Genomic DNA, 47,904 nt, shown 5'->3' with positions numbered 1-47,904 from the left:
TCCACACCTCCACACCTCCACACCTCCACACCTCCACACCTCCACACCTCCACACCTCCACACCTCCACACCTCCACACCTCCACACCTCCACACCTCCACACCTCCACACCTCCACACCTCCACACCTCCACACCATCGGACCCAACGCCCTCCACGTGAGTATACCGGCCCATTCCACCGAATCTGCTCCGTTCCCGATGCGCCTCGCTCTCCCCCTCCTCTGCCTCCTCCTCGCCCTGCCGGCCTGGGCGCAGGAGACCTCCCACTTCCGCCAGAAGAACATCGCCGACGTCATCGAGCGCCGCGACGGCGACCTCGACGATATCCCCGCCGTTTACTACGACTACCACGTCGTCGAGAGCGACTCCCGGCTGGAGGCGAGGCTGAAGCTCTACCGGATGTACGGGGAGGAGAACAAGGGCCTCCTCCAGATCCTCAACCGGAACGACCTCGAGAACCTCCGCCCCGGCGACACCCTCGTCGTCCCGACCGACCTCACGCTGGATTTCCGGGCCTACTCCCCGTTCCCGCGCTACTACCCCGGCGCCCGCGAGATCGACAAGCTCGTCGTGCTCGACAAGAGCATCCAGGGCTACGCGGCCTACGAGTGGGGTAAGCTCGCCCGCTGGGGCATGATCAACACCGGAACGGAGAGCGCGAGGACGCCGAGCGGGCGCTTCAACGTCAACTGGAAGCAGGACTATCGCGTCTCGACGCTGAGCCCCGGCTATAACAACCCGTCGAACGACGAGCTGTGGGAGATGTACTGGGTGATGAACATCCACGAGGCACGCGGCATCCACCTCCACCAGTACGCCCTCCCGATGGGCGGCCCCGCCTCGCACGGCTGCATCCGCATGTCCGACCCCGACGCCCGCTGGCTCTACGCGTGGACCGACACGTGGGAGAAGACGGGGGGCGACGCGATCTCGTCCGTCGGCGCGACCATCCACGAGCAGGGCACGATCGTGCTCGTGATCGGGCACGACATCGTCGGCACGCCGAGCCCGTTCCTCTACCGCGAGGAGTACCCGGTGGTGAAGCGCGTCCGCCTCCCCGCCTCGCCCTACGACGTGCCCGCCGGCACCCCGCAGCAGGAGCAGTTCGACCGGCTGCGGGCGCAGTTGGCGGGCACGCGGCCGTAGGCGTTGGGCGGTGACAGGTAGGCGCTTTGCGCACATTCGCACTTTAGAGGACGGCGCTTATCTTGCGGACTAAAGGCGAACGGTTTCCGGCCTGTGCGCTTGATTTGCCAGAACCCAGCCACCGTCCTTCATTCCTCCCCCGTGTTGCTTATGCCGCCGCTGGACGCGTTGTATCACGCCCACGGGGCACCTAAGTAGGGGTTAGCTGGCCTGCCCCACCTCAATGCCTGAACTGCCCGCCTTCTGCGATAACTGCGGTGCCGTGTTCGGCTCCGGCTTCGTAATCGACAACTCCGTCAACGTCACTCTGTCCGGCAACAAATCTGGACCTTGCCCGGTGTGCGGAGGCATGGGGAGCGTGCCAGACGGTGTATTCAACTTCGTCGGCGAAACGATGGAGATCCTTGCCGCTCCTCAACGAACGACAGATCAACTTCGCCGGCTTGCACAGATCCTCGGAAGCGCACGCCAGCGGAACGCAACCCCTGAGGAGGTTAAGAAGGAGATTCGGAAGGAAGTCCCAGAGCTGTCGAAGCTGGCGGACTGGTTGCCAGCCAACCGAACCGAACTCTATGCGGTTATCGCAATCATTGTGACGCTGCTCTTTAACTTGGTGGATGCAGGTGTCAAGCTTGCAGAGATTGGGAAAGACTCCCTTTCCCGAGCCGAGGTCGAAAAGATTGCGGAGCAGGCCGTGAGGGGGGCGTATGGCAAACCCCAAGCCGAAGTTGTCAGAGAGGCGCAAATCGTGGTGGAACGTGCCGACTCACTCGGCGCTCCACCTCCGGACTCCACCAAATAGCTCGGGCCAGCTAACCCGCCGCTGCAAGCCGACGAAGGGCGTCAGCGTTGTCGGCTCGTCCAAACGTCGGCGCTACTCTCACCTCGTTCCGTACTCGTGCCATCAGCCCTTCGCGGTTGAGCGGCCATCTGTTCTGCGCCTCATGATGCGATCTAAGCGGATCCTGCTCTTCGCGATCTCAGCGTGCGTGGTCGCCTTCGCTCCTCCCTCTCAGGCGCAGGAGATCGCCCAGTGCCAAGGCGACTGGCGGGAGCACTTCGAGCCCGATCCAGACCTCCTCGTCTACGTCCCGGAGTACCAGCCCACCACGGAGAGTGAAGCCTTTCGCCGTACGGCCGTGAACCTCGGCTCCACCGTAGGCGACGCAGTTGAGACCCTGACCGTCGTCCGGTTCGACGTGGATACGCTCGGCCACGCGACCGACATCGGAGTCCTGTGCAGTCCGTCCGCTCGGCACGCCAAGCGAGCGCGTGAGCTTGTCCGCGGGACCGAGTTCATCCCTGCTCACGACCGGGGCCGGGCGATCCGCTACCCGATGACACTCCCCTTGGCGGTGACGGTCCGCGACGAGTAACCACGTGCCCTCCCGGCGCAGAACCCGCGCTCGCAGGCCGACCACGGGCTCGGCGGCTTCGCCTGTCTCGCCGCTAACGTCTACACTGCCCACTCCACCGCTGACGCTGCCCGTGGCGGCTGAAGCGCCACTCCGTTCTGCGGCTCAGGAAAACACCCGAGGGCATCGTCCCCACCTACCCATTGCAACACCTCGTCTCGTATCTCGGCGTAGGCGTGCTGCTCGCGCTCGCGATCCTCGGCAGCTCCGCCGTCATGGCGGTTTCGGCGGCCGCAATCGGGCTCGCGCTTTGGATCACGCGCAACGCCCCGCTCCGCGCTCGCCTGCTGGCTGTAGTCGGCGGGGCGCTCGGGGGGAGCCTGCTCGCGGAAACCGTCCACACGGCCTACCATCTCCTCGGCGGTGAGACGGCCAGCGGCGACGGCGGCTTCTTCTTCGCCTCCGCCGTGCTCGTCGGAGCTATCAACGCCGTCGCCATGCTCGCGGTCATGGGGCTGGCCTCCCTGTTCCGCTCCGCCCGTCCCGCTGGATGACTCGCCGACGCCTATCCCTCGCCGGGATCGGAACCCGCCGTTCCGTGTCGACTGCTGTGCGTATCCTGTAGTGCTTCTCCTGCATCCGTCCACCCAACCCCCCGCACGATGCATCGAGTCTACAGCCATTTCAACCCCGCGATGGTCCAGCTCGTCAAGAACGAGCTCGAACAACGGGGCATCGAATCCACCATCAAGAACGAGCACCTCGCCACCGTCGTCGGCGGGGCCGCGGGCGCGACGGACGCGTGGAGCGAGTTGTGGGTCGTGGATGAGGAGCGACTCGGCGAAGCGGTCGAGGTCGTGAGCGAGGTGATCGAGGGCGACACGGGCGAGTCGGCCGAGCCGTGGACGTGCCCGAGTTGTGGCGAGGAGGTGGACGGGCTCTTCGCCGTCTGCTGGAACTGCGGCCACAAACACCCCTCGGCTGGCTCCGCGTAACCTCTCCCGACAGCATGAGGGACCGGCACCTCCGAGCGATCCTGTGGCCACCTGCCGCCACCGGGTAGGCACGCCACGTTTTCAGGGAATCCCTCGGGGCTTCAGGCGCTCGATGCTATTGGAGATCCTCACGCGCGTTGCTATTTACTGCTCCGTCGCGGTGGGTCCCCGAAGGCGCCCCACCCACCCCTGCGCTACCTTCTACCCTCGCTCCTCCGCTCTCCTCCGATGGATCCTAAGCGCTCGGTTCTCACCCCCCACTTACTCAAGGTCTTCGGCACCGATGACGAGCCCATCGCTGCCATCGAAGAGCGCGCCCGGCTGTTCTTCCCGCGCGAGCCCTTTATCGTGTGGGAGGGGGACCCCACCACCTTCGCCTTCACCTTCGTCGGTGGCGACGCAGAGGACATGCTCGGCTTCCCCGCCGAACAGTGGATCTCTTCCCCGACGTTCTGGGCAGCCCACGTCGTTCATCCCCAAGACCGCAACGACGCCATCGCCTTCTGCGCCCTCGCGACGGGGCGAAAAGCCGACCACGTCTTCGAGTACCGGGCGATCACGAAGTCCCAGGACATCGTCTGGCTGCGGGACTACGTCCGCGTGATCGTCGGCCCGCGGAAGGTGCCGGTCCGGCTGCGCGGTCTGATGTTCGATGTGAGCGAGGAGAAGTGGCTGGAGCAGGCCTCCGCTCGCGAGGCCCTCCGCCTCCCCTCCTTGGCAGACTTGACCGTGACCGCGTAGCTCTCGCCGAGCACGCGGCCTCTGTCCTGCCCGATGCCGAAGCACCGTGATGGAAGGCGTCCTCCGATCGATCTGGGTCAAGCGGATGAAACGCGGCCCGATGGACCCCGCCTCGTCCGCCGACCTCGTTGCCGGGCGCGGGATCGTCGGCAACGCGGATCAGGGGCGGCGACGGCAGGTTACGCTCATCGAAGAAGAGGTATGGGCAGACTTGATGGAACGGCTCGGCGGCGCGCTCGACCCGTCCGCGCGGCGAGCCAATCTGATGGTCCGAGGCGTTCGACTCGCCGACAGCCGAGGCCGCGTGCTGCGCGTCGGTGCGTGCCGCATCCGCATCTTCGGCGAGACGAAGCCGTGCGAGCGGATGGACGAGGTCCTGCCTGGCTTGAAAGACCTGATGTTTCCCGACTGGCGCGGCGGCGCCTTCGGCGAGGTGCTCGACGACGGACGCATCGCCGTGGGCGATCCCGTGCGGTGGGCCGACTGACCGAAGAAACTCCCCTACTCGGCGCAGCCGGTCCGTTCCGCGTTGAGCAGGCAGAGCCCGGCGCGGATCTGGTCCTGCGCCGTCGGCACGATGAAACGGCCCGTCCGGTAGCCCGCGCCGAAGAAGCCGAACCCGTTCTCCACGTTCGAGAGCGTGCCCGGCTGGACGAGCACCTCGGGATCGAACGCGCCGCCCGCCGCGTCCACGTTCCACTCCTCGTTCGAGACGAACACGCTGACCTCGAACGACCGCAGCCCGACCTCGCCCAATTCGGACGCAGCGATCAACCGCTGCACGTCGGCGACGAACGGGATCGCGACGCGCCACCCGCCGGGCACGCGCTCCACCAACTCCGAGTGCCGGACGACCTGGAAGCGTGGCACGTCGCCGACGAACTCGTAGCGGGCCTGCACGCCGGAGAGCCGCGGCGCGTCCTGCACCCCGACGACATAGCGCGGGTCGGAGAAGGCGCCTTCGCGCGCCAGCGAATCCACATCCGTCAGCGGCGGCACGGTGACGGTGACAGTCGCAGCTTCGCCGTCGGAGCGCGTCACGTCGAGCCGGTACGCCTCTTCGTAGCCGGCGCGGAACGGCGCGAAGAACACGTGCCCCTGACTTCCGTCGGCGTACTGCACGAGCGAGTCCCGCCACACCCGCACTTCCCCGCTCTGCAACGTCGTCGACGTCACGGCCGCGTCGATGGCGTCCGGGTCGAGCGTGTCGATCGTTGGCGCGATCGGGACGACGCGGACGGCCTGCGTGTCGGCCTCGGCGTCGAGTTGCCCGAGGAGCGTGAACGGCCGCTCCTCCCCGAGCGTCGGCTCGACGGCCTCGTCACAGGCAGCGAGTGCCATCGTGGCGAGCAGCAGAACGATGAGGGCGCGCAGCGTGGGCATCAGTCGAAGGCGAGTTGGAGTCCGAACGACGGAAGGAGCGGGAGCTGATCGACGCGGCGGAGCGTGAAGGCGTCGTAGTAAAACAGGTTCGCCCGGTCGTACGCATTGACGAGCCCGGCCTGCAACGTCAGCTCGGCCGCGCCGACGTCGAATGTCCGCTCGACGGAAAGATCGAGCCGGTGGTATGCGGGGAGGACAGCGTTGAACGGCCGCTCGTAGATCACGCGGTCCGTCGCCGGGACTTCGAACACGTCCACGCCGCCATCGAGCAGGAGGAAGCGGTCGAACCCGAGCGCGCGGCTGAAGGGGAGCCCGCTCCCGAACTGCCACCGCGCCGATAAGTCAAACCCGGCGACGGTCGTGCCTACGAGAGCGTTAATCTGGTGACGGCGGTCGTGGGTCGGGCGGTAGTCGAGCGCCGACGTGCCGTACCACAGTGGCAGTTGCTCCTGCATCGCCGTGTAGCGGACCGACGAGAGGCTGTACCCGAGCGTGGCGAAGAGCGCGCCGCGCCGGTATTCGGCGCTGAGCTCTACTCCGCGCGCCCGTCCCTCGGCGGGCTGGAGGTTCGTCGTGAAGCGGGGAAACGCGGTCCACTCGGCCACGGAGAGATCGGAGAGCCACTTGAGGTAGCCCTCGGCGGAGAGCGTGAGCGACGTCGTCGGCGTGACGCGGTAGCCGACGAGCGCGTGGACGGCCCCGGCCACCTCGCCCGTCGGGGCCGGCGCCCACGCCGTGAACACACCCGCGGCGTCGCGGCGGTCGCTGATGCCGACGATCTCCTGGTGATAGAGCCCGGCCGCCGCGCTGATCTGGTGCACCCCGCGCCGCCACAGCGCCCGCAGGCGCGGCTCGACGAACGTGTCGCCGAGGCTCGGGAACGCATGGATGCGGAGGCCCGGCGTCACCGTCAGCTCGGTCCGTAGCCGGATCTCCGGCTCGACGTAGAGCCCGACGTCGGTGAGCGTCTCGCGCTCGCCGAGCCCCGCGATGTCGAGGTCACTTTCGAGCGTTGTCGTGCCGGCGAAGAGGCCGCCGCGGATCTCGGTCGAGCGGCCGTACTGTGTCACCTCCATCCGGCTCGACCACTTCTCGACGCGCGACTGCTGATCGGGGAAGCGCTGGCCGGGCGGCCCGGTCTCCGTGTCGAACCGCGTCAGCGCGACGACGATCTCGCCGCGGAGCGGGCTCGATCCCGGCAAAAAGAGGTAGCGCCCCCCGAGCCCGAGGTTGCTCCACCGGATCTGCGGCGGCGCGGGCTCGCCGGGCGCGGCCTCGCGGATCATCCCCCGGTCGAACGTGTGGAGGGCCGTGAACGAGAGCTGTGAGTTCTCCACGAGCCGGACGTGGAGCTTGCCGAATACGTCGCCGAAGCGGTACGGCAGGTCCTCCCCCGCGAGCTTCGAGCCCGCGTCCTCGATCACCGAGAGCCGCCCCGACGCGAGGACCGAGACGCGGTCTCGGAGGATTGGAAACTCGGCGCGGAGCCCGCTCACGAACGGTGCCGCGCTCGCCGACGCGGCCGGCCGGCGCAGGCTCCCGTTCCGCGACGACACGTCGAGCACCGACGACAGGTGCCCGCCGAACCGGCCGCCGAACCCTCCCGCGTAAAGGTCGGCGCGGCTCACAATTTCGGCGGGGAAAGCGGAGTAGAAGCCGAGGACGTGGAACGGCTGGTAGAGCGGAATCCCGTCGAGGAGCACGAGGTTCTGGCTGGGCTCGCCGCCTCGGATGAAGAGCTGCCCCCCGCTCTCCCCTGTCGCGACGACGCCCGGCACGGTCGTGAGGTACGCCGCGAGGTCGCCCGCGACGCCCGGCGTCGGGACGCGCTCGATGTCGGCGGCGTCGATGGAGCGGAGGCCGGCTTTGAGGTCGGTGTCCTCGGCGCGTTCGCCCTCCACCACGAGCTCGCCGAGGAGCGCGTCGGACGGGCGGAGCGCGACGTCGACGAACCGGATCTCGCCGGATGCGAAGGCGAGGGTGTCGACGTGGGATTCGTACCCCACGAACGAGACGCGGAGGCGGTAGCGACCGGATGGGAAACGCGCGAGCACGTACAGTCCGTCGCCGTCGGTGGCCGTCCCGAACGACGGCCGCTCCTCGGTCCCGAGCGGGTCGAGGACGACGGTTGCTCCCGGGAGCGCCACGCCGTCCTCGCTGTCGGTCACGAAGCCGCGCACGGCCGCCGACTGCGCCCACCCATCGGCAGGAAAGGCGAACGTGAGGAGCACCGCGAAAACGAAGGGAAGGCCGACGCGCATGCGGAGGAAGGGTCGAGGAGCGGAAGGCCCGCAAAGTAAAGCAGCGCCCCCGTTCGGAGAGGGCATTCCCCGATGCCGTGCTCGATCCGCACGGTCCCCGGCTCGTCCTCTGGTGCCCCGTTACGACGGGGACGCGGCCGGCTCCAACAGTCCCTCCGCCTCGGCCCACGCCCGCAGCCTCGCCTCGTCCGACAGCGATGACGGGACCGTGACGGCGATCTCGACGTAGAGCGCGCCCGCGCCGTCGTCGCTCTTGACGCCCTGCCCACGGAGGCGGAGCCGCTCGCCGGGCTGCGTGCCGGGCGGGATCGTGACCTTGACCGTGCTGCCGTACGCCGTCGTGATCGCCCGCGTCGTGCCGAGCATGGCTTCGGCGACGTTGATGGTCTCGGTCGTCGTGAGGTCGTTGCCCTCGCGGCGGAAGCGAGGGCTGGGCTTCACCTCGAACGTGAGGTACAGGTCGCCGCGCTGGCCCGTCGGGCCGGGTTGGCCGCGTCCGCGCAGGCGCACCTTCCGCCCGTCCTCAACGCCTTTCGGAATCGTGATGCGGACCTTCTCGCCGTCAGGCAGGCTGACTTCGGTTTTGCCTCCGTTAAGCGCCTCGTCGAACGAGATCGAAAGCCGCGTTTCGATGTCGCCACCGCGCGGCGCTTCGCGCGGCGGCCGGCGCTGGCCCGAAGCTGCTCCCGCCGGCCCACGTCCTCCGCCGCCGCCGAAGAACTGCCCGAAGAGGTCGCCGAGGCCGCCGAGCCCGCTCGGGCCTTCGTCGGCGAACTGGTACCCCTCGTCCGGCCCGAAGCCCGTCGACTCGACGCGGACGTACGTGCCGTCCGGCGTGCGGTAGAACCGGCCGCCCGACGGATCGCCGCCGCCGAAGCCGCGGAAGTCGCGCCCGGCGAAGGGGTCGCGGCGCATCTGGTCGAACTGCTTCCGCTTGGCCTCGTCGCCGAGGGTGTCGTACGCCTCCTGAATCTTTTTGAAGCGCTCCTCGGCGTCCGGATTGTCGGGGTTCCGGTCGGGGTGATGATCGCGGGCGAGCTTGCGGTAGGCCTTTTTGATCTCGGCCTGCGAGGCGTCTTCGCCGACGCCGAGGGTCTTGTAATAGTCGGGAATCGGAGGCATGGTCGAAGCGATACAATGGGCTGTTTGGCACCGCAGGACGCCCCGCGATGTTCCGCGCCGGCCTTATCCCGGCTCGGCCATCGCCGTCTCCACGTCCCCCACCGACTTCGGGATGCCGGGACCGAGGACGCGGGGCCCGTCGTCGGTGCACAGCACGTCGTCCTCGATCCGAATCCCGCCGAAGTCGCGGAAGCGGTCGACGGCGTCGTAGTCGATGAACGCGGTGTGGCGGCCCTCGCTGCGCCACCGGTCGATGAGCGGCGGGATGAAGTAGCAGCCGGGCTCGATCGTCATGACGTGGCCGGGGGCGAGGTCGCGGGCGAAGCGGAGGAAGCCGAGCCCGAACTGATCGCTGCGCGGCCGGTCGGCAGGATAGGCGTAGGTGTCGCCGAGGTCCTGCACGTCGTGGGTGTCGAGCCCGATGGGGTGGCCGAGGCCGTGCGGGAAGAACAGTGCGTGCGCCCCGGCCTCGACGGCGTCGTCCACATCGCCCCGCATCAGCCCAACCCCTTTCAGCCCGTCGGCGATCGTGCGGGCAGCGGCGAGGTGGAGGTCGCGGAAGTTGACGCCGGGCCGAACGGCGGCGATGGCGTCCTCTTCGGCGCGGAGCACGATCTCGTAGATCGCCCGCTGCTCGTCGCTGAACCGGCCGCTGACGGGGATCGTCCGCGTGATGTCGGAGGCGTAGCCCTCGGGCGTCTCCACGCCCGAGTCGAGCAGAAACAGCTGGCCGTCGCGGAGGGTGTTCCCGCTGGCGTGGTTGTGGAGCACCTCGCCACGCACCGACGTGATCGGCTCGAACGACATCTCGAGGCCGCGCTGGAGGGCGACGTGTACCATCGCCGCGCGGACGTCGACCTCGCGCAGGCCCGGCCGCGTCATCCGCATCGCCACGGCATACATCTCGGCCGAGACGGCGACGGCGGCTTCGATCTCCGCGATTTCGGCGTCCGACTTCACCGCCCGCTGCTCGCCGACCGCGCGCATCAACGCCTCCGACGCCCCCGCCTCCACGGCGTCCACCGACTCGCCGAGCAGCCGGGCGAGCGCGACGAGCGTACCGGGCATGAACGCCGGCGGGTAGTGGACCGTCCGCCCCTGCCGCTTCGCCTCGGCGAGCACCGCCTTCAGTTCGTCCACGTCGCGCACGTCTGCGATACCGGCCTCGGCGGCGAGGTCTTCGCGGGACGGGTGTGGGCCGTGCCAGACGAGGTCGTCGAAGTCGTCGGGCGGGCCGAAGAGGGTGTCGGTCCCCGCGTCGGCGTCGAGCAGGAGGAACAGACCGGGGCGGGCGATGCCGGCGTAGTAGAGGACGTGCGAGCTCTGCCGGAAGGGGTGCGGGTTGTCCGCGTTCCGCCACACCGTCGCCGTGCCGGGCAGGAGGACGAGCCCGCCGCCGAGCGTGTCGCGGAGGTGGTCGCGGCGGGCGCGGTACGTGTCGGCGGTGAAGCGGCGGTCGAGGGCAGCGACTTCGGGGTGGATCATGGGAGCGACGAGTTTCGAGAGACGAATGACGAGGAAGATAGCGGCTGCCGGCATCACGGGCCGTACGACCGTCTCCCGTCTCGCGACCCCTCGTAGGGGCGACCCCGTGTGGTCGCCCTGGTTGGGATTGGCAGACACAGGGGCAGACACGTGGCTCTGCCCCTACGGGTAGCCGGGCGGACGTCAGCCCGAGCGCATCGACGCGAGCAGGCCGCGGAGGTCGGAGCCGCCCGTTTTCTTTCGCAGCGACGACGCCACCATGACGAGCTCGCCGACGTTCTCCGCCGTGAGCAGGCCGACGAGCCGGCCGTCGCGCATGACGGGCAGGAGCGCGCACTCCTCCTCCTGCATCCGGCGGAACGCGCCGTCGAGCATCTCCCCTTCCCCGACCGGGCGGCACGCCTTCTCCATCACCTGCTGCACGCGGACGGAACGCTCGCCCTCGGCGAGCGCCTGCATCAGCCGCTTCCGCGTCAGCACACCGACGACCTTCCCGTCGTCCACGACGGCGAAGTCCTGCTCGGCCCCGGCGAGGAGCAGGCGGACGGCCTCGTCGAGCATGTCCCACGGGTGGAGCGGGTTGAACTGCGTGATCATCGCCTGTCGCACGGGCAAGCCCTCGATCGCCGTCCGCATCATCGCGAAGCTGGCCTCCTGCTGCGCGCCGAAGTAGACGAAGAGCGCGATGATGAGCAGGAACGGGTTGAACCCGCCGAAGATGGCGACGAGCCCGAACACGAACGCCATCGCCTGCCCGACGCCCGCCGCGATCTGCGTCGCGCGGACGTAGTCGAGCCGAAACGCGAGGAGGGCGCGGAGGACGCGCCCGCCGTCCATCGGGAACGCCGGCAGCAGGTTGAAGACGACGAGGACCGCGTTGATCCACATCATGTTCTGGAGAAACCGCTCCGCCGGCGCGGCCAGCCCCGGTCCCGGCGCGAGCGGCTGCCCCGTGGCGACGAGCGCGACGAGGAGCACGAGGGCGATCACCACGTTGACGGCCGGCCCGGCCCCCGCGACGAACAGTTCCAGCTTCGGCTCGTCGGGAATCCGCTGGAGCCGGGCGACACCGCCGATCGGGTAGAGCGTGATGTCGCGCGTCGGCACGTCGAAGCGGCGGGCCATGAGCGCGTGGCCGAGCTCGTGTAGGACGACGCACGCGAACACGGCGAGGATCAGGCCGAGCCCAGCGAAGGCAATCGCGAGCGTGCTCCCGCTGAAGAGGTAGAACACGAACGCGCCCGCGAGGAGCAGCACGAACGTCCAGTGCAAAAAGAGGTCGATCCCGGCGATCCGACCGATGGAGAGCGATCCGCGCATGGGCAGCGAAAAGGGTGAGAGGGGTCCCGGTTGAATCCGCCCTCCCGCCGCTTGTTTCTACCGCGCTATCGGATCGGCCGGAAGAGCCGGCCGAAGCGCGGACGCCCCTCGGCGGCGTCCCACGAGAAGTAGACGAGCACGGCTTTCCCGACGAGATGGCTGTGCGGGACGAAGCCCCAGCGCCGGCTGTCGGAGGAGTCGTCGCGGTTGTCGCCGAGGACGAAGTAGTAGTCCTGCTCGAAGGTGTACGTGTCGGTGATCGCGCCGTCGATCTCGTAGCGACCATCGGCGAAGCGGCGCGCAGCGTGGCCCTCGTAGCGCTCGACCACGTCGCGGACGGCGGGCCACGTCGCCGCGTCGAGCCGGACCGTCTGGCCCCGCTTCGGGACGACGACGGGGCCGTAGTCGTCGAGCGTCTGCCGGGTGCCGAACGGGAACAGCATCTCCGTCCGCGTTGCGACGGCCGGCCGAACGTCCACCACCGCCGGCCACGTCGCGACCGTCTCGGCTTCGGGCAGTGTCATCCGCACGCGCCACATGCCGTCCCCCTCGCGCGCGGCGGGCGACCGCACGCCGAGCTCGCGGAACGCGCCGAGCGAGAACGGAACGGACCGATCGAGCGCGACGAGCCAGTCGAACTGCATCTCCGGCCCGAGCGGGAGCGGCTCCCCGTTGACGCGCACGTCTTTCTCGACGACGGCGACCGTGTCGCCCGGCAGCCCGACGACGCGCTTGATGAAGTGCGTCCGCCGGTCCACCGGCCCATGCTCTGTCGGGTGGTTGAACACGACGACGTCGCCGCGCTCGACCTCGGCGAAGCCAGGTAGCCGGACCGAAGGGAGCGTGAGCCCGCGCACGTAGCGATCCGTGAACGGGAGCCCGACCGTAACGGGCGTGCGCGGGCCGTAGTGCAACTTCGAGACGAGCAGGAAGTCGCCGACGAGGAGGTTCCGCTCCATCGACGCCGTGGGGATGCGGAAGGCCTCGGCCGCGAAGAGCCGGATGCCGAGCGCCGCCACGAGCGCGGCCGCCACGACGATCACCCACGGCCGGAGCCGGCTCGGCCGTTCAGGGGGCGTCGCCGGGGTGGGCTCGGCAGCAAGCGGCGGTGGTGTGGCGTCGACCAAGAGTGCGGCGGGTTCGTGTCTCCGCATAACGCACGCCCCCCAGCGTTTCGCGCCGACGAGCGCGGCCTGCTGCCTAGCGGATCGGTTGGAGGCCGCGGAGGCGCGGCGTCGGGAGGAGGCCGAAGAGCCGGTCCTCCATGTCGAGCGAGAAGAAGATCAGCACGGCCTTGCCGACGAGGTGGTCGTGCGGGACGAAGCCCCAGAACCGGCTATCCTGCGAGTTGTCGCGGTTGTCGCCCATCGCGAAGTAGTAGTCCTGCGCGAAGGTATACGTGTTGGTGATCTCGCCGTCGATGCGGAATGTCCCGTTCGGCAGTGCCTCGGCGCGGTGGCCTTCGTAGCGCGTGATGACGTCTTCGAGCGCGGGCCACGTCTCGGACGTGAGCCGGACGGTCTGCCCCGCCGCGGGGACGGCGAGCGGGCCGTAGGTGTCGCGGTTGAACGACGTGCCCACGGGGAACATCGGCCCGTTCGAGCGGCCTTCAGGGATCGCATAGCCCTCGACGGACGCGACGTACGGCCACGACCGGATCGCCTTCGCGGCCGACGGCGGGCCGTTGATGACGATCTGCGTCGTGCCCGGAATCGTCCCGAGGAGTTCGGCGTCGATCTCTTCGAGCCGGGCACGGGGGATGCCGACGTTCTCGCTCGGCGTCACGACCCAGTTCTGCTCCTGCGTCGGTGCGAGCGGGAACCGCGTGCCGTTGACGTAGAGCACTTTGTCGAGGAGCATCACCGTGTCGCCGGGGACGCCGACGAGCCGCTTGATGTACGGCGTTTTCCGCTCCACCGGACCTGTCTCGGGCGGGTAGTTGAACACGGCCACGTCGCCGCGCTCGACGTCGGCGAAGCCGGGCAGACGGGCCTGCGGAAGCTCGAGGCCGGGGAGATAGACCCCGGTGAACGGGATGCCGATCGTGCTCGGCGTGCGCGCACCGTAGTGGAGCTTCGAGACGAAGAGGAAGTCGCCCACGAGGAGGGTCCGCTCCATCGACGGCGTCGGGATGCGGAACGGCTCGAAGAGGAACGCGCGGAGGATGAGGACGATGAGGATGGCCCACGCCCAGAACCGCAGCGTCTCGCGCCACCCCTCCGGCTTCTTCGCGGACGTGCCGTTGCGGGCGGCCTCGCGCTCGGCCTGGCGGCGGGCGCGGGCGGCCTCGCGGGCCGCGCTGCTTTTCTTACTCGGGGTGCTCAGCACTCGACTGTCGGAGGGTGGGAGGAAACGGGGGTGCGCGATGCGGTCAGCGGAAAAGGTACCACTTCCCGGACTCGGAGCGCCGACCCGCCCAGCGGGGGCGCTCGATCTCGCGGACGTAGTAGTCCGTCCCGTCATACCCGGTCCGGTACCACTGGTTGCGCTCGCGCGAGTGGTAGTAGTCCACATACGGCATGGGCCGGGCCCGCGTCATCATCTGCTCGGCGAAGTCGCGCTTCAGCGCCCCGAGCACGGCGGTGTGGGCGAAGTCGCCTGCGAGGACGAGCCCGCGCCCGAACGGCCCGTCTTTGTCGAGCGCGACGAACGGGATCGAGTCGTTGACGACGAACCAGTACTCGAACTGCACATCGTCGTTGCCATTGAAGCCGTTGACGCCGCGCGCGATCGCCGTCCGCGTCGGCGCGCCGAAGAGGCCGAAGAGGCGGGAGCGGAGCTTGGGCGTCGGGATCGTGTCGAGCGCGGTGAAGAACCGCATCCCGTCGACGGTCCAGAGCGCTTCGCGGTAGCGGTCGAGGAATGCCTCCTGCTCGCCGGGGCCGACGCGGTCCCACCGGATGCGGCCGAGCGTCGGCGCGGGCGGCTCCGGTGCGGGCTCGGCCGGGGCAACGAGCGGGATCGGGTCGAGCGCGACGCGGGGCGTGCGGCTCCGGGGGAGCCACCAGAACAGGAGGCTGGCGGCTTCGCTCGGCTCTGTTTCGATCTCGGCCGGACCGCGCGGGGGAATCGCGATCCCCATCTCGCCCACGATCTCGCCCATGCGGACCTTCGCCCGCTGCAGTTGCAGCGCCTCGGTGAGCCGCGCGGACTGGGCCTGCGCCGTGGATCCGAGCGCGAGCAGAAGCATCGCCGCGCCCGCACAGGCGCAGCTTGCTACGTCCCTACGCCATCGCCGAACACCCCGCCGCATCGCCATCCCTTACCCTTCGTCCATCGAGAGCACGGCGAGGAACGCCTCCTGCGGCACCTCCACGCTGCCGACCTGCTTCATCCGCTTCTTCCCTTCCTTCTGCTTTTCGAGCAGCTTCCGCTTCCGGCTGATGTCGCCGCCGTAGCACTTCGCCGTGACATCCTTCCGCAGCGCCTTCACCGTCTCGCGGGCGATGATCTTCGAGCCAATCGCGGCCTGGATAGCCACGTCGTAGAGCTGCTTCGGGATGAGCTCCCGCAGCTTCGACGACAGCTTGCGGCCCATCTCGTACGCCTTGTCCCGGTGCACGATCGTCGAGAGCGCATCGACGGGCTCGCCGTTGAGCAGCACGTCGAGCTTGACGAGGTGGGACGGGCGCTCGTCGATGATCTCGTAGTCGAGCGAGGCGTAGCCCCGGCTGACCGACTTCAGCTTGTCGTAGAAGTCGAAGACGACCTCGCCGAGCGGCAGCTCGTATTGGAGGTCGACGCGCTCGGTGTCGAGGTAGTTCGTGTTGATGTAGTTGCCGCGGCGGTCCTGGCAGAGCGTCATGAGCGAGCCGATGTACTCGGTCGGCGTGATGATCTGCGCTTTGATGTAGGGCTCGCGGATCTCAGCGATCTCGCCCGTCTTCGGCATCCCGCTCGGGTTCGAGACCTCGGTCGATTCCCCGTTCGTCAGCTCGACGGTGTAGCGGACGTTGGGGAGCGTCGTGATGATGTCGAGATCGAACTCGCGGTCGAGCCGTTCCTGCACGATCTCCATGTGGAGCATGCCGAGGAAGCCGACGCGGAAGCCGAAGCCGAGCGCCATGCTCGTCTCGGGCTCGTACGTGAGGGCGGCGTCGTTGAGCTGGAGCTTGTCGAGCGAGGCGCGGAGGTCCTCGAAGTCGGCCGAGTCCGTGGGGTAGATGCCGGAGAACACCATCGGCTTCACGTCGCGGAAACCGGGGACCGCCGTCGGCGACGGCCGCTTCGAGTTCGTGATCGTGTCGCCGACGCGGGCGTCGCGGACGTCCTTCACGCTGCCGATGACGTAGCCGACCTCGCCCGCCTTCAGCGTCTTCACCTTCTGCATCCCCATCTTCAGCACGCCGATCTCCTCGGCAAAGTACCGCTTGTCGGTCGCCATGAAGAGGATGGGGTCGCCCTCGTTGAGCGTCCCGTCGAAGACGCGGACATACGCGATGGCACCGCGGTACTGGTCGAACACGGAGTCGAAGATGGCGCTCTTGAGCGGGGCGTCAGGGTCGCCGTCGGGCGGCGGAACGCGGGCGACGACGGCTTCGAGCACGTCCTCGATCCCCATCCCCGTCTTCGCACTGACGTGGAGTACGTCGTCGGGATCGCCGCCGATGAGGTCGGTAATCGTCTGGGCGACGATCTCAGGCCGCGCGCTCGGCAGGTCGATCTTGTTGAGGACCGGGATGATTTCGAGGTCGACGTTGATCGCCTGGTACAGGTTGGCGATCGTCTGCGCCTCGATCCCCTGCGCGGCATCGACGACGAGGATCGCGCCCTCGCAGGCGTTGAGCGCGCGGCTGACCTCGTACGAGAAGTCCACGTGGCCCGGCGTGTCGATCAGGTTGAGGATGTACGTCTCGCCGTCGCGAGCCTTGTAGTTCATCCGGATCGCGTGGCTCTTGATCGTGATGCCGCGCTCGCGCTCGAGGTCCATCGAGTCGAGGACCTGGTCCTGCATCTCCCGGCTCGTGAGCGTGCCGGTCGCTTCCAACATCCGGTCGGCGAGCGTGCTCTTGCCGTGGTCGATGTGGGCGATGATGCAGAAGTTGCGGATGCGCTGCTGATCCACGGGGGAAACGGTCGAGTGCGTGAGGACGGTGGGGTCGAACCCGAAGCGCGGCGGGCGGGTCCGCGCGGGGCGTGAATATACCGCCGAACCCCGCCCTCCCTACCCGTGAACCTTCCGTTTAACCCCCATCGGCGGGCTCGCGCCGTGCCCCCGGCTAGGCTGATGGCGTACCGCTCCCCTGCCGGACTGGTTTCGTGCTACGGACTCGGATGAACCGAATACAACCTACTATATATTATCCCCTTGTCCTCACCCCCAACCCTTCCTCCTCTCCCCATGTCCTACCTGTTTGGAGCAGGCCAACGACTTCTCGTTCCGGCCGCGCTCACGCTCTGCCTTCTGACCGCTCCGGTCCTGTTGACGGGATGCGATTCCGTGAACGAGCGCGGTGTCGCCACAATCAGTGGCCGCGTCGTTGATTCTGCCGGGACCCCGGTGGGGAATGCGAACGTCGCTGCCTCGGCATATGGGGTCACTGAGATCACCAACGGACAGGGTGAGTTCACCCTTAGCGTTGAAGTTGACAGCTCCCGCCAACAGGTCACGCTCAACATCTTCGCCGACGGCTATGAAGAGATGAGTCGCACGGTCCAGGCCTCTGTCGATCACGAGACGAGCGTTCCGGAAATCGTGCTGCAACGGACCGAATTCCTCGTCCGCTACGAGCTGACCGGGACGTGCTTCGGCATCCGATCCGTGGCCTACAACGTGACGAGCGGAACCGGGACGAACGGCGGCAGCGGGACGTTCGAATTGCCGTGGTCCTTCGAGCAAACGGTCACCGCACCGACGAGCCCGACGGCGACGGCGATGTCCGCCACATGCGTGGGGGCGAACGGGGCCGCCCAGTCCCTCACCGGCCGCATCCTCGTCAACGGTCAGGAGCGGGCGATGCAGACGAACGCGGGCACGACCCAGATCTCCGTCACCGTCTCGACGCTCCTGCGGTAACCCCGTACCGCCTCACCCGTCGGACGTGGGTTTCGGTGCGGCGTCGGCGGCGGGCACGGCGTCAGCGGTGGGCACGGCGTCAGCGGACGCGGGTCGGCCGTTTCCATCGTAACCGCCGGTGGCCGGGTGCGACGCGGGCTGATCGGTTTGCGTAGCGACGAGCCCCTCGTGAAACCGCTTCTGGAAGAGGATGATCGCCGCCACCCCGACGACGATCGCCATGTCGGCCACGTTCCAGATCGGGAAGAGCGAGAGGTAATTGCCGCCGAAGAACGGCACCCACTCGGCCACGACGCCACGCCAGAGATCGACGTGGATGAAGTCGACGACCTCGCCGTAGAACAGCGGCCCGTAGCCGTAGAACACGCCGTAGAACGTCCGGTCGATGACGTTGCCGACGGCCCCGCCGATGATGAGGGCGAGCGAGAGCCGGTAGCCCCACGGCCCCTTCCGCACGTACCAGAGGTACACCCCAATCATCACCGTGGCGAGGATCGAGAACAGCGTGAGGAACAGCTTCGAGCCGAGCGTGAGCCCGAAGGCCATCCCCGGGTTCGTCGTGTACGTCAGCCGGAGGACGTCCCCGAGGATGGGGATCGACTCACCGGGGAGCATCGTCGCGTGCACCCACTGCTTCGTGAGCTGATCGACGACGAGGAGGAAGAACGATACCCAGAGGAGGCGCATGGAACGTGATGCGTAATGCGGGATACGTGAAGTCGAGCGCGAACGCTGATGCGCGTCTCACGCATCACGTTTCCTTGCGGAAGGCTGCGCGTGCACGCACCACGTCTTCATTTCTGCTTCCGCTTGGCGTCGATCGAGATCTCTGTGTGCGGGACGGCGCGGAGGCGCTCCACGGCGATCGGCTTCCCGCTGACCTTGCAGATGCCGTAGGTCTTGTTGTCGATCCGTTCGAGGGCGCGGTCGAGGTAGCCGAGATACTTCTGCTGCCGGGCGATCATGAGGTAGAGCTTCTCGCGCTCCATCGCGTCGGTGCCGGCGTCGGCCATGTGGAACGAGTACGCCGAGTCGCTCTCGTGTTCGCGCGAGTCCTCGACCTGGGCCCGCATCGCGTCGATGTCTTCCTGCGCGCTCTCGCGCTTGCTCAGGATCAGGGTGCGGAACTCCTCGAGCTCCTCGTCGGAGAACGGCGTGCGGCGCTGCCCCCCACCCTGGCTTCCGTTGACTTTACCGTTGGCTGTTTCGCTGCTCATTTCGTGTCCGGCGTCCAGCACCGGGTCTATGGATGGTCGTATTAAATAGACGGAGCGCGCCTCCCCCGAGGTCGCTGCCGCCGTCAAGCTTCGTGCGCAGCGCTCACGCGCCTAACGCCAATCTCGACAGTAGCGTCGCCGATCTCAAACCCCTGCACAGCGTCGCCTGAGGGCGTGCCGGATGCGCTCAACGTCTCGGCGAGGGTCTCGTTCCGAATCGTAGCGGCGTGGGCTTCTATCGCCTCGGCGAGGCCTTCGGAGCCGCCAAAGGTAACGACGATCCGGTCTGAGATGGCATATCCCGCCGACTTACGCAAATTCTGGACCCGATTGACGAACTCACGAGCGATCCCCTCTTTTCGCAACGCCTCCGTCAACGTCGTGTCGAGCGCGACGGTTACGTTCCCCTCCTGCCCGACGAGGTGTCCCTCGATCCCCTCGCTGACCACGTCGATGTCGCCCTCTCCGAACGTCACGTCCTCGCCGTCGAGCGACAGGATTAGCTGCCCCTCCTGTTCGTACTGCGTGATCGCGTCGGTGTCGAGCGCACGGACCGCGGCGTTCGCCGCTTTCATCTTCGACCCGAGCCGCTTGCCGAGCGCTTTGAAGTTGGGCTTCGCCGACTTCTCGACGAGCCGACTCCCCGACCCGATGGCCTCCAGCCGCTTCACGTTGACCTCGTCGAGCACGATGCTCTCGACAGAGCGGAGCACGGCCTCGTCCACGCCGGCCGTCCCGGTCACGACGGAGATCTGGCCGAGCGGCTGCCGGACGTTGAGCCCGGCCTCGTTGCGGAGCGCGAGCGTGATGGACGCGACGGTTCGCGCGAGCGCCATCCGCTCCTCGAGTGCCACGTCGACGGCCGAGGCCTCGCCCGAGGGGAAGTCGGTGAGGTGGACCGAGAGCGGGTCGGCGTCGGTCTTGAGCTTGTCCCACAGCCACTCGGCGTAGAACGGCGCGAGCGGGGCCATCAGCTTCGCGAGCGTCGTGAGGCACTCGTAGACCGTCTCGTACGCGGCCTGCTTGTCGGCGTCGCTCTCCGACTTCCAGAAACGGCGGCGGCTGCGGCGGAGGTACCAGTTCGAGAGGTCGTCGACGAACGTCTCCATCGCCCGCGCGGCCTGCGTCGGATGGTAGGCGTCGAACGCGGCGTCGACGGCTCCAGCCGTCGTGTGCAAGCGCGAGAGGATCCAGCGGTCGAGCTCGGCGCGGTCGGCGAGCGCGGTCGCGTTCGACTTGTCGTAGGCGAAGCCGTCGAGATTCGCGTACGTGGCGAAGAAGCTGTACGTGTTCGTGACGGTGGAGAAGAACTTCCGCTTCGTCTCCTCGACGGCGCGGTCGGAGTAGCGGAGGCTCTCCCACGGCGCGCTCTGGCTCATCATCGACCACCGCAGCGGGTCGACGCCGTGCTTCGCGATCGCACCGAACGGCTCGACGGTGTTCCCCTTCGACTTCGACATCTTCTCGCCGTTCTCGTCGAGCACGAGCCCGTTGACGACGACGTTCTTATACGCCACGCGGTCGGCGACGAGCGCGGCGATCGCGTGGAGCGTGTAGAACCAGCCGCGCGTCTGATCGACACCCTCAGCGATGAAGTCGGCCGGGACGTTGCGCTCGAATTTCTGCTCGTTCTCGAACGGGTAGTGCCACTGCGCGAACGGCATCGCCCCGCTGTCGAACCACACGTCGAGGAGGTCGGGGATGCGGCGGTACGTCCCGCCATTCGGCGCGGGCCACGTGATGTCGTCCACGAACGGCCGGTGCAGGTCGAGCACTTCGTCATCGCTCAGCCCTGCCTTCTCGCGCAGCTCGGCGACGGAACCGATCACGACGATGTCCTCCTCGTCGGCGTCGTTGACCCAGATCGGGATCGGCGTGCCCCAGTAGCGCATCCGGCTGATGGCCCAGTCGACGTTACCTTCGAGCCACTGCCCGAACCGCCCCTCGCCGATGCCTTCGGGCTGCCAGTTGATCGTCCGGTTCAGCTCGACGAGGCGGTCCTTGATGGCCGTCGTGCGGATGAACCAGCTCTCCACCGGATACTGCATGAGCGGCGTGCCTTTGCGCCAGTCGTGCGGGTAGTTGTGGAGGTACGAGTCCTCGCGGAAAAGCAGCCCGCGCGCGCTCAGGTCGCGGATGATCGGACGGTCGGCGTCCTTGAACCACAACCCGCCGATCACGTCGAGGCTGGGGGCGAACGTGCCGTCGGGGCGCATCGGGTTGAGCAGGCTGAGGCCGTGCTTCTGCCCCGTGCTGAAGTCGTCAGCGCCGAAGGCGGGCGCGGTGTGGACGATGCCCGTGCCGTCCTCCGTCGTGACATAATCAGCGGCGACGACCTGCCACAGCGCGTCGCGGTGCGGGCGGAGTTCGTCGTCGGCGTCGATGAACGCGGCGATCTGCGGCCACATCGGCTCGTAACGGAGCCCGACGAGGTCGGCCCCTTTCATCCGCTCGACGATCTCGTGCTCGCCCTTGATCTGCTTGTCGACGAGCTTCGCCGCGAGGATGAGATATTCGTCCGTGCCGTCGTCGCGCGTCTGGCGGACTTTGACGTAGTCGATGTTCTTCCCCACGGCCATCGCGGCGTTCGAGGGGATCGTCCACGGCGTCGTCGTCCACGCGAGGAGGTACGTGTCGTCCTGACCGATGACAGCGGCCCGGACCGTGATGCTCACGTCCTGTACCTCTTTATAGCCGAGCGAGACCTCGTGCGACGAGAGGACGGTCCCGCTGCCGGGGCTGTACCACTGGATCTTGTAGCCGCGGTAGAGGAACGACTCGCCTGCGTCGGTGCGCCGCTCGCCGATCCGCTGGATCAGGTTCCAGACCGACTCGATGTAGTCGTTCTCGAACGTGACGTACGGGTCGCCGAGGTCGACCCAGTAGCCCATCCGCCGCGTGAGGCTGTCCCACAGGTCTTTGTAGCGGAGGACGGATTCGCGGCACTTCGCGTTGTATTCCGCCACGCCGTACTCCTCGACCTGGTGCCGCCCTTCGAGCCCGAGCTCCTTCTCGACCTCGATCTCGACCGGCAGCCCGTGCGTGTCCCACCCAGCCTTGCGGTCGACGCGGAAGCCCTTCATCGTCTTGTAGCGGCAGAAGAGGTCCTTGATCGTCCGCGCCATGACGTGGTGGATGCCCGGCTTCCCGTTCGCCGTCGGCGGCCCCTCGTAGAACACGAAGTTCGGCGCGCCCTCTCGGATCTTCAGGCTCTGCTCGAACACGTCGTGGGCGTCCCACCACGCGAGGGTCTCCTCCTCGGCGGCGGCGTGGTCGAACTGCGGAACGGCGGGGTAAGTCGGCATGGAGCGGGGCGAAACGGGGCGATTCGGGAGAAGCCCGAAAGATACCATCGGCCGAAGCCTGTTCCGTTCTGCGCACCGGGAGATTCATCGGGACCTCAGAACCCTGCTGCGGCGCTCCGGGTTTAGTCCCCACCGGCGCCGCCCGATGCGGCCCGGCCCCATCGCTCCCCCTCACCTCTCCCCTCCCGTCATGGCTACCTCTCTCAACGGCAAGCGCATTGCCCTCCTCATCGCCCCCCGCGGCACCGAAGAACCCGAGTTCGTCCAGCCCAAACAAGCCGTCGAAGACGCCGGCGCAACCGTCACCGTCATCAGCACCGAGTCCGGCGACGCGCAGACCGTCAACAACGACCTCGACAGCGGAGGCACGTACGCCGTCGACGCGACCTTCGCCGACGTCTCGGCCGAGGACTTCGACGGCCTCGTGATCCCCGGCGGCACCGTCGGCGCGGACACGCTGCGCGGCAGCGACGATGCGGTCGCGTTCGTCCGCGCGTTCTTCGAGCAGAAGAAGCCCGTCGGCGCGATCTGCCACGCGCCGTGGCTCCTCGCCGAAGCCGACGTGCTCCAGGGCCGGACGGTGACCTCGTACTCCACGCTCCAGACCGACCTCCGCAACGCGGGCGCGACATGGGTGGACGAAGAAGTCGTCGTCGATCAAGGCCTCGTCACGAGCCGCAACCCCGACGATCTCCCCGCCTTCTGCGACAAACTCGTCGAGGAGTTCTGCGAAGGGAAGCACGAGGCGCAGGCGCAAAGCGTCTGATCCATTTCCGCCCCCCTCTCTGAATTACCCTTAACCCGAAGGCTCCGATGAAGAACGTTTTGATGATCCTCACCTCCCACGACACGCTTGGCACGACGGGCGACAAGACCGGCTTCTGGCTGGAGGAGTTCGCCGCGCCGTATTACGCGTTCGTCGACGCCGGCGTGAACGTGACGCTCGCCTCGCCGAAGGGCGGCCAGCCCCCACTCGATCCGATGTCCGACCAGCCTGACGCACAGACCGACGACACGCGCCGTTTCCGCGACGACGACGATGCCCGGCAGCGCCTCGCAACGACGACGAAGCTCGCCGACATCGACGCGACGGATTTCGACGCCGTCTTCGTCCCCGGCGGCCACGGCCCGATGTGGGACCTCGCGACCGACCACACGACAGCCGCACTCCTCGCCGCGTTCTTCGAGGCCGACAAGCCCGTCGGCTCCGTCTGCCACGGCCCCGCCGCCCTCGTCGGCGTGACGGACGCGGACGGCACGTCGTACCTCGACGGCAAGCGCGTCACCGCGTTCACCAACTCCGAGGAAGAAGGCGTCGGCCTCACGGAGGTCGTGCCGTTCCTGCTCGAAGACCGGCTCCGCTCGCTCGCCGGCTCGTTCGAGCGCGGCGAGGACTGGGCCGCGCACGTCGTCACCGATGGCACGCTCATCACGGGGCAGAACCCGGCCTCGTCGGCGCCTGCGGCCGAAGCGCTGTTGGAACTCCTCGCCGTCGAGACCGCGTCAGCCTCGCGCTAACGGACCGGGCTTCTGCGTCAGGCCACGGCCGACGGGCGTTTCCGCGCCCCGTCGGCCGTGGCTTTCTTCGTCTGTCCTCTTTCGGGAGCCCGACGCGCCCCGCCTCAGGCATGGACCTGCTCGTCGGCATAGGCCGAGGGCGAGGTGCCGTGCTCCGCGCGGAACGCCTGCGAGAAGTAGGACACGCTTTTGAACCCCACCGCGTACGCTACCTCACTCACCGTCCCTTTGCGCTGGCGCAGGAGGCCGGCCGCCCGTTCGAGCCGGATCGTGCGGATCAAGCCCGAGGGCGACTCGTCGACGGCTGCGCGCAGCCGGGCGTGGAGCGTGCTGCGGCTCACCGACACCGCCTCGGCGAGCTCTTCCACGGTGAAGTCTTCGTCGGCGAGCCGGGCCTCCACCGCCGCACGGACGCGGTCGACGAACGCGTGGTCCGACGCCGAGAGCCCGTCCGGCTCGGCCGCTTCGACGTCGGCCCCGTCGCCCGACGGCTCGGGCAGGGCGCTCGATGGAGTCCCGTGCAGGAACCGCTCTTTGAGCTTCTGCCGCGACGCGATGAGGTTGTCCACGCGCGCCTTCAGCTCGGCGGGGTGGAACGGCTTGGTGAGGTAGTCGTCGGCCCCCTCGCCCAGCCCCTCGACGCGCTCGTCCGCTGTCGCCTTCGCCGTGAGCAGGATGACAGGGATGAAGTCCGTGTCGCGGTCGGCGTGGAGGGCGCGGACGAGTTCGAACCCGTCCATCTCCGGCATCATCACGTCGCTGACGACGAGGTCCGGGAGGGCCTCGCGCACGGCGCGGAGCGCTTCCGCTCCGTCGGCCGCTTCGAGCACGCGGTAGCGCCCTTCGAGGTGGCCGCGGACGTAGGTGCGGAGATCGGGGTTGTCATCGACCACGAGGACGGTCGTGCGGTCGTCAGCGTCGCCGAGCGCATCGCCGGGAGCTATCGGAGACTCCTCTCCGTGGTCGCTCCCGAACGTGGCGCGGGCTCCGAGCGTGGCGCGGTCGGCGCGCAGGACCCACGCCTCGGCGCCCGGCTCCGCGAGCTGATCGTCCCGGAGGTGGTCGCGCCCGAGCGGGAGCGTGAGGGTGAACGTCGATCCGAACCCGACGACGCTCTCGACGACGAGGCGTCCACCGTGGAGTTCCGTCAGCTCTTTCGCGAGCGAGAGCCCGATGCCCGTGCCGGCCTGGAGCGCAGCGTGCGTACGCTCGACCTGGTAGAACCGCTCGAAGAGGTGCGGCATCACGTCGGCGGCGATGCCGGGGCCGCTGTCGCGCACGCCGATGACGGCCGCTCCGTCTCCCCGCTCCAGCACGACGCGGATCGCCCCGCCCTCGGGCGTGAACTTGAACGCGTTCGAGAGGAGGTTGCCGACGACCTGCTCCAGCTTCTCCCCGTCGAACCAGACCGGCACCGGGCCGCCGGGGAGGTCCACCTCGAAGCGGACGCCCCGGCGCTCGGCGAGGGGGACGAAGGCGAGCGCGAGCGCGGAGAGGAACGCACCGAGGTCCTGCCGCTGCGCTTCGAGGCGCATCTCGCCCACCTCCAGCTTCGCCACGTCGAGGAGCTGGTTGATGAGGTGGAGCAGACGGCGGCTGTTGCGGAGGGCGAGGTCCACGTTCTGTCGCACGGGCGTGGGCAGGTCGGCCTCGGCCTGCACGTCTTCGAGGGGGCAGATCGTGAGCGTGAGCGGCGTGCGGAACTCGTGGCTGACGTTCGTAAAGAACCGGCTCTTGAGCCGGTCCACCTCGCGGAGCCGCTCGGCACGCTCCTCGGAGGTCCGCTTCTCCGCGCGCAGGTCCCGCGTCCGCTCCCGGACGAGCGCTTCGAGCCCCTCCTGCCGCCGTCGTAGCTGGCGGACGCGGGCGCGGTAGCCGGCGTGGAGAAGCCCGACGGCTCCGAGCCCGCACAGCACGGCGAACCACCACGTCTCGTAGAAAAGCGGCGCGACGGTCACGGCGAGGGGCTCCGCGAGCTCGCTCCACTGCCCCTTGTAATAGGCCCTAACGTGGAAGGCGTAGGTGCCGGGGGGCAGGCGGGCGTAGTGGGCCACGTGGCGAGCCCCCGCCTCGATCCACCCCGCATCGAGACCTTCGAGGCGGTACTGGAAGTGCAGCTTGTCGGGCTCGCTCAGGACCGGGGCCGTGAACGCCAGGTCGAGGCTGCGCTCTTCCGTCGGCAGCGCCACCCCGCCCTCCAGGATGGGAACGCGGGCGCCGTTCGCTCCGATACGCTCGACGGAGATCGTGACCGGCGCGGCCTGGACGCGGGCCGGATCGACCACGGCGAGGCCCGCCTGCGTCGGGAACCACAGCCGGCCGTCGCGCGCCCGGATTCCGGCCGACTGCACGCCGCCGTTCGCCTCGCGATTGCGGAGCCCGTCGCGCTCGGTGTAGCCCGTGGAGTGGATGCGGCCGGCGCGGCCCTCGGCGAAGGCGTCGAGCTCGGCGCGCTCCACCCAGAAGATGCCGCGGTTCGTGCTCATCCACAGCCGGCCGAAACCGTCGTCGAGGATCTGGTGGATGACGCCGTCGAAGAGGCCGTCCTGCTCGAGGTAGACCGTCGTGTGGGCGGCCTCCAACCCATCGCGGAGGTCGAGCCGGGTGAGGCCGCGTCCCTCCGTGCCGACCCAGAGGATGCCGTCCTCGCCTTCGTAGAGCGCGCGGACGAGATCGCTCGAAAGTCCGTCGGCGGTGGTGAACGAGTGGAACCGACCCTCGTGGTAGCGACTGAGCCCGCCGCCGTTCGTGCCGGCCCAGAGCGCACCGTCGCGCGTTTCGAGGAGGACGCGGACGTGGTTGTGGGCGAGGCCGTCGGCGATGGTGAACGGCGTCCGGACCCCGTTTTCGTAGCGGTAGAGCCCCTCCGACGTGCCGAACCAGAGCCGCCCTGCACGGTCCTGGAGGATGGCCTCGACGCGGTGGTTCGGCAGCAACACCGTGGCGTGCTCGGGCGAGACCACGCCCCCCTCGAAGCGGGTAAGCCCGTCCCAGGTCCCCACCCACAGCGTTCCGTCGCGGTCCTCGTAGACCGAACGGACGATGTCGCCCGCGAGCCCGTCCGCCATCGTGAAGTTGGCGACGTCGATCTGCCCGGCCCTCGGCCCCTCCGCCCTGTCGATCCGGTTGACTCCCCAGTTCAGACTGCCGGCCCACAGGGTTCCGTCGCGGGCCTCGAAGACGGGGTACAGGTTGTCGTGCGTGAGGCCCTCGGGGCTTCCGTAGACGGTGAAGAGGGCCGGCCGCATTTGGTAGAGGCCGTCGCGGTCCATCCCGAGCCAGAGGTTCCCTTCGGCGTCCACCACGTGACCGTTGATGAGCGAGGGCACCTCGGTGACGTGCCGGCCCTGGTGGTACACGTGCTGGCCGATGAGCAGCCAGGCCTCGCCCTCCCCCCGGTCCGAGGCGGCGCGGACGTAGGCGTCGAGTTCGGCCCGGCCCACTAGCCGCAGTCGGCCGTCCTCGTAGCGGAGGACGAGGTTCCTGTCGATGCCGATCGTCCCGACCGACAGCAAGAGCGCATCGCCGAATGCGTGGACGCCGATCCCGTACACGTCGTAAGGCCAGGAGGCCCCGTCGACCGGCACCGTTGCGAAGGCACCGTCGCGGTAGCGGCTGATGCCCTCGGTGGTCGCGATCCACACGGCGCCGTCGGGGGCCTCGGCGAAGGCTGCGACTCCCCTCGCCGCCAGTCCATCTGCCCCCGTGAAGTCCTCCCAGCCATCGCCCTGGTAGCGCCAGAGCCCCTCGTCCGCTGTGTTCCCCCAGAGCGCGCCCCGGCTATCCCTGAAGAGCGCCCACACGTTCGCCTCCATGACGTCGGTGCCGAGCGGATGGAACCGCCCGTCGGCATAGCGGGCGACGCCGCGGTTCGTGCCTACCCAGAGCGTGCCGCCGGGGTCCTCGTAGATCACATTCGAGCGCGTGCCCGGCAGCCCCGCGTCCGGGCCATACGTCGTGAAGCGGCCGTCGGCGAAGCGCACGGGCAGCCCGGCGTTGAGCCAGAGACCACCGTCGGACGCTTCGACGAGGTACGAGACGCGGTTCGAGTACATCGCCGGGGAGTCGCCGATGTCGAAGACGGTGAAGCGGTCGCCGTCGAATCGGACGAGGCCGTCGAAGGTGGCGACCCACAGGTAGCCGTGGCGGTCCTGCTTCACGGCGGTCACGGCATTCACGGGCAGTCCGTCCTCCACCGTCCAGTGCTCGAGGACGTAGCCCGGCGGCACGGCCGGCTGTGCCCCCGCGCCCGTCCCCATGCCGAGCGCGACCAGCAACGTGATCGCGCATGCACGGGTCGCCGCGCGAAGAGGATGTGGGATATCCATGAGATGAGGGACGCGACGATCGGCAATTCCGGCTGACCAGATCTTACGAAATAGACAGTTATCTCCGAAGGTCTTATCCCTCAATCTTTTGTCACCCACGTCCGATCCCTGTCGCTTACGTCCGACCGGACGCTGACGACAGAGATCGGACACAGGTGTAACGGGCCGAGCGGGCCACAGGGCGATACTTGCATCGTCGGCCGCGCATCGGTCGCTCCGCCCCCCGACGGGACGGGTTTCCCTCCTCATCCAACCTCCGGTCCCATGCTTACGCTCGCATCCCTCTCCGCCCTCTTCGCCGGCGCGCTCCTCGCCGTCACCTCGCGCAGCACGTCCGCGCACTCCCGGTTCTCGGTCGATTTCTCGCTGGGCGACCTCCGCTTCACGAATGAGGAGATCGAGCAGGACCTCTTCGAGCAGTTCGAGCGGCTGGACGCGTAGTCCTGCTCCCCGCCGCTCCCTTCTCTACCGCGACGGAGGGGTCAGTCCGTGCCGCGCTCGAAACGCTCGCGGAGGCGGAGGACGTGGAGGGCGACGGCGTTGCGCACCTCGTAGGTCGCCTCGTAGAGCCGGTGGTAGTCGGCCGCGCTCATGTACGGCGCGTTGCGGAGCCGCTGGAGCGCGTCGAGCGCGTCGTTCGCCACGGCGAGCCCGCGCTTGACGTACGCGATGTTGCCGCCGAGCGTATCGCGCTCGTAGCCGACGGCGTGCCCGCCGCCGATCTTCGCTGCGATCTGGAGCGCGTTCGAGCAGAACTGGACGAACTCGCCGTCTTTGACTCGCGCAGGAATGGGTTCGGACCAGCGGAGCACGGTGGTGGCGAGCGCGCGGGCGGCGCGGTAGACCGCGAGCGCTTCGACGGGCTGCTGCTCGGGGAAGTCGGCGAGGCCGGCCTTCCACTCCTCGCCCACCACATCCTCGGGCTCGGCGTCGTCGGCCTCGCGCTCCCACACGGGGAGGTCGTCCACCGATCCTTCGAAGCCAGTACGACGGCGGATGTAGGCTTCGAGCCGGGCCTTCCACGCGGCCTCGTCCTCAGCCGACGCGCCCTCCGGCGGGGGCGGCGTGCGATTCATGAACTCCGTCAGGAGGGCCATGAACCGGTCGATGCGGCGGTCCTTCTCGCTCAGGAAGTCCTCCCACCGGTGCTCGTCCCAGACGTCGTCGGACATAGGCGTTGGCAAAGGAACGGGGAACGGCGACTCAGCCGAGGCCCTGCACGACGGCACGCATCAGGGCGGTGAGGTGGGGCTCGGCCTCGCCGGCGGCGGCGAGCACGTCTTCGATGGAGACGGGTTCGAGCGCGTCGGGGAAGCACTCGTCGGTGATGACGGAAATCGCGAGGCAGCGCAGCCCCATATGTCGCGCCACAATCACCTCGGGCACCGTGCTCATCCCGACAGCGTCGGCGCCGATCGTGCGGAGGAAGCGGTACTCGGCCCGCGTCTCCAGGTTCGGACCCTCGACGGCGACGTAAACGCCCTGCTGGAGCTTGATCGCCCGTTCGAGCGCGGCCTCCTCGACGAGCTTGCGGAGCACTTCGTCGTAGGGCTTACTCATGTCGGGGAAGCGCGGTCCCCACGCATCATCGTTCGGGCCAATGAGCGGGTTCGCACCCTGCAGGTTGATGTGGTCGGTCAGCAGCATGAGGTCGCCGCGCCGGTAGTTCGGGTTCATCCCTCCGGCCGCATTCGAGATCAGGAGGGTGTCGACGCCGAGCGCGGCGAGGACGCGGACGGGGAAGGTGATCTCCTTCGGTCCATAGCCCTCGTAGAGGTGGAAGCGGCCTTGCAGGGCGATGACCGGGACGCCGTCGAGCCGTCCGAGGAGGAGCTTGCCGTGGTGGCTCTCGACCGTCGAAACGGGGAAGTGCGGGATGTCGTCGTACGAGAGCACCGCGTCGGCGTCGATCTCGTCGGCGAGTGCGCCGAGGCCGGTGCCGAGGATGATGCCGACGCGCGCCTCGGTGGTGGCGTGCTCGCGGATCGCGGCGGCGGCTTCATCGACGCGGCGGCGGTAGTGGACTGCATCCATGGACTGATTGGGTGGTTGGCTGCGCCGCTGCTTCGCAGTCGCTGATTGAAGGATTTCGGGGTGCCAGCCAATCAGCGGATCGGCCGATTACCCAATGGCTCAGTCGAGGTCTTCGAGGATGCGGCGGATGCGCTCTTTCTCCGAGTCCGTCGTCGACTCAGCCTCGTTGTCGGAGGCGTCGGCTTCGGACTGGTTGACGATGGAGCGGAGCGTCCACGCCGGCTCGTCGTCCATCCCGTCGTCGTAGGACTCGGTTTCGTCCGGCTCGGGCGCGTCGGGCTCGCGCTGGCTCTCGGCCTCGGCGGCGCGGGCGTAGAGGTCGCCGTACGTCGAGCCGCGTGGCTCGGTGGTTTCGGCGTCGTCTTCGGGCGCCGCGGCGTCGGGGAGACTGGAGGCAGGGGCCGGATCCGCGATAGTAGCGCGGGGCGCGGGCTCACTCCGGCCGGCGGGTGGCGTCGGCAGTGCCTCGGCCGGCGTGGAGGGCATGAGCTGCATGAACCCGATCGGGCGGTCCTCCTCGTGCCGGGCAAGGATTTCGAGCTCTGACATCAGGAAGTGGCGCAGCCGAGCGGTGATCTCGTCGTGCCGATGCGTGAGGTTGGTGATGTCGTGGCGGAGGCGGCCCTGCCGCTGATCGGCCTCCTGCAAGATCTGCTCGGCCCTCAGCTCGGCCTCTTCGACGATGAGGCGGGCGCGCTCCTCGGCGTGCTCCTGCGTCCGTTTCGCGCCGCTCCGCGCGGTCTGGAGCGCCTCGTGCAGCGCGCTCTCCACCTTCTCGTAGTGCTCGATCTTGCCTTCGAGCTCGCGCACGCGGTCGCGCGCGTGGCGGAGCTCGTCGAGCAGCTCCTCCCACTGCCGGGAGACCATCTCGTTGAAAGCAACGACCTCCTCCGGGTCGTAGCCCCGGAGCTTCGAGGCGAACTCATGCTTGCGGATGTCGAGCGGCGTCAGCTTCATCGGCGTGGGGTCAGGGGTGGACGGGAGAGCGCGCCGTGACGGCGTAGAGCGCGGCGACCTCGTGTCCGATTTCGGAGGTGCGGTCGGCGAGGGTGGTGTGGTGGCGGCGGAGCCGGGCGAGCGTGCGGGCCGCGTGCTCCTCGGCGTCGCGCTGCCGGTGGCGCAGCAGGAGCGCGAGGAGGACGAGGGCGGTGACGGCCAAGATGACGAGCGAGAGTTCCATCATACGCAGGTAAAGATACACTGGAAGCGAGCGTGGATCGGGCCGCGCCACGTACGGGCTCGGGGCGTCCGGCCCCGTCAGCCTATCGGCCGCTCCCCGAAGAGGGCCGAGCCGAGCCGCACGTCCGTCGCGCCCTCCTCGACGGCCACCTCGAAATCCCCGCTCATCCCCATCGACAAGCGGCGGAGGTCGACGTGCGGGTTCGCGCTCGCATCGTACGTCTCGGCGAGCGTGCGGAGCCGGCGGAACTGCGGCCGGACGACGGTCTCCAAATCGTCCTCCGTGTCGACGGGCTCGGCGAGCGTCATCAGCCCGACGATGCGGAGGTGCTCGAATGCGGCGAGCCGGTCGAGGAAGGCGTGGACGTCGGCGGGCGCGAGGCCGGACTTCGTGTCCTCGTCGGAGACGTTGACCTGGACGAAGCACGGGAAGACGCGCTCGGCGTCGGCGGCGCGTTTGTCGAGCTCTTTCGCGAGCCGGTCGCTGTCGAGCGCGTGGAAGAGGTCGGCGTGTTCGAGCGTCTTTTTGGCCTTGTTGCGCTGGAGCGGGCCGATGAGGTGCCAGCGGATCGCGCCCCCGCTCACGGCACCGGGGATCGCGCCCGCCTTCTCTTCCAGCTCCTGCACTCGGTTCTCGCCGAAGTCGGTCAGCCCCGCCTCGATCCCCGCCTGCACCACTTCGATGGGGAACGTCTTGCTCACGGCGACGAGGCGGACGGCGCCCGGGTCACGCCCGGCGCGGTCGCAGGCGGCGGCGATGCGGTCGCGGGCCTCATCGGCCCGGCGGCGGATGTCGGAGACCAGGGCAGCTACGTCAGTGTCGGGCATGGGAAGGGACGGGCAGCGAGAGGGGGCCGCAGAAAATACGAGCGGCCGCGGACGCATTTCTTCCCCGACCGAGCACGTTTCTTCTCCATTCCGAGGCGGAGAAGGGACGCCGCCGTGCGGTGCGAACGGGGGACGCGGCGCGGCAGGGTCCTTGCAAACAACGGCGTATCTCTCCTCCCTATCCCCTCACGCCATGTCCTCCACCTCGCTCCCCCACCTCATCGGCGCCGCCCGCGCCGAGTGGCTCAACGGTGACCCTCAAGCCTGGACGCGCTACGTCGCGTGCTGCCTCGAACTCGACGCCGAGCTGCGGAACGCGCAGCGCGTATCCACACCCCAGCTAGTCCCGAGTCCCGAACCTTCGCCCGAGCAGCCCCGAATGCAGCACTGACAATATCCCGGTGCGTGAAAGCGTTATGAAGGCCGTCCTCTCTGGTCAGCCTTCCTGCTCATGCGCCTACTCCCGTTCGTCCTGCTCTCGCTCCTCTCGCTGCCGGCCACGGCGCAGATCATCGTCCCGCCGCGCCCCGTCCCCGTCACGGACCGGCCCGTCGAGATGGCATCCCTTGAGATCGACGGGCGGATCGTGGATCAGGTGGCCGAGGTCACGGTCCGGCAGACGCTCTTCAACCCGAACGAGCGTCCGGTCGAGACGGAGTTCCTGTTTCCGATCCCGCCGGACGCCGCGGTGCAGGACCTTGTGCTGCTCGTCGACGGGCAGGAGTTGACGGGCGAGGTGCTGCCGAAGGACGAGGCCCGGCGGCGCTACGAGGAGATCGTCCGCCGCATGATCGACCCGGCGCTGATGGAGTACGCCGGCTACGGGCTCTACCGGACGAGCGTGTTTCCGGTGCCCGCGCGCGGCGAGAGTACGGTCGTCTTCCGCTACACCGAGGTCGCGGCGCGCGACGGCGACCGCGTCACGTTCAGCTACCCGTTCGGGCTCGCCCGGCAGCAGGACGCCGTCGGCCGGCTCCGCATCGGGCTCACGATCACGGGCGAGGCCGGGGCCGTCTACAGCCCGTCGCACGACGTCGAGATCGAGCGCGAGCGCGGCCGGACGCGCGTCCGCTTCAATGCCGACGACGTGCGGTTGGAGCGCGACTTTCGCCTGATCTACGAGCCCGCGAGCGACGGCCCCGTCAGCGCGACGCTGCTCAGCCACTGGCCGCGCGGCGCGCAGGACGGCTACTTCCTCCTCCTCGCCAGCCCCGAGGTCCGCGAGGTCGCGGAGCAGGCGCTCCCAAAAACCGTCGTCTTCGTGATCGACCGCTCGGGCTCGATGGCCGGGCGCAAGATGGAGCAGGCGAAGGACGCGCTCTCGTTCGTGCTCGACAACCTCGGCGACGACGACCTCTTCAACGTCGTCGCCTACGACGACCGCGTGGAGACGTTCGAGCCGGAATTGCAACGGTATTCGCCGGAGACGCGGCGCGCCGCGCTCGACTACGTCGACGGCCTCCGCCCCGGCGGCAGCACGAACATCGACGGCGCGCTCACCGAAGCGCTCGGCCTGCTCGGCGACGACGGGCGGCCCGCCTACGTCCTCTTCCTCACCGACGGGCTCCCGACGGCCGGCGAGCAGGGCGAAGGGGCCATCGCTGCGAACGCCGACCGGGCGAACGGCGCGCACGCCCGCATCTTCTCCTTCGGCGTCGGCTACGACGTCAACGCCCGCCTGCTCGAACGGCTCGCCGCGACGAGCGGCGGCACGACGGAGTACGTCCGCCCCGAGGACGACCTCGAAGCCAGCGTCGCCGCGCTCTACACCCGGCTCACGAGCCCCGTCCTCTCCGGCCTCGAGATCGCCTTCGACGGGACGCGCGTGAACCGGGCCTACCCCCGCGCCCTCCCCGATCTGTTCGAAGGCAGCCAGGTCGTGTGGGCCGGGCGCTACACGCGCGGCGGCGACGTGACCGTCCGCCTCACCGGCCGCGCGGGCGACGACACGCACACGATGACGTTCCGCGCCGACCTCGCCGCCGAGGGCGACCGCGCACGCCACAGCTTCATCGAGCCGCTCTGGGCCTCGCGCCGCGTCGCCGACCTGCTGGAGCAGATCGACCTCAACGGGCAGAACGAGGAACTCGTCGACGAACTCGTCGCGCTCTCGACGCGCTACGGCATCCTCACGCCGTACACCTCCTTCCTCGCCGAAGAGGAAGGTGCGTTCGCCGCCGGCAACGTGCAGGTGCAGCGAGCACAGGACGACCTCATGCAGCTCGAATCCGTCAGCGGTGCCGACGGCGTCGGGCAGCGCTCGATGCGCGCCGACCTCGCCGCGAAGGCGCAGGCCCCGTCCTCAACCGTGTTCTACGGCGCCGACGGCGGACGCCGCGAGGTCTCGACGGTGCAGACCGTCGGCACGCGGGCGTTCTACCAGCGCGGCACCCTCTGGATCGACGCCGGCTTGCTGGAGACGGAGCCGGGCGACGCCCGCGAGATCGAGCAGTTCTCGGACGCGTACTTCGAGCTAGCTCGCCAACTGCCCGAAGAGTCGGTCGTGTACCTCACCTTCGACGAAGACGTGCTCGTCGAGCTGGACGGCGAGGCGTTCTTGATCCGCGCCGTGCGGAGCTGAGCCGCCGCGTACACCTATAGAGGGGTTGTCATTGCGAGCGAAGCGAAGCAATCTCCCGAGGGTCGAGCAGACCGACGGCAGGGCGAGCGCATTCTCCCCAGACGTGTCATCCTGAGCTTGCGAAGGATCTCAACGCCGATCTCGCAAGCCATCGAACCGACGCTGACGTGTGGAATGCTCACGTGGAGATCCTTCACGTCCGTTCAGGATGACAGGGTGGCAAGTGCCGTAGCTTCTCGGCTCGTCTCCCGCCACTGCCCCACACCCCGATGCCCGAACTGCCCCGCCTCCTCGCCGCTCTCGACAACCGCCGCGCCGAGTTTCTCGCCGGGCTCGAATCGGTCCCTCCCGAGCAGCGCGACCGTGCGCCCTCGCAGGCGGCGTGGTCGCCGCTCCAGATCGGCGAGCACCTGCTGATCTCCGAGCGCGGATTCGCCCACATCACCGCCCGGCAGCTCGAAAAGGGGGACGACCGGCGGCGCTTCGGCGAGCCGTCAGAGCGGTCCGTGGAGGGGCTGATTCAGGCGATGCGGACGCCCGCCCAGTTCAAGATCCCCAAGGGCGTCGAGGCGATCGCCCCGACGGGTGCCGTACCGTACGACGTGCTCCGCCGCGACTGGCAGGCAGCCGGCGAGCGCTGGCACGAGATCATCGCCACGTTCCCGCCCGAGCTAGAGACGGAGGCCCTCGTTATGCACCCCGTCGGCGGGCCGCTCACGACGGCGCAGACGCTCCGCTTTCTCGAAGCGCACATCGAGCATCACCTCCACCAACTCGGCCGCACGGTGCGCGCGCTCAACCAAGCTCCCGCGTAATCGGCGTCAGTCCGCCGTGCCCGATGTGAGGGTGACGGTCGGCGGTGGCGGGGCGAGGACGAGCGTGTCGAGGGCCGTCGCCGTCGAGTCGGCGAGGTCGCGGAAGAGCGGAGGCGGCGGGATCGACGCCTCGAAGCAGCGGCCCCACGTGACGAGCGTTTCCGTATCGGTCGAGCCCGCGTCGGTCCGGTAGCCCGTCCACTCGACGCAGACCTCCAGCCCGCCGTCATCCGTCACGGCCATCTCGACCCACTGGCCGGGGTGCGGCGGCAGCACGGACGGGTTGGGGTATTCGCCCTCGCTGTACGGCCCGCCCTTCGTCGAGCCCGTCTGGTCGAGCGGCGCGGCCTGGATCACCGGAATCGGTGCCCCGCCGCCCGAGGCGTAGTCGCTGTTCGTACCGTCGTCCATCGCTACCATGTGCGCGTCGCCGGCGACGATGACGAGGCCTTCGACCCCGTTGTCCTTCAAGAAATCGGCGATCTCGCGGCGCTCCTGCGGGAAGCCACCCCACGTGTCGGACCTCGGCGAGGGCGGGGCGATCCACGGGACCGTACTGACCCAGACGATGACGGGGTAGCGGCCGTTCGCGTCGAGGAGCTGGCGCTTGAACCACGCCTTTTGCTCCGCGCCCATCGTCGTCCGCCCGCCCGGCTCGCCGAAGTCCACGGGGTCGCGGGGCGAGCGGAGGTCGGTCACGATGAAGCGGACGCGGCCGACCGAGAACGCCTGGTAGATCGGCCCGCCGGGGAGCGGGTAGTGTGGGACGAGCGCGTCGTACGTCTCGCGCGCGGCCTCCTGCCCTGGCGCGATCCGGTCGCTGTTGTTCGGGCCGAAGTCGTGGTCGTCCCAGACGTAGACGATCGGCGTGGAGCGGTAGAGCGCGGCCTGCCGGGGCGAGCGGAGGACGCGACCGAACGCCCGCCGATAAAACCCCGCGCTGTTCACCGCGATGTCCTCGTAGAACATGTCGCCGACGTGGAGGAAGAACAGCGGCTCGCTCTCGCGGATGACATCGTACACGGGCTGATCGGACCCAGTGAGCGAGCACCCGCCAATCGCGACGTCGAACGAGAACGGACCATCCTCCGGCGTGCGGAACCTCCCCTCGCGCAACGTCTCCTCGCCCGACTCGAAGGCGTAGGCATAGCGCACCCCCGGCGTCAGCCCTTCGACGTGGGCCGTGACGACGCGCCCACCGTCCGCGACCGTGAACGGCTCCGACCGCGCCGTTGCCAGCGTATCGGCGTCGGGCCGCACGACGAGGCGGACGGGCCCGCTCGACCACAACCCGGCGACGATGCGGATCGAGGTCGGCGTGAGGGCGCCGGACCAGACGAAGCCAGCGGGCGGCACGGTCTCCATCAGCGCGAGCCGGGCGCCGGGCGCCGCCTCGCGGCACCCGGTCCACACGAGGGCCACGAGACAGACGGTCAACACGATCCCACGCCTCCGCATCACTGCCCCCCCTCCACAGTCTGCGCTGATTTGGGCGAAGCGGTATCGCCGGCGTCGTTCCGCCTCGCGCTCACCTCTTCGGGGGTGGGCACGTCAAAGCACCGGCTCATCTCCACGAGCGGGCGCGAGCTCGGCCGGTCCCACCGCGTGCGGTAGCCGGTCCAGCGGACGCAGACGGCGTTGGCTCCGTCGTCCTCCACCTCCATCAGCGTCCACTGCCCGTTGTGCGGCGGGAAGACGGTGGGGCCCGGATAGGCGCCCTCGCTGTACGGGCCGCCCTTTTCCGAGCCCGCCTGATCGAGCGGCGCGGACTGGATCACGGGGATCGGGACGCCGTCGCCCCCGGTGGAGAAATCGCTGTTGGAGCCGTCGTCCATCGCCACCATGTGGGCGTCGCCGCCCATGATGAAGATGTCGTCGATCTCGTGCTCCTTGAGGAAGTTGGCGATGTCCTCCCGCTCCTCGGCGTAGCCGCCCCACGAGTCGCTCCGGGGGTTGGCGCGGTAGATCCACGGCACCGTGCTGACCCATACGACGACCTGGCCGTCCTCCTTCGCACGAAGGAGCTCCTGCTCGAACCAGTCCTTCTGCCGCTCCCCCATCATCGTCGGAACGCGGTCGAAGAGGCGGTGGTGCGGGCGTCGCGACGAGCGGAGGTCGGTCAGGATGAAGCGGAGACGACCCACCGTGAAGGACTGGAAGATGGGTACGTTGCCGAGCCCCGCTGCGAGGGGGTAGTGCGGGATCATCGTGCGGTACGCCTCGCGCGCGGCTTCCTGCCCCGGCGCGAACCGGTCGCTGTTGTTGGGGCCGTAGTCGTGGTCGTCCCACATGTACGCGATCGGCGTGCTGCGGTAGAGCGCGGCCTGCGACCGGGAGGCGAGGACGTCGCGGTAAGCCTGGCGGTACACGTCCGGGTCTTCGGAGTCGAGGTTCTCGTAGTGGAAGTCGCCGACGTGGAGGAAGAACAGCGGCTCCTGCCGGCGGATCACGTCGAAGATGGGGCGGTCGGAGCCCGTCGTCGCGCAGCCTCCGGCGATCACGGTGAAGGAGAACGGCCCCTCCGGCGGTGTGCGGAACGTCCCCACCTTCAGCGTGTCGAGCACGCCGTCGACCTCTACGGCGTAGCCGTAGACGGAGTCCGGCTCGAGCGCCTCGATCTCGAACGCGACCGTGCGGCTGGCCTCGTCGACGGGGCGGTAGCCGGAGTAATACACGTCGCGCTCGAACTCCCCTCCGCCGGCGAGCGCGACGCGGACGCTGTCCGCCGTCCCTGAGAGCCCGGCGACGATGCGGATCGACGTTGGCTGGAGCGCGCCCGACCATACGAACTCGACGCGCGGGGTCTGGGCGAGGGCGAGGGACGGGAAGAGGACGAAGAGGAGGAGAGCGAGCGAGCGAAGCGCGCCGTTGGAAAGCATCGAGGTACGGAGGGCAGCGTGGATGAGACCGGCGCGAGCCGGATGCTGGAGTGCAGAGGAGAGAGGCTGAACGTGCCGACGGGCCGATTGGTTCAGACCATCCCCCTCCGTACCAACGCCAAAATGGGCCGCCGTAGTGCACTGCCGCGCCCCGGGGGCGCCCGTCGTTACGCGCCGGGGCCGTCGTCCGGGGGCTGACTGTAGCGCCGGCTAGGCCGGTGGCCGGCGGTGCGGCGGACCATCTCGTCGTAGGCCTGCTGGCACAGCCACGCTTCGCCGTCGGTGTAGGCGGGCCGGAGGTAGTACGTGCCCTTGCGGTGGATCGGGAGATCGTACGCGATGCAGCGCTCGCTCGGGGGATCGCCGTCGGAGCGCCGCCACTTCACGCGGCGCCACGGGCGCTCGGCGAGCGCTTTCCAGAAGGCGTCGTCGCGGTCCAGCTTCACCGGGCTACCCTCGGAGCCGACGGCCGAGCGTCCGCTCCACCTCCGCCTCCGCATCGAACTCCGCGTCTTCCCCGAACCCCGCCTCGGCGTCGAGATAACGGTCGCCCCCGGGGGGTGCGATGTCGGCGCGGTGCTCCAACTCCTCGATCCGCCCCACGAGCGGCGCGTTCGCCTCGCGTACGACCTCGGCGAGCATCCGCTTCAGTTCACCGGCCGTGACGCCGGCAGCGTCGCCCTTTCCCCGCACAGCCTCGAGCTGGGACTTCTTGTACTCCATCACCATCTTCAGGATGGTAATCGGCAGACCGACGGTTAGCGAGATGACGAGCACGAACTCGAAAAATTCCATGGCACAGGGCGTGGGATGGACAAGGGACGCAAGGGGGTACGAACGCGGTGCAGCGCCGGTTGCGAGGGTTTGCGGCAGCTTCAACGTCCTCCAAAGAAACGACAGCGGAGCCAGCTCTGTCCTGCTTCGGCCGGCCCGTGAGTAACTTTGGCGGCCCGGCGCGCGGCTACCGAGTCGCACCGCCGGCCGCCCCTCTCCGATGGCCGCTCTCCGTTTCCGACCCCGCCACCCCGCCGACTCCATGCTCCGTCTCGCCTCCCTCGTCCTCCTCGCCTGCCTCTTCGCCTCCTCCGCCACGGCGCAACGCGGCGGCCTCAACCCCCGCTTCGGCGCCGGCTTCGACGCCCTCCTCTCCCTCGCCAGCGGCGACGTGCTCGACGACGGGTTCGGCCTCGGCGTCCGGGGCCGTGCCTCGTTCCCCATCAACGCCGACTTCTCGGTGGCCGTCGGCGCCGGGTTCGCAGGCTTCCTCCTCGGCGGGCGCGACGACGCGAACTACCTCTTCAACCCGCAGGTCTCGGGCATCGTCACGCTCCCGCGCTCGCCGCAGTGGGCGCGCTACCTCATCGGCGGCTTCGGCGGCTACTTCCCCCTCGGCGACTCGAACGCGGAGGGCGGGCCGGCGCTCCACCTCGGCCTCGGCTGGGTGCGCCCGCTCAACGAGTCGTCGCTGTACGTCGAGATCGACCCGGCGCTCGTGATCGGCGAGTCGCGGACGGCGCTGATCGTGCCGGCCCGCGTCGGCGTCATCTTTTGAGTGTGGGACGTGTGGACGACCGAGCCTCCGCCGGGGTCTGAAGCCCCGGCTTACAGCGTAAGCCCCGCTGGGGCTGACACTTTGAAGTCCGAGGTAGGGCGCTTCAGCGTCGTTCGGCCTGTGAGCCCGGTGGTTTACCGCCGGGCGGTCGTCGTCAGGCTTCACCTGCGCTCCGCATTCGCCACCCTTCATACTCGCTCCTCCATCCTCCAGCCCGCTCACGTCACACGGCGGAGGATCGACTGAAGCCGCTCGTGGTCGTCGTCGAGCAGGCGGCTGAGGGCGCGGCCGGCGCTGAGGAGCGCACGCGTGCCCTCCTCACCCGCGCCGTAGGCTTTATACGTCCGGCGGAGGAGCGCCACAAGCAGGTCGTCCGTCGGGACGCCCATCTCCGGGTGGCGGACGAGCGTGCGGAGGTAGTCGAACGGTGTACCGAGCGCGCAGACGGTGTCGTCGCTGCACGGGCGGACCATGTCGTGGAGCGCAGCGGGACGTGGCGGGAGCGTTTGATGCAGGGTGCCGCGCGCGTCACGATACGCGAGGACCTGGGCGCGGAATGTCGTGCGGATCAGTTCCATCACCTGCGGCATCTCGCGGCGGAGCGTCGCCCGGTCCATCCCGAGCGCCATCGCCCGGCGGCCCGGCTCCACGCTCCCGGTCTCGACGTGCGCCACGACGGCGAAGAGCGACGTGCCTTCCTCCAGCACGACCTCCGCCCACGCGCCGAAGTCCGGCGCCTCGGCGTCGCGCAGCACCTCGGCCACGAAGTGCCGCGTGCTCGACTCGATGACTTCGGCGATAGGATCGGACATCTGTTTCTGATGCGAATTATGCAAACAGGCGGGCTATAGTAGCCTGAACCCACCGAAGGCCAAAGATTGCGGCGAATCCGTAAAGCCAAGCATCAATAAAAATCCCGAGAAGGGCGAAGATCTCTAAACCGGCTCCCCACCATGTAGCCTCACTCGAGGCAAAGGCACTGCTGATAGTCCGGAAGAGGAGACTCAACGGAAAATTTAGGACAGCATAGATACTAGTGGCAGTACGTCCCCAGACAGTATCTCCTTCGGCTGGATCAAGGGTGCCCTCATTGGTGCCAAATAGGATCGCAAAACCGAAAAACCCTACGACGAGCAAAATGAGAGCGATGATCGAGGCTAAGAGTAGATCCCTCAACCATTCGCCTTTCGTCCCTTGATGACGTAAAGTTCGCATCAACAGCAATTGGATGTCACGCGCTCGCTTTGTACAAGCCGCCTCAAATCCGCGGCGCGCGTTTCGAGGCGGCTTTCTGCGAGCCGGCGTAGCCGCGCAGACCGGCCCGCTGCATCTCGCGTTCGAGGATGCGGTAGAACAGCGCCTTCTCCTGCGCTCGGATCACGGCGCGCTCGTGCGCCTCGGTGAGGATGATCGGATAGCCGCCGCCCTTCTCCGCCTGATCGACGACGACGGCGTGGATGAGGTCGAGCCAGCCCGGCTGCTCGGCCACCCACGCGGGCAGTTCGACGCGACCCACCTCTTCGGGGAGGCGGACGTAGAAATAGCAGATCCGGTGGTGCGGCCCGTACTCCCGCTGGATGTGCGAGCCCGACTCGAAGAGCGCCGACCGCTCGCCGACCTGCAACGTCCGCTCGAACACGAGCCGGTCGACGAGCCCGAGCACGGAGTCCGCGTCGGGCGCGTCGTCGGGCTCCTCGCGGAAGAGGCCGAGGAGGTTGATGAGTTCGGTGTTGCCCGGCATCGAGACGTACGAGCAGACGGGGATGCCCTCGTCGCGGAAGCGTTCGAGGATCGCGAGGTAGCGCTGGATGAGCTTGTCTTCGAGCACGCGGTGGTTCATCCCGCGCAGCATCCAGCGGATCAGCGTGCCGTCGGCGAGGGCGAGGACGGGGCGGGCGCTGCGGCGCTCGGCGAAGGCGGTCTCGAAGAGCCAGTGGAGTTCCTGCTCGTCGCGGAGCGCGGAGACGACTTCCGTCGATACGTCGAAGAACGCCTCCTCGCCCTCGTCGGCGTTGAGTTCGTCGAGGTCGCGGCGGCGGAAGCGGAGCTCGGGCTCGGCCGCCATGAGGGGTGGTTCCTCGGTGCCGTAGTGGAACGCGATCCGGCTGACGTTGAGGAGGTAGCACGTCGGCTCGACGTGGCGGTCGGGGTAGATCTGCGAGCCGTCCGTGGCGACGAGCGTGATGGGCGTCGGGCGCGGGCCGCACGTCGCGCAGCCGTCGGGCCGCTCGCGGAGACCGGCGACGAGCGTGCGGGGGCGGTCGTGGGCGACGCGGTCGCGGAGCGCCTCCCATTCCGGTGCACAATCGCGGAAGGCGTCGAGCGCGAGCTTCAGCTTGTCGACGCGGCGCGCGTCTTCGTCCACGCGGTACGCGCTGAAGTCGGAGAGCTGCGAGTGGAGGCGGTGGAAGTCGAGCACGCGGGCGGCGGGGAGTTGGAAACGGCTCCGAAGATAAGCGACCGGGCGCGTGGCGAGGTTCGCCACCTAACAGCCTTCGAGCCGCCTGTGTCGGCGCACATGCTCGGAATGGGGAGCAGACGCGCTCCTCACAGACGATTGGGAATCGGAGGAGCAATGCGTACTCTATGGATAGTCCCCTAATTCCTTGTTACGGAACAAACGGCGAGCGACCATCCCAGCGTGCGCGACCCCTCTGCTCTAACGACCTCCGCTCCCATGCGCCGTTCCGCCTTCGTTCTCCTCGCGCTCCTCGCTGGGTTCGCCGTACCCGCGACCGCGCAGCCGGTCCCCGCGCTGGAGGGGGCACTCTTCGTCGGGGACGACACCGACGCGGGCGACTTCCTCGGCTCCTGTGCCGCCGCTGCTGTCGTGCCCGACGCTGCTCCCGAAGCAGGACTGCCGCCCGCCGGTCCCCTCGCCCTCGGTGGGGCACCGGGCACGTTCCCGCCTCAGGCCGCCTACCTCTTCACGCGCTCGGGCGGCGAGTGGATGCAGGCGGATCGGCTCGATGCCGACGCGGCTGGATTCCTCGGCGTCGCCTGCGCGCTCTCCGCCGACGGCACGCTTGCCGTCGTCGGGGCTCCCGTCCGCGTCGCGCCCCCGGCCTCGGGGATGTACAACGGAGCCGCCCACGTCTTCCGCTACGACGCCTCGACCGGGGCGTGGACGCAAGAGGCCGCCCTCCGCGTGGCCGACCTCGAAGACAGCCGCTTCTTCGGGCAGGCCGTCGCCGTCGCCCGCGACGGCACCGGCACCGCCGCCACCGAGGAGCGGATCATCACCCTCGGCGGCGGGCGGGCCTGGGTGCTGCGCCGGTCCAACGCCCCGGATGCGGTGTGGGTGGAGGAGGCCCGCTTCGAACCGGAGCCGGGCGACACCTTCCAGGGCCTCACCGTGGACGGAGCGCGCCCGCACCAGCGGGCATCCATCGTGCACGGCACCGACGGGGTGTGGCGGGCGATGGCGGGCGGCCCCTACAGCGGGGGCTCGCCCTTCCGGGGCGCGGCCTACCTCTGGCGATTGGACGAGAGCCCCGGCGCTCCGGGCGGAGGCGCATGGGTGCAGGAGGCGCGGTTCCTCGGCGGCAACGGGGCGTGCCTCGGGCACGCGGTGGCGCTGGCCGAGGTGGGCGGCGTGTGGCTGGCGGCGGCGGGGGCGACGGAGGGCTGCCTCGGCGGCGGGGTCGGCGCGGGCTACGTCCGCGTGTGGCGGCTCGAAGGGGAGCCCGGCGAGGTCGGCACGTGGGTCCAAGAGGCGGAGCTGACGCTGCCGCCCGGGGAGGAGGGGCTGGAGCAGTTCGGCTACGGCGTAGCGCTCTCGACGGGGCCGGGGGGCAAGGCGGTCCTCGTGGCCTCGGCGTTCCTGCGTGGGGGGGCGACGGCCCCGCCGCTGGGGGCGTTCGTGTTCACGCGTAGCGAGGGAACCGAGCCGACGTGGCGCGCGGTGGCGAAGCTCTCGACGGTGACGGCGGCGTCCCCCTTCGGCAGCGGGTGGGCGGTGGGGGTGAGCGGGTCGCTGGCGGTGGTGGGGCACCCGGAGGAGGACACAGCGGGGGCGGACGCGGGGGCGGTGTTCGCCTTCGACCTCGCGGGCGTGCTCACGGCGGCGGAGGACGCGCCGGGTGTTTCCCCGGTGGGCCTCGCAGTGTCGGTGGCGCCGAACCCGGCGCGGGGCCGGGCCGTCGTGCGGTTCACGCTGGCCGAGGCGGGGCCGGTGCGCGTGGCGGTGATGGACGTGCTCGGGCGGCGGGCGCGCTCGGTGGACCTCGGCGTGCGGGGGGCGGGCGCGCACACGGCGGCGCTCGACCTCGGGGGCCTCGCGCCGGGGCTCTACCTCGTCCGCGTGCACACGGGCACGGCGACGGGGGCGGCACGGATGGTGCTCATGCGATGAGCCGCCGTGACACCGCCGACAGGGACCGTGGCTGAGGAGCACGCGGGCGGCGAGGGTTAGGACGCCGCGAAGATACCACGGCGGCGATGGGCCGAGGGAACGCTTGGGCAGCGAGCGCGTGAGCGCGTCGGGTTCAAAATCCTCCACCGCGTGGCCGGACTCTACGTCCATATCCCCTTCTGCTCGCAGCGCTGCATCTACTGCGACTTCTACTTCACCACGACGAGCCGCGCCTACCGGCCGTTCGTGGACGCGCTCCTCGTCGAGATCGAGGCGTACGGGCGGGAGTACGGCGCGCGCGAAGCCGTCGAGACGGTCTACTTCGGCGGCGGCACGCCGTCCCTCCTGCCGCTCGAAGAAGTCGCCCGAGTGATGCAAGGCGTCGCCCGCGACTTCGACCTCTCCGAAGTCCGCGAGGTCACGTTCGAGGTCAACCCCGAGGACGCGACGCGGGACTACCTCGGCGGGCTCCGCAGCCTCGGCGTCACGCGGCTCTCGCTCGGCGTGCAGTCGTTCTTCGACGAGGACCTCCGGTTCATGAACCGCGTCCACGGCGCGGCCGAGGCCGAGCGCGCGATCGACACGATCCGCCGCGTCGGGTTCGACTCGTTCTCCGTCGACCTCATCTTCGGGCTGCCGGACCAGCCCGCCGAGCACTGGATGGCGAACCTCGAACGCGCCGCCGGCCTGGGCGTCCCCCACCTCTCGACCTACGGGCTGACGGTCGAGGAGCGGACGCCGCTCGCGAAGCAGGTCGCCCGCGGCCTCGTCCTCCCCACGCCCGACGAGGCCATGCGCGACCGATTCCTCGACACGATGGACACGCTCCGGCACTACGGCTACGAGCACTACGAGGTCTCCAGCTTCGCCCAGCCCGGCGCCCGCAGCCAGCACAACCAGCTCTACTGGCAGCACGCGAACTACCTCGGCTTCGGCCCGAGCGCGCACGCGTTCTGGCGGCAGACGCGCTCGCTCGCCGGGCGCTGGGCGAACGTCCGCAACCTCTCCCGCTACCAGGCCCTCCTCCAGCAGGGCCAGCGCCCGATCGACACGCAGGAACGCCTCGGCGCCGACGACCTCGCCGACGAGTACGTCTTGCTCCGCCTCCGCACCGACGACGGCCTCGACCTCGACGTGCTCGAAGACACGTATGGCGTCGACCTGCTGACGGAGAAGGTCGACGCCCTCGCCGAGCTCGAATCCGCCGGACTCATCCACCCGATCCGCAGCAGCGTCGTACGCCTCACCGATGAGGGCGTGCTCGTCTGCGACGCCGTCACCGCCCGCCTGATCCGCTAGCTCTCAGCTCGCGCGCCGACAGCCCATAGCTAACAGCTAACAGCTCCAAATATGCTCCGCTCTCTCCCCGCCCTCCTCCTGCTCGCCCTCCTCAGCGCCGGCTGCCGCGACGAGGCTCCCGAGCGTACGGCTCCGACCGCGCAGCCCGCCGCCGACATCCCCTTCCGCACCGACGGCACGCTCACGTTCTACCGCGAAGACGGCGAGGACATCGTCACGATCGCCATCGAGATCGCGCAGGGCGACTCGGCGACGCAGCGTGGGCTGATGCAGCGGACCTCGCTCCCCGAACAGAGCGGGATGCTCTTCCTCATGCCGCGCGTCGAGCGCCACGGGTTCTGGATGGCGAACACCCCGCTCTCGCTCGACATCACGTTCGTCACGCCGGACTCGGTCGTCATCAACACGGCGAAGTACACCACGCCGTACTCCACGGAGTCCGTCTACGCCGAAGGGCAGGCCGAATACATCGTCGAGACCCCGGCGGGGTTCACGGACCGCTACGGCATCGCCGCCGGCGACCGCATTCGCTGGACACGAAACGCCCCGCTCTAGCCGCGCTTGAACAGCGTGTATGAAGCATGTGTTAAACGAGGGGCAATAGAAACTAACAGCCGCGCGTTCTCGTTTTAACCGCAACAAAGACGGCAGCCCCGTAAGGCTGCCAAAGCTGAGGGCCCCGGCAACCCCGTAAGGTTGTCGGGGTTTTCTGTATCTCCTCGCTGTCCCGCTTCCCCTACTCCTCCTCCGATGCCGACCGATCTGCCGACGCAATTCTCCGCTCGCCTCGACGCGGACGTCTACGCCCTCCTCGCGCACCGCATCCTCGACGGCGACAACCGCCACCTCGTCCGCAAGCCCGCCGACGATGACGAGCCGGTCCTCTTCCGTGCCACGCTCGACCGCAACGCCGGCACGGTCCGCCTCCTCAACTTCCCGCCGCTCACCGACCGCGTCGGCACCGACCTCGGCCGCGTGACCGCGACGGTGTCGGTCGAGGGCGAGCCCGAGGGCCGCTACGACAGCGAGACCGGCCACATCGAAGTCGAGGTGATCCTGACGTTCGACCCGGACCACGCGCTTGCGCGGACCTCCCGCGTCACGCTCGTCCTCTCCTCCGACGGCCGCATCGAGCAGCCCGAGCTCGACGCGACAGGCTTCGCGCTCGAGCTAGACGAGGGGACGCTCACGCTCACCGGCCACGGCACGTTCGAGAGCGGCACGCTCGACGGCGGCCTGATCTGGCTCGCGATCGCCTGCGCCATCGACGACGTGACCGACGAGGCGTAGCGGGCCCGCTGGGCAGCGTTTAGGTGGCCGACCCTACTTTGCGCTTTTATCGCCCAACCGCTCTCTCCATGGCCTCCGACTCCACGCACGCCGCCGACCTCGCCGGCCGTCCCCCCTGCGAAACGAGTGATGGCGGCGACGACAACGGGGGCGGGCTCCGCTTCGTCGTCGTGTACGGCTCCGTCCGCCCGAAGCGGCAGGGCATCCGCGCCGCCCGCTTCCTCGTCCGCCAGCTCGAAACGCGCGGCCACCACGTCGACCTCATCGACCCCGTCGAGGTCGACCTCCCGCTCCTCACCCGGACGTATTCGGAGTACGCGGAGGGCGAGGCGCCGGAGCCGCTCGAACGCCTCGCCGAGACGTACCGCGCCGCCGACGGCTTCCTGTTCGTCGCGGGCGAGTACAACCACGGCCTGCCGCCCGCGCTCAAGAACCTCATCGACCACTTCCTCCACGAGTATTTCTGGCGGCCGGCCGGCATCGTCACGTACTCAGCGGGGAGCTTCGGCGGCGCGAGGGCCGGCGTCCACCTCCGCGCCGTGCTCGGCGAAGTCGGCCTCGTCACGATTCCCTCGATGCTTCCCGTGCCGAAGGTGTCGGCCGTGTTCGAGATGGACGGGACGGTCAAAGACGAGGCGTACGAGAAACGCACCACCCGCTTCCTCGGGGAGCTGTGCTGGTACGCCCGCGCGCTCCACGCTGCGCGTGTCGACGGCGTGCCCTACGCGTGACCGGGGGAGATCGCAGCGAGCCGATCGATTAGAGCAGGGTTCTGGATGATGTAAGTTGGGGCGACCCCAACTCCTCGCTCATGCGCGCCTTCTCGCTCGACCTCCGCCAACGCGTCCTCGACGCCGCCCTCCGCGGCGACCACACCGAACGAGCCGTCGCCGCCGCCTT

At 68.9% G+C, this 47,904-nt stretch carries 44 protein-coding genes; 20 read left to right on the top strand and 24 right to left on the bottom strand.

Annotated elements, in window-relative coordinates; translation table 11 throughout:
• Window positions 1-199 precede the first annotated feature (199 nt).
• The 7 genes from ABJF88_14135 (at window position 200) to ABJF88_14105 (ending at window position 4,725) form a co-directional block, all read left to right on the top strand.
• Window positions 200-1,147 (top strand): L,D-transpeptidase, encoded by a 948-nt coding sequence (locus ABJF88_14135; protein MEP0548070.1) that lies wholly within the window; start codon window positions 200-202, stop codon window positions 1,145-1,147.
• A gap of 223 nt (window positions 1,148-1,370) precedes the next feature.
• Complete coding sequence (locus tag ABJF88_14130; GenBank protein MEP0548069.1) at window positions 1,371-1,949, top strand: hypothetical protein; 579 nt, start codon at window positions 1,371-1,373, stop codon at window positions 1,947-1,949.
• A 142-nt stretch (window positions 1,950-2,091) separates the two neighbouring features.
• Window positions 2,092-2,523, top strand: coding sequence for a hypothetical protein (locus ABJF88_14125; GenBank protein MEP0548068.1), 432 nt, complete (start codon window positions 2,092-2,094; stop codon window positions 2,521-2,523).
• A gap of 182 nt (window positions 2,524-2,705) precedes the next feature.
• Window positions 2,706-3,056, top strand: a complete 351-nt coding sequence (locus ABJF88_14120) for a hypothetical protein (protein ID MEP0548067.1) — start codon at window positions 2,706-2,708, stop codon at window positions 3,054-3,056.
• Between the two features lie 108 nt (window positions 3,057-3,164).
• The gene (locus tag ABJF88_14115) at window positions 3,165-3,497 is read left to right on the top strand and encodes a DUF2007 domain-containing protein (GenBank protein ID MEP0548066.1); all 333 of its coding nucleotides are present in this window, start codon (window positions 3,165-3,167) and stop codon (window positions 3,495-3,497) included.
• Window positions 3,498-3,725: 228 nt separating this feature from the next.
• On the top strand, window positions 3,726-4,238 hold the full coding sequence (locus tag ABJF88_14110) for a PAS domain-containing protein (GenBank protein MEP0548065.1): 513 nt from the start codon (window positions 3,726-3,728) through the stop codon (window positions 4,236-4,238).
• Window positions 4,239-4,287: 49 nt separating this feature from the next.
• Entirely contained in the window at window positions 4,288-4,725 is a 438-nt protein-coding gene (locus tag ABJF88_14105) for an MOSC domain-containing protein (GenBank protein MEP0548064.1), read from the top strand.
• A gap of 14 nt (window positions 4,726-4,739) precedes the next feature.
• On the opposite strand, the gene ABJF88_14100 is transcribed toward ABJF88_14105, so the two are convergent.
• From ABJF88_14100 to lepA, 9 genes are all read right to left on the bottom strand, one after another.
• Window positions 4,740-5,621, bottom strand: a complete 882-nt coding sequence (locus tag ABJF88_14100; protein ID MEP0548063.1) for a hypothetical protein — start codon at window positions 5,619-5,621, stop codon at window positions 4,740-4,742.
• Window positions 5,621-7,882 carry a TonB-dependent receptor gene (locus tag ABJF88_14095; GenBank protein MEP0548062.1) on the bottom strand — a complete coding sequence of 754 codons (2,262 nt, stop codon included), beginning with the start codon at window positions 7,880-7,882 and terminating at the stop codon, window positions 5,621-5,623. The genes ABJF88_14100 and ABJF88_14095 overlap by 1 nt, the downstream gene beginning before the upstream one ends.
• 120 nt (window positions 7,883-8,002) lie before the next feature.
• Window positions 8,003-9,004 (bottom strand): J domain-containing protein, encoded by a 1,002-nt coding sequence (locus ABJF88_14090; protein MEP0548061.1) that lies wholly within the window; start codon window positions 9,002-9,004, stop codon window positions 8,003-8,005.
• A 63-nt stretch (window positions 9,005-9,067) separates the two neighbouring features.
• On the bottom strand, window positions 9,068-10,489 hold the full coding sequence (locus ABJF88_14085) for an aminopeptidase P family protein (GenBank protein MEP0548060.1): 1,422 nt from the start codon (window positions 10,487-10,489) through the stop codon (window positions 9,068-9,070).
• A gap of 183 nt (window positions 10,490-10,672) precedes the next feature.
• Entirely contained in the window at window positions 10,673-11,809 is a 1,137-nt protein-coding gene (locus ABJF88_14080; protein MEP0548059.1) for a site-2 protease family protein, read from the bottom strand.
• A gap of 65 nt (window positions 11,810-11,874) precedes the next feature.
• The gene (lepB, locus tag ABJF88_14075) at window positions 11,875-12,936 is read right to left on the bottom strand and encodes a signal peptidase I (protein ID MEP0548058.1); all 1,062 of its coding nucleotides are present in this window, start codon (window positions 12,934-12,936) and stop codon (window positions 11,875-11,877) included.
• 73 nt (window positions 12,937-13,009) lie between these two features.
• Complete coding sequence (gene lepB / locus ABJF88_14070) at window positions 13,010-14,137, bottom strand: signal peptidase I (protein MEP0548057.1); 1,128 nt, start codon at window positions 14,135-14,137, stop codon at window positions 13,010-13,012.
• Window positions 14,138-14,180: 43 nt separating this feature from the next.
• A complete protein-coding gene (locus tag ABJF88_14065; protein MEP0548056.1) occupies window positions 14,181-14,999 on the bottom strand; it encodes a hypothetical protein in 819 nt (272 codons plus the stop codon).
• Between the two features lie 72 nt (window positions 15,000-15,071).
• A complete protein-coding gene (gene lepA / locus ABJF88_14060; GenBank protein ID MEP0548055.1) occupies window positions 15,072-16,874 on the bottom strand; it encodes a translation elongation factor 4 in 1,803 nt (600 codons plus the stop codon).
• A gap of 276 nt (window positions 16,875-17,150) precedes the next feature.
• Between lepA and ABJF88_14055 the strand changes: the two genes are divergently transcribed.
• Complete coding sequence (locus ABJF88_14055) at window positions 17,151-17,825, top strand: carboxypeptidase-like regulatory domain-containing protein (protein MEP0548054.1); 675 nt, start codon at window positions 17,151-17,153, stop codon at window positions 17,823-17,825.
• 12 nt (window positions 17,826-17,837) lie between these two features.
• Here ABJF88_14055 and lspA read toward each other — a convergent pair whose 3' ends face one another.
• From lspA to ileS, 3 genes are all read right to left on the bottom strand, one after another.
• Window positions 17,838-18,512 (bottom strand): signal peptidase II, encoded by a 675-nt coding sequence (gene lspA / locus ABJF88_14050; GenBank protein ID MEP0548053.1) that lies wholly within the window; start codon window positions 18,510-18,512, stop codon window positions 17,838-17,840.
• A gap of 107 nt (window positions 18,513-18,619) precedes the next feature.
• Complete coding sequence (locus ABJF88_14045; protein MEP0548052.1) at window positions 18,620-19,042, bottom strand: TraR/DksA C4-type zinc finger protein; 423 nt, start codon at window positions 19,040-19,042, stop codon at window positions 18,620-18,622.
• Between the two features lie 83 nt (window positions 19,043-19,125).
• Window positions 19,126-22,347, bottom strand: coding sequence for an isoleucine--tRNA ligase (gene ileS, locus ABJF88_14040; GenBank protein ID MEP0548051.1), 3,222 nt, complete (start codon window positions 22,345-22,347; stop codon window positions 19,126-19,128).
• Window positions 22,348-22,537: 190 nt separating this feature from the next.
• Here ileS and ABJF88_14035 point away from each other — a divergent pair, with 190 nt between their 5' ends.
• Both ABJF88_14035 and ABJF88_14030 read left to right on the top strand, forming a co-directional pair.
• On the top strand, window positions 22,538-23,113 hold the full coding sequence (locus tag ABJF88_14035; GenBank protein ID MEP0548050.1) for a type 1 glutamine amidotransferase domain-containing protein: 576 nt from the start codon (window positions 22,538-22,540) through the stop codon (window positions 23,111-23,113).
• A gap of 47 nt (window positions 23,114-23,160) precedes the next feature.
• Window positions 23,161-23,865, top strand: coding sequence for a type 1 glutamine amidotransferase domain-containing protein (locus ABJF88_14030; protein MEP0548049.1), 705 nt, complete (start codon window positions 23,161-23,163; stop codon window positions 23,863-23,865).
• Window positions 23,866-23,969: 104 nt separating this feature from the next.
• Here ABJF88_14030 and ABJF88_14025 read toward each other — a convergent pair whose 3' ends face one another.
• Window positions 23,970-28,193, bottom strand: a complete 4,224-nt coding sequence (locus ABJF88_14025; protein ID MEP0548048.1) for a two-component regulator propeller domain-containing protein — start codon at window positions 28,191-28,193, stop codon at window positions 23,970-23,972.
• A gap of 264 nt (window positions 28,194-28,457) precedes the next feature.
• Between ABJF88_14025 and ABJF88_14020 the strand changes: the two genes are divergently transcribed.
• Window positions 28,458-28,634, top strand: coding sequence for a hypothetical protein (locus tag ABJF88_14020; protein ID MEP0548047.1), 177 nt, complete (start codon window positions 28,458-28,460; stop codon window positions 28,632-28,634).
• Between the two features lie 41 nt (window positions 28,635-28,675).
• On the opposite strand, the gene ABJF88_14015 is transcribed toward ABJF88_14020, so the two are convergent.
• The 5 genes from ABJF88_14015 to ABJF88_13995 all read right to left on the bottom strand — a co-directional run bounded on the left by ABJF88_14015 (window position 28,676) and on the right by ABJF88_13995 (window position 32,234).
• Complete coding sequence (locus tag ABJF88_14015; protein MEP0548046.1) at window positions 28,676-29,365, bottom strand: hypothetical protein; 690 nt, start codon at window positions 29,363-29,365, stop codon at window positions 28,676-28,678.
• Between the two features lie 31 nt (window positions 29,366-29,396).
• Entirely contained in the window at window positions 29,397-30,227 is an 831-nt protein-coding gene (locus ABJF88_14010; GenBank protein ID MEP0548045.1) for a purine-nucleoside phosphorylase, read from the bottom strand.
• A gap of 99 nt (window positions 30,228-30,326) precedes the next feature.
• Window positions 30,327-31,184, bottom strand: a complete 858-nt coding sequence (locus tag ABJF88_14005; GenBank protein MEP0548044.1) for a DivIVA domain-containing protein — start codon at window positions 31,182-31,184, stop codon at window positions 30,327-30,329.
• A 10-nt stretch (window positions 31,185-31,194) separates the two neighbouring features.
• Window positions 31,195-31,407, bottom strand: a complete 213-nt coding sequence (locus tag ABJF88_14000; protein MEP0548043.1) for a hypothetical protein — start codon at window positions 31,405-31,407, stop codon at window positions 31,195-31,197.
• Window positions 31,408-31,484: 77 nt separating this feature from the next.
• The gene (locus ABJF88_13995; protein ID MEP0548042.1) at window positions 31,485-32,234 is read right to left on the bottom strand and encodes a YggS family pyridoxal phosphate-dependent enzyme; all 750 of its coding nucleotides are present in this window, start codon (window positions 32,232-32,234) and stop codon (window positions 31,485-31,487) included.
• Window positions 32,235-32,427: 193 nt separating this feature from the next.
• Here ABJF88_13995 and ABJF88_13990 point away from each other — a divergent pair, with 193 nt between their 5' ends.
• From ABJF88_13990 to ABJF88_13980, 3 genes are all read left to right on the top strand, one after another.
• A complete protein-coding gene (locus ABJF88_13990) occupies window positions 32,428-32,625 on the top strand; it encodes a hypothetical protein (protein MEP0548041.1) in 198 nt (65 codons plus the stop codon).
• 60 nt (window positions 32,626-32,685) lie between these two features.
• Window positions 32,686-34,815: a VIT and VWA domain-containing protein gene (locus tag ABJF88_13985; GenBank protein ID MEP0548040.1), complete on the top strand. Its 2,130-nt coding sequence runs from the start codon at window positions 32,686-32,688 to the stop codon at window positions 34,813-34,815.
• A 269-nt stretch (window positions 34,816-35,084) separates the two neighbouring features.
• Window positions 35,085-35,630 carry a DinB family protein gene (locus ABJF88_13980; GenBank protein ID MEP0548039.1) on the top strand — a complete coding sequence of 182 codons (546 nt, stop codon included), beginning with the start codon at window positions 35,085-35,087 and terminating at the stop codon, window positions 35,628-35,630.
• Window positions 35,631-35,636: 6 nt separating this feature from the next.
• On the opposite strand, the gene ABJF88_13975 is transcribed toward ABJF88_13980, so the two are convergent.
• From ABJF88_13975 to ABJF88_13960, 4 genes are all read right to left on the bottom strand, one after another.
• Window positions 35,637-37,070 (bottom strand): alkaline phosphatase D family protein, encoded by a 1,434-nt coding sequence (locus tag ABJF88_13975; protein MEP0548038.1) that lies wholly within the window; start codon window positions 37,068-37,070, stop codon window positions 35,637-35,639.
• 17 nt (window positions 37,071-37,087) lie between these two features.
• Complete coding sequence (locus ABJF88_13970; protein ID MEP0548037.1) at window positions 37,088-38,509, bottom strand: alkaline phosphatase D family protein; 1,422 nt, start codon at window positions 38,507-38,509, stop codon at window positions 37,088-37,090.
• Window positions 38,510-38,676: 167 nt separating this feature from the next.
• Window positions 38,677-38,955: a hypothetical protein gene (locus ABJF88_13965; protein ID MEP0548036.1), complete on the bottom strand. Its 279-nt coding sequence runs from the start codon at window positions 38,953-38,955 to the stop codon at window positions 38,677-38,679.
• Between the two features lie 4 nt (window positions 38,956-38,959).
• Window positions 38,960-39,304, bottom strand: a complete 345-nt coding sequence (locus ABJF88_13960; GenBank protein ID MEP0548035.1) for a hypothetical protein — start codon at window positions 39,302-39,304, stop codon at window positions 38,960-38,962.
• 241 nt (window positions 39,305-39,545) lie between these two features.
• Between ABJF88_13960 and ABJF88_13955 the strand changes: the two genes are divergently transcribed.
• Complete coding sequence (locus ABJF88_13955; protein ID MEP0548034.1) at window positions 39,546-40,061, top strand: hypothetical protein; 516 nt, start codon at window positions 39,546-39,548, stop codon at window positions 40,059-40,061.
• 218 nt (window positions 40,062-40,279) lie between these two features.
• Here ABJF88_13955 and ABJF88_13950 read toward each other — a convergent pair whose 3' ends face one another.
• Both ABJF88_13950 and ABJF88_13945 read right to left on the bottom strand, forming a co-directional pair.
• Window positions 40,280-40,873: a hypothetical protein gene (locus ABJF88_13950; GenBank protein ID MEP0548033.1), complete on the bottom strand. Its 594-nt coding sequence runs from the start codon at window positions 40,871-40,873 to the stop codon at window positions 40,280-40,282.
• A gap of 446 nt (window positions 40,874-41,319) precedes the next feature.
• Complete coding sequence (locus ABJF88_13945) at window positions 41,320-42,546, bottom strand: DNA double-strand break repair nuclease NurA (GenBank protein MEP0548032.1); 1,227 nt, start codon at window positions 42,544-42,546, stop codon at window positions 41,320-41,322.
• Between the two features lie 192 nt (window positions 42,547-42,738).
• Between ABJF88_13945 and ABJF88_13940 the strand changes: the two genes are divergently transcribed.
• The 5 genes from ABJF88_13940 to ABJF88_13920 all read left to right on the top strand — a co-directional run bounded on the left by ABJF88_13940 (window position 42,739) and on the right by ABJF88_13920 (window position 47,735).
• The gene (locus ABJF88_13940) at window positions 42,739-44,415 is read left to right on the top strand and encodes a T9SS type A sorting domain-containing protein (GenBank protein ID MEP0548031.1); all 1,677 of its coding nucleotides are present in this window, start codon (window positions 42,739-42,741) and stop codon (window positions 44,413-44,415) included.
• Window positions 44,416-44,565: 150 nt separating this feature from the next.
• Window positions 44,566-45,714 carry a radical SAM family heme chaperone HemW gene (gene hemW / locus ABJF88_13935; protein ID MEP0548030.1) on the top strand — a complete coding sequence of 383 codons (1,149 nt, stop codon included), beginning with the start codon at window positions 44,566-44,568 and terminating at the stop codon, window positions 45,712-45,714.
• A 51-nt stretch (window positions 45,715-45,765) separates the two neighbouring features.
• The gene (locus ABJF88_13930; protein MEP0548029.1) at window positions 45,766-46,269 is read left to right on the top strand and encodes a DUF192 domain-containing protein; all 504 of its coding nucleotides are present in this window, start codon (window positions 45,766-45,768) and stop codon (window positions 46,267-46,269) included.
• 195 nt (window positions 46,270-46,464) lie between these two features.
• Window positions 46,465-47,004: a hypothetical protein gene (locus ABJF88_13925; GenBank protein MEP0548028.1), complete on the top strand. Its 540-nt coding sequence runs from the start codon at window positions 46,465-46,467 to the stop codon at window positions 47,002-47,004.
• 68 nt (window positions 47,005-47,072) lie between these two features.
• On the top strand, window positions 47,073-47,735 hold the full coding sequence (locus ABJF88_13920) for an NADPH-dependent FMN reductase (GenBank protein MEP0548027.1): 663 nt from the start codon (window positions 47,073-47,075) through the stop codon (window positions 47,733-47,735).
• The last annotated feature ends 169 nt before the right edge of the window (window positions 47,736-47,904 follow it).

The organism is Rhodothermales bacterium, assembly GCA_039944855.1.
Classification (GTDB): domain Bacteria; phylum Bacteroidota; class Rhodothermia; order Rhodothermales; family JANQRZ01; genus JBBSMX01.
Note: the sequence above shows the minus strand (reverse complement) of the source record. Positions and strands in the feature narration are given on the sequence as shown.

What these genes read in the sequence shown, in the direction of transcription:
- ABJF88_14135 (MEP0548070.1), top strand. Translation starts at nt 200, where the DNA reads ATGCGCCTCGCTCTCCCCCTCCTCTGCCTCCTCCTCGCCCTGCCGGCC.
- ABJF88_14130 (MEP0548069.1), top strand. Translation starts at nt 1,371, where the DNA reads ATGCCTGAACTGCCCGCCTTCTGCGATAACTGCGGTGCCGTGTTCGGC.
- ABJF88_14125 (MEP0548068.1), top strand. Translation starts at nt 2,092, where the DNA reads ATGATGCGATCTAAGCGGATCCTGCTCTTCGCGATCTCAGCGTGCGTG.
- ABJF88_14115 (MEP0548066.1), top strand. Translation starts at nt 3,165, where the DNA reads ATGCATCGAGTCTACAGCCATTTCAACCCCGCGATGGTCCAGCTCGTC.
- ABJF88_14110 (MEP0548065.1), top strand. Translation starts at nt 3,726, where the DNA reads ATGGATCCTAAGCGCTCGGTTCTCACCCCCCACTTACTCAAGGTCTTC.
- ABJF88_14105 (MEP0548064.1), top strand. Translation starts at nt 4,288, where the DNA reads ATGGAAGGCGTCCTCCGATCGATCTGGGTCAAGCGGATGAAACGCGGC.
- ABJF88_14100 (MEP0548063.1), bottom strand. Translation starts at nt 5,621, where the DNA reads ATGCCCACGCTGCGCGCCCTCATCGTTCTGCTGCTCGCCACGATGGCA.
- ABJF88_14095 (MEP0548062.1), bottom strand. Translation starts at nt 7,882, where the DNA reads ATGCGCGTCGGCCTTCCCTTCGTTTTCGCGGTGCTCCTCACGTTCGCC.
- ABJF88_14090 (MEP0548061.1), bottom strand. Translation starts at nt 9,004, where the DNA reads ATGCCTCCGATTCCCGACTATTACAAGACCCTCGGCGTCGGCGAAGAC.
- ABJF88_14085 (MEP0548060.1), bottom strand. Translation starts at nt 10,489, where the DNA reads ATGATCCACCCCGAAGTCGCTGCCCTCGACCGCCGCTTCACCGCCGAC.
- ABJF88_14080 (MEP0548059.1), bottom strand. Translation starts at nt 11,809, where the DNA reads ATGCGCGGATCGCTCTCCATCGGTCGGATCGCCGGGATCGACCTCTTT.
- ABJF88_14065 (MEP0548056.1), bottom strand. Translation starts at nt 14,999, where the DNA reads ATGCTTCTGCTCGCGCTCGGATCCACGGCGCAGGCCCAGTCCGCGCGG.
- ABJF88_14055 (MEP0548054.1), top strand. Translation starts at nt 17,151, where the DNA reads ATGTCCTACCTGTTTGGAGCAGGCCAACGACTTCTCGTTCCGGCCGCG.
- lspA (MEP0548053.1), bottom strand. Translation starts at nt 18,512, where the DNA reads ATGCGCCTCCTCTGGGTATCGTTCTTCCTCCTCGTCGTCGATCAGCTC.
- ABJF88_14045 (MEP0548052.1), bottom strand. Translation starts at nt 19,042, where the DNA reads ATGAGCAGCGAAACAGCCAACGGTAAAGTCAACGGAAGCCAGGGTGGG.
- ileS (MEP0548051.1), bottom strand. Translation starts at nt 22,347, where the DNA reads ATGCCGACTTACCCCGCCGTTCCGCAGTTCGACCACGCCGCCGCCGAG.
- ABJF88_14035 (MEP0548050.1), top strand. Translation starts at nt 22,538, where the DNA reads ATGGCTACCTCTCTCAACGGCAAGCGCATTGCCCTCCTCATCGCCCCC.
- ABJF88_14030 (MEP0548049.1), top strand. Translation starts at nt 23,161, where the DNA reads ATGAAGAACGTTTTGATGATCCTCACCTCCCACGACACGCTTGGCACG.
- ABJF88_14025 (MEP0548048.1), bottom strand. Translation starts at nt 28,193, where the DNA reads ATGGATATCCCACATCCTCTTCGCGCGGCGACCCGTGCATGCGCGATC.
- ABJF88_14020 (MEP0548047.1), top strand. Translation starts at nt 28,458, where the DNA reads ATGCTTACGCTCGCATCCCTCTCCGCCCTCTTCGCCGGCGCGCTCCTC.
- ABJF88_14015 (MEP0548046.1), bottom strand. Translation starts at nt 29,365, where the DNA reads ATGTCCGACGACGTCTGGGACGAGCACCGGTGGGAGGACTTCCTGAGC.
- ABJF88_14010 (MEP0548045.1), bottom strand. Translation starts at nt 30,227, where the DNA reads ATGGATGCAGTCCACTACCGCCGCCGCGTCGATGAAGCCGCCGCCGCG.
- ABJF88_14005 (MEP0548044.1), bottom strand. Translation starts at nt 31,184, where the DNA reads ATGAAGCTGACGCCGCTCGACATCCGCAAGCATGAGTTCGCCTCGAAG.
- ABJF88_14000 (MEP0548043.1), bottom strand. Translation starts at nt 31,407, where the DNA reads ATGGAACTCTCGCTCGTCATCTTGGCCGTCACCGCCCTCGTCCTCCTC.
- ABJF88_13995 (MEP0548042.1), bottom strand. Translation starts at nt 32,234, where the DNA reads ATGCCCGACACTGACGTAGCTGCCCTGGTCTCCGACATCCGCCGCCGG.
- ABJF88_13990 (MEP0548041.1), top strand. Translation starts at nt 32,428, where the DNA reads ATGTCCTCCACCTCGCTCCCCCACCTCATCGGCGCCGCCCGCGCCGAG.
- ABJF88_13985 (MEP0548040.1), top strand. Translation starts at nt 32,686, where the DNA reads ATGCGCCTACTCCCGTTCGTCCTGCTCTCGCTCCTCTCGCTGCCGGCC.
- ABJF88_13980 (MEP0548039.1), top strand. Translation starts at nt 35,085, where the DNA reads ATGCCCGAACTGCCCCGCCTCCTCGCCGCTCTCGACAACCGCCGCGCC.
- ABJF88_13970 (MEP0548037.1), bottom strand. Translation starts at nt 38,509, where the DNA reads ATGCTTTCCAACGGCGCGCTTCGCTCGCTCGCTCTCCTCCTCTTCGTC.
- ABJF88_13960 (MEP0548035.1), bottom strand. Translation starts at nt 39,304, where the DNA reads ATGGAATTTTTCGAGTTCGTGCTCGTCATCTCGCTAACCGTCGGTCTG.
- ABJF88_13955 (MEP0548034.1), top strand. Translation starts at nt 39,546, where the DNA reads ATGCTCCGTCTCGCCTCCCTCGTCCTCCTCGCCTGCCTCTTCGCCTCC.
- ABJF88_13950 (MEP0548033.1), bottom strand. Translation starts at nt 40,873, where the DNA reads ATGTCCGATCCTATCGCCGAAGTCATCGAGTCGAGCACGCGGCACTTC.
- ABJF88_13940 (MEP0548031.1), top strand. Translation starts at nt 42,739, where the DNA reads ATGCGCCGTTCCGCCTTCGTTCTCCTCGCGCTCCTCGCTGGGTTCGCC.
- ABJF88_13930 (MEP0548029.1), top strand. Translation starts at nt 45,766, where the DNA reads ATGCTCCGCTCTCTCCCCGCCCTCCTCCTGCTCGCCCTCCTCAGCGCC.
- ABJF88_13925 (MEP0548028.1), top strand. Translation starts at nt 46,465, where the DNA reads ATGCCGACCGATCTGCCGACGCAATTCTCCGCTCGCCTCGACGCGGAC.
- ABJF88_13920 (MEP0548027.1), top strand. Translation starts at nt 47,073, where the DNA reads ATGGCCTCCGACTCCACGCACGCCGCCGACCTCGCCGGCCGTCCCCCC.